This is a genomic window from Novosphingobium gossypii (assembly GCF_050433305.1).
Classification (GTDB): Bacteria; Pseudomonadota; Alphaproteobacteria; order Sphingomonadales; family Sphingomonadaceae; genus Novosphingobium; species Novosphingobium gossypii.
Genome location: NZ_JBNPXM010000001.1, coordinates 1,004,734 through 1,059,669 on the forward strand (window position 1 = coordinate 1,004,734; position 54,936 = coordinate 1,059,669).

Sequence of the window (54,936 nt, forward strand, 5' to 3'; positions counted from 1 at the left end):
GGGCGCGCTTGATCATTCAGTCTGCCTTCTTCACGTAAGTCTTTTCGTAGACGTCCACGATGATGCGCGTGCCGCTTTCGATGTGCGGCGGCACCATCACGCGCACACCGTTGTCGAGCACGGCGGGCTTGTAGCTGGACGAGGCGGTCTGCCCCTTCACCACGGCGTCGGCTTCGACGATGGTGGCTTCGACCTGCTCGGGGAGCTGGACCGAGATGGGGCGTTCTTCCCACATTTCGAGAAGAACCTGCATGCCATCCTGAAGGAACGCCGCAGCGTCGCCCAGCAGGTCGGCGGGGAGGTTGATCTGTTCGTACGTCTCGATGTCCATGAACACCAGGTCTTCACCCTCGGCATAAAGGAACTGGAAGTCCTTGGTGTCGAGGCGAACCTTCTCAACGGTGTCGGCGCTGCGGAAACGCACGTTGGTCTTGCGGCCATCGATCAGGTTCTTCATCTCGACCTGCATGAAGGCGCCGCCCTTGCCCGGCTGGGTATGCTGGGTCTTGGCGACCTTCCAGATGCCCTTTTCGTATTCGAGAATGTTGCCCGGACGGATATCGACGCCGCTGATCTTCATGGGTTTTGGCCTTCAGAATGGGAAAGAGCTGATCGCGGGGCGGCGGCGCTCACAGTGGAACGGCGCACCCCTCGAAAGGATGCGCCCTTAGACGAGGCGGCGAGGCATGGCAATTGCTTCGCGCCGATGCTAGCTGAATGCCATGAAGCGTGCTTCCCTTCCCGTCGTGCTGCTGGCGATCCTGTCCGGCTGCGCCTCCGCAGACACCGCTCCCCCGCCGGTGGCCGGGGGGCCGATCTCCACCATGCCGCTGGGCACCTACACCTGCGAGATGGCAGGCGATGCGGGCGGACTGGTCGGCAGGCCGCTGCCGGAATACGAATTCCGCATCGTCAACGCATCGTCCTACAAGGCCGGCGGCATCAGGGGCAGCTACCTGCTGACCGGGCGCTACCTGACGATGACGGGCGGCAAGCTGAGGGGCCTGAAACTGCACCGGCTGGAAGACACCTTCCTGCGCAAGGTGGAGGCGGACGGCAGCGACGGGGAAATGCGCTGCGTGCGCAGTTCGCGCCGCTAGGCATTCTTCCGCCCTCACCCACTCTTCCCCGGCATTCTTCCTGAAGCGATGCAGCCTTTTTCCGGCTGGCTCATTGCTAGGCGCGATGGGGCGCATCGCCCACCGGAGGACACCAATGCCAGCAAGTGCGCCAGCCATGGTCAAAGTGGGCATACTCAACGATATGGCGGACCTGGGGGCGGATCTGGGAGCAGATCCGGTGACCGATGCCCCCGGCCCGGACCTTTGCGCACCGATGCCCGGAGATCTTTCCGGCTGGATCGAGCGCGAAGTCGCGACGGTACGCGCTGCCGGGCGGCTGAATGCCGAAGTCGAATTCATCCATGCCTATGCGCTGGGCCTGCCATCTGGCACGGCCGAAGCGGTGGAGCAGGCCTATCGCCAGCTTGCGGATGCCGGCGCAGCGCTGATCGTGGGGCCTGCCATCGGCGACAATGCGCTGGTGGTCACGCCGCTGGCGGAACAATGGCGCATACCCACGATCAACTGGGCCGCTGCCGAACGCGCGCGCGGGCGCTGGATGTTCCAGCATCAGGGCGGCAGCCACGAGGACGAATCGCTCGTTATCGCGCGGCACATGGCGCGGCTGGGCCTGCGCCGGCTGGCCGTGGCTTACGACCTGTCGCCGGTGGGTACGCGCCAGTTGAAGTACCTGGAATGCGAAGCGCGGGTTCTTGGTGTAGAGATTTCCGCGCGCGAGGGGCTTTCCCCGCTGGCGGAGACCGTCGATTCGACGATTGGCGCACTATTGGCGGGCGAACCGGACGGCTTCGTCTATCTCGGCAGCGGACAATCCGCCCCACCGATCGCCCGCGCGCTGGACTGCGCAGGATGGCAAGGCCCGCGCATCATGAACATGGCGGGCCTGCGCGGCTACGAGGGAGACTTCGCCCGCGCCTGCGACGGCTGGTTCTACGTGGACATGCATTCGGACGGCAACACCACGCTGAAGGCGGTCATGGCCTCGTTCCAGGCACCGTTGCGACAGGCGCTGGCGGTTGCCAAGGGCCACGACATCGGTCGTCTGGTGGCAGAAGGACTGGCCCGCGCCGCAGACTTCACCCGCGAAGGCGTGCGCGTCGGGCTGGAGCAGGTGAAATGGCTGCCCGCCGCAGAGGGGCACGAAGGCACCCTCCTCGGCTTCGGCGTGCATGACCGGGGCGCCCTGCACGGGCGCTATCTGGTGATGCGCCAGTGGCTGGGCGGCGAAACGCGCGAAGTGGCCTAAACTTACGCGCCGACCAGCCCGCGAATCGCGCTTTCGAACAAGCCGCGGCCGTCCGTGCCGCCGTGGGTGGCTTCGACTGCGCGTTCCGGGTGCGGCATCATGCCCAGCACATTGCACGCATCGTTCAGCACGCCGGCAATGGCGCGGGCCGAACCGTTGACGTCCTCGGCGTAGCGGAAAGCCACGCGGCCTTCGCCTTCAAGCCGGTTCAGCGTGTCTTCGTCGGCAAAGTAGTTGCCGTCGTGGTGCGCCACGGGGATGCGGATCACCTGCCCGGCTTCATAGCCCGACGTGAACAGCGACTGCGCATTCGCCACTTCCAGCCCGACTTCGCGGCATACGAAGTTCAGCCCGGCATTGCGCAGCAGCGCGCCCGGCAGCAGGCCGCTTTCGGTCAGCACCTGAAAACCGTTGCACACGCCCAGAACCGGCACGCCGCGTTCGGCAGCGGCAATCACCGCCTGCATGATCGGCGAACGCGAGGCGATGGCCCCGCAGCGCAGGTAGTCGCCGTAGGAAAACCCGCCCGGTACCGCGATGAAGTCCAGACCCTGCGGCAGGTCGCTGTCGCCATGCCAAACGCGATGCGGCGCGGTGCCCGAAACCTTCTCCAGCGCCACCGCCATGTCGCGGTCGCAGTTCGATCCGGGGAAGGTGATGACGGCGGAGTTGAAGGGCATCAGGCGGCCACCTTCTCGATGCGATAGTTCTCGATCACCATGTTCGCCAGCAGCTTGCGGCACATGTCGTCCAGCGCCTCGTCGGAAACGCTCTCCGCCACGTCCAGCTCGAACAGGCGACCGGCACGCACGTCGTTGACGCCGGAAAAGCCGAGCCCTTCTAGCGAGTGATGGATTGCACGGCCCTGCGGATCGAGGACACCGGGCTTGAGGCTGACGTGGACGCGGACTTTCATCGGACGGGCCTTTCGCTTCGATCGCGGGCGGATTCGCCAGGGAGCTTCGTTGGCAGCGCCTATGACGTTTCCATGGCTCCGGGGCAAGGTTGAACGCATGGCATCCTCGACGCAGTGGCACGGACCGCCTGTTTTCGTGCGCCGATCTGGCGGCAATCGCCATTGACGCATCCGGCAGCGGCGGGCAGCCTTGGCGGGCGAGCATGTCAAGGGGACCGCATTGTATTCCGAAGACGACCTGCAATCCGCCGTCGGCGCCGGTGCCATCAGCGCCGAGGCGGCGGATGCCCTGCGCGCGCACGTCGCATCGTCGCGCCCCGCACCTATGGCGGACGAAGAGAACATCCGCCTCGTCACCAGCTTCAACGACATCTTCGTTGGCATCGCCTGCCTGCTGGTGATCTTCTCCGGCCTCTATGCCGGGGGAGCCAGCGACCAGCGGTGGTGGGCGGGCGGCCTGCTCATCGCCATAGCCAGCTGGCTGATGGCAGAGATGTTCACCCGCAAGCGGCGCATGGCACTGCCATCCATCATCGTGCTGGTATCGTTCGTGGTGGGCCTGGGGCTGTTCTCGGGCGCACTTGCGGCGAACGCCCTGCCACCCCACGCCGAAACTCAGTATTACTACGTGCAGGAACAGCGCCATACCTGGCAGCTGATGCAGCGCTATCCCTGGGAAGACGCGGTCATCGCGTTGAGCGCCGCGATTGCTGCGGGGATCGGGGCTGTGTTGCACTGGCTGCGGTTCCGCGTGGCGATCACCATCGCCGCCGGCACGGGCGCACTGGTATTGCTGCTGCTGTCAGCCCTGGCATGGGCCACGGGAGAACCGCTGAAGGCCAACCCCGTCCTGGCGCCCGCCGCCTTCGCCTGCGGGCTGGCGGTGTTTGCCTTTGCCATGCGCTGGGACTTGTCTGATCGGGAACGCCGCACCCAGCGCGCCGACATCGCGTTCTGGCTGCACCTGCTGGCCGCGCCCCTGATCGCGCACTCGCTGTTCTACTGGCTGGGCGTACTGGACGGCAACGACGTCACCCCCGCCCACGCCGCAGGCGTGCTGGCGACCTATGCGGTGTTCGCGCTGGTCGCCCTGCTGGTGGACCGCCGCGCCCTCCTCGTCTCCGCCCTCATCTACGTGCTGGCGTCTCTGAACGGCCTGCTTCGTAATGCAGGCGCGATCGAGATGAACCTTGCCATCTCCACCCTGTTCGTGGGCGTGGCGCTTCTCGCGTTGTCAGTATTCTGGGCCCCGCTACGACGCACGTTCCTGAAGCTGACCCCCGCGTCATGGCAGGCCCGCCTGCCCGCTGCGGCGTGAAACCCGAGCCTAGTCCTCCACCACCTTCAGCAGCTTGCGCTCCAGCGGGCTGAGGACGTTGGAGAGGTCTTGGCCGCGCTTAAGCACCTGGCCGACTTCGCCGAAAAGCGTCCACATGCCCTGCTTTGCGCGCAGGGCGGGACGCTTTTCGATGCGGGCCTGCGGGCGCTCGGCAGCGCGGCGGAAGGCGCTGAAGCTGGCGGCTTCGCGCGCAAAGTCCATCGCATAATCGCGCCATAGCCCCGCCGCGACCATGCGGCCGTAGAGATCGAGGATGCGTTGCAATTCCAGCCGGTCGAAACCGACCTGCGACGGTGTCTGCGCGCCGAAAGCACCGGGAAAGGGGACTACGCTGCCCGAAACTGGGCTGCCCGAAACTGGCCCGCCTGCCGCCATTCAGCCGGTCACCACCGCTCGTTCTCACGGGCGGCGTGCTGGCGATCTGCCATCAGTTCCTCCACCTGCGCACGCAGGAGGGCGACCTGCTGTTCCAGATCTTCCACGCGCTGGCCGCCGCCGGTGGGCTCGCAAGGTTCCTTGCAGGGAGTGCCGTAGGGCATGAATTCCTTGGCCCAGGTCTCTGCCTTGACCAGCGTAGAGCGGGCCTTGAGGCCGATCATCGTCGCGCCTTCGGGCACGTCTTCGGTCACCACGGCACTGGCGCCGATTCGTGCCCGGCGGCCGATGGTGACCGGCCCAATGATCTGTGCGCCCGAACCAACGATGACGTTGTCTTCCAAGGTGGGGTGCCGCTTGCCGCCGACCCCATTCGTGGGGTTGGACCCGCCAAGCGTCACGCACTGGTAGATCGTCACGTTGTTACCAATGACGGCAGTTTCGCCAATGACGGTGAAGCCGTGGTCGATGAAGAAGTTCTTCCCGATTTTTGCGCCCGGATGAATGTCGATCGCGGTCAGGAAGCGGGAGAAGTGATTCACTACGCGGGCCAGCAGGAACAGGTCCGCTTCGAACAGCGCGTGCGCGATGCGGTGCCAGAACACGGCCCACAAACCGGGGTAGAGCAGCACTTCCCAGCGCGAACGCGGGGCAGGATCGCGCGCGACGACAGAATCCAGGTAGCGGATGATATTACCCAGCATTTCCGGAAACTCCCATCATTCACTCCGCTTTGCAACTTTATTGCCGCAAAGGCACCCTCACGTTTTTACCGGACTCAAGCCGAAGTCAGCCAAGCCTCAGCCAGCGCCGCCCCTAGTCTCTTCCAGCGCATCGCGCCAGATGGCCATCGTGGGGGCCGATTTGCGCTCCAGACTGAGCCGGTCGACCGCGGCGATCACCCGTTCGACGCCCACATGGCTACGGGTACAACGTCCCGCAAGGTATTGCGTTGCAGAATGGTCAAGCGCGAGCCCGCGCATTTCGGCATGCACTTCCATCAGGGCAAGCAGCATCGCATCGTCCGGCGCGCCGATGGCGATGTTGAGCGCCGCCCCCAGCCGCGAGGCCAGATCGGGAAGCTTTACCCGCCAGACGGTGCTTTCGTCTGCGCCCGCATCGGCGGGAACGGAGCCCGGCGCAAAGGGCCGGTCCGCCACGATCAGCAGCGGCCTTGCTCGCTCCTGCGCGCGGTTCCAGCGATGGAACAGTTCGTCCTCCGCCACCGTATGCGCATCGTCCACCGCATCGCCCGCACCCGATTCGACGAACCAGCGCGCCAGCAGCGACTTGCCGGAGCGCCGGGGGCCGGACAGAATGGCGGTGCGGAAAGGCCACTTGCCCGGCTCCATCAGCGCGTCGATGGCAGCCGCGTTCGCGTCTCCGACGACAATGCGTGGCGGACTGTCGCTCGCGGCGGACAGCGGAAGGGCGATCTGTCGCATGGCAAGGAACCTAGCGGCTGATCCTGAGCGAGGCGCCCCCGCCGGAAACCTTCCAGCCCTGCCCGCGCAGCGCAGCGCCCAGACGGTCGCCCCCGCCCGCCACGTTGACGCGCATCATCGACGTGCCGCCGATCGCCAGACTGACGGTGGCTGCCCCCTGTACGCCGGGAACCCCGCGCACCGCCGCCAGCGCGGCATCCACCGCAGCGGCATCGGGCGTGGCGAACTGCACGGTGACGACTTCGACCGGCGCTCCGGATACGTCCTCTGTGCGAATCACCGGCGGCGCCGCCGGCGCCACGATCACCGGCGCTTCACCTTTGGGCATCAGCTTCTCGCGCAGTTCGGCAAAGGCGCGGTCCAGCGCTTCGCCGCCGGCGTTGATAGAGGGGTCTGGGCGCAGCTCACCGGTGGCCAGTGCATCACGATAGAGGCCGTCGATTCGGGTCACCGCCTGCTCGAGTATACGCGGCAGATCCTGCTCGCTGGCGGCGTCCATGGTGAAGGTGCCCAGAACCTTGCTGTCCGGGCCATAACGCGCCGTAAACGTGCCCTTGATGGGGCCGCCCGGCCACTGCCGTTCCAGCCGCGCTACCGGCACTACCACGTCGGAGGCATCGAACTGCCCCAGCACCGTGCGCCACCACAGGCGGCTGCGGCGCGAGGTCTGCCCCGCCGTCAGGATGAGCGATTCGCCGCCTGAACCGGTCGGACGCACGTAATCGACCGGGCTGGCCGCCGCCTGGAATTCCGCCCAGGCACGCTGCCATGGACCGCGCACTTCAAAGACCTGCCGCACGCCGCCCGAATCGAGCACGGGAATCAGCAGCAGCGGCGCCGAGCGCGGACCCGTGCCCGCTCCTGCGCCGACATATTGCCCGGCCTTCGCCTTGTCGAAGATGATGCCCAGCGTTGCGATGTAGCGTTTCGGGCCGATCTGTTCGTGCCCGATCACCACCGAGGTGACCATGGCGTCGATCGATTCGACGGGCATGTCAGGGCCGCCAAGCTTCTTCCAGGCTTCCTTTTCCGCCTGCTTCCAGCCCGCGATGCGCGCTTCGGCGCCGGTCTTTGCGGTGACGTCAACGCTGATGCCGTTGACCTGAATGTCCTGCGAATTGGCCAGCGGAGCGATGCCGCGATCGCCCTCGATCTGGGCCAGAAGCTGCACGCCGGTGATGCCGGCAACGGCCAGCGCGGCCGCGCCGCCCCACCAGAGGACGGCCTTCGAAGCAGCGCCCTTGCGCGCCACTTTCGGACGGGAGGCCAGCAGGCTCTTGGGGAAAATCGTGATCGCCATGTCGAAACCGGGGGCCTTGTGCCCAATCGAAGATGGAAATCCAAGTCACAAAGCGCTAGGCGCGCCCACATGTCCGACGATAACTCCCAGAAGAGCTACAGCTACGAGCAGGCCGGCGTCTCGATCGCGGCCGGTAACGCACTGGTCAAGGCCATTGCCCCGCTCGCGAAATCCACCGCGCGTCCGGGCGCCGATGCGGAACTGGGGGGCTTCGGTGGCTTCTTCGATCCGCGCGCGGCGGGTTACAAGGATCCGCTGCTGGTCGCCGCGAACGACGGGGTCGGCACCAAGGTGAAGCTGGCCATCGACCACGATCGGCACGACCATATCGGCATCGACCTTGTCGCCATGTGCGTGAACGACCTGATCGTGCAGGGCGCCGAACCGCTGTTCTTCCTGGACTATTTCGCCACCGGCAAGCTTGAGAACGGCGTTGCGGAACGCGTGGTGGCGGGCATCGCGGAAGGTTGCAAGATTTCCGGCTGCGCCCTCATTGGCGGCGAGACTGCGGAAATGCCGGGCATGTATGCCGCGGGCGACTACGATCTCGCCGGCTTCTGCGTCGGCGCGGTGGAACGCGGTGAGCAACTGACAGGCGATAAGGTTGCGGCAGGCGACGTGCTGCTGGGCCTTGCATCGTCAGGCGTACATTCCAACGGCTATTCGCTGGTGCGCCGCCTGGCCGAGGACAAGGGCTGGAAGCTGAACCGCCCCGCCCTGTTCGATGCCGACACGCTGCTGATCGACGCTCTGATCGCGCCGACCCGCATCTACGTGAAGAGCCTGCTGCCGTTCATCCGTGCCGGGCGTATCCATGCCCTTGCGCACATCACCGGGGGCGGTCTGCTGGAAAACATTCCCCGCGTGCTGCCCAAGGGCCTGCATGCCCGCATCGATGCCGATGCATGGCCGCAGCCGCGTCTGATGGCGTTCCTGCAGGCGCAAGGCAACATCGAGCCGGGTGAAATGGCGCGCACCTTCAACTGCGGCATCGGCATGGTGCTGGCCGTCGCGGCGGACGAAGCCGAATCGCTCAAGGTCGAACTCGAAGCTGCTGGCGAAACCGTCTTCACCATCGGCATGATCGAGGCGGGCGAAAAGGGCTGCACCGTGGCCGGCTCGGCAGAGGTATGGTCCGCCCGCGCGCCGTGGGAAGCCGTCCACCTTGGCTGAGAGGGCCAAAGTCGCCGTCCTGATTTCGGGCAGCGGCACCAACATGGCCGCGCTGCTCTATGCCAGCCGCGCGGCAGACTGCCCTTACGAGATCGTGCTGGTCGCCGCCAACGATCCCGAAGCCAAGGGGCTGCGCCTTGCCGAGGCCGAAGGCGTGAAAACCTTTGCGCTCAGCCACAAGGGCATGAAGCGCGCCGAGCACGACGCCGCGATGGACGCGGCGATTCGTGCAAGCGGCGCGCAGTGGGTGGCGCTGGCCGGCTACATGCGGATCCTGACCACAGGGTTCGTCGCCGGGTGGGAGGGCCGAATGGTCAACATTCACCCGTCCCTGCTGCCCAAATACACAGGCCTGCACACGCATGAGCGCGCGATCGAGGCGGGCGACAGCCATGGCGGCGTCTCCGTCCACCTCGTCACCGCGGAACTGGACGACGGCCCGATACTGGGCCAGACGCCGGTGGCGATCCTGCCGGGCGACAGCGCCGATGACCTTGCAGCCCGCGTCCTGATCGCCGAACACCAACTCTATTCCCGCTGCCTTGCCGCGCTGGTCACGCGCGAAACCAGTGCCGAGTGGCTGCTGGAGCAGGTCCGCGAACGCGCCCTGGCTCTGCCCGAAAGCGACGAGACGGTCAGCCACGGCATGGCCTGCTTCGGCATCGTGAAGGGCAAGAAATTCGCCTACTTCAACGGTAATCATCACGGGGACGGGCGCAAGGCCCTGCTGGTCAAGATCAGCGGGCTGGACGAACAGGCCATGCGGATCGAACAGGAGGCGGACCGCTACTTCCGCCCCGCCTACTTCGGCGACGGCTGGCTGGGCGTCCGTCTCGACCTTGGCGATACCGACTGGGACGCGGTGGCCGAATGGCTTTCACGGTCGTGGCGCGCGGTGGCGCCGAAGAAGCTGGCTGCGCTGATGAATGCCGCCGACGCGTTCTAGACGCGGGTATTCGGGCGCAGGGCCGTTCGTCGTTCCGGCACCGGCCAAGCCCGCTCAGTCAAGCAAACCACGCAGCAGTTCCATCGCGCTGTGACGGGTGAGGCGCTGAGGCACCTGAACGATCGGCACCGCGCTGCCCTGCGCCAGTTCAGCCACGTCGATGGCTTCGCGCAGCATGATCCCGCAGCGGTCAGGGGCGCGCCATCGCACCTGACCGCGAAGAATATGGTCGCCGATTTCCAGATCCACTACGGTGCCGCGTACAGGAGGCTGCGGCACCATCGCCAGCACACCCCGCGACGAGGCATTGGCGATGGTGGCCTCAAGTACGCGGCTACCTGCGCGCATGGTTGCCTTTACCGCCACCCTCGTGCGCGGCTCCATCCGCTGCCGGTGAATGAACATGCCCGCCGTCCCCTGCAAGACTCTGCCGGCATGATCCCGCGTGAATGCCTAAGATGAGGTTAAACCGCAGGCTACCGCCCCTCAGGCCGTCTTCTTCTTCTTCAGGCGCCAGGCATGCAGCAGCGGTTCGGTATAGCCGTTGGGCTGCTCCGCGCCCCTGAACACCAGATCGCAGGCCGCCTGAAAGGCCATGCTGGTGTCCCAGTTGCCGGCCATCGGCTCATAAAGCGGGTCGTCCGCGTTCTGCGCATCGACCTTGGCCGCCATGCGCCGCAGCGAATCCATGACCTGCTCTGCCGAACAGACGCCATGCAGCAGCCAGTTCGCCATGTGCTGGCTGGAGATACGCAGGGTTGCGCGGTCTTCCATCAGGCCGACATCGTCGATATCGGGCACCTTGGAACAGCCCACGCCCTGGTCGATCCACCGCACGACATAGCCGAGCAGCCCTTGGGCATTGTTGTCGAGTTCGTCGCGCACTTCATCCTCTGACCAGTTGGTGCCTTCGGCCAGCGGGACCAAGAGCAGCTGATCGAGGCCGGGTATCTCCTCCTTGCCAATTGCGCCCCTCAGGCCGAAGACGTCGATCTGGTGGTAATGCGTGGCATGAAGTGTGGCGGCAGTGGGCGACGGCACCCAGGCGGTGTTGGCGCCCGTGCGGGGATGGCCGATCTTCTGGTCCATCATGTCGCGCATCCGATCGGGCGCCGCCCACATGCCCTTGCCGATCTGCGCGATGCCGGACAGGCCATGGCGCAGGCCGATGGCGACATTGCGCTTTTCGTAGGCGGCGATCCATGCGGCCCCCTTGATCGCGGCCTTGCGGATGATCGGCCCCGCGCGCATCGAGGTGTGGATTTCGTCTCCGGTGCGGTCGAGGAAGCCGGTGTTGATGAAGACGATCCGGTCCTTCACCGCGTGGATGCAGGCCCCCAGATTGGCCGACGTGCGCCGCTCCTCGTCCATGACGCCGACCTTGATCGTATGGCGCGGCAGCCCCAGCAGATCCTCCACCGCGTTGAACAAGGCATCGGTGAAGGCGCATTCCTCAGGCCCGTGCATCTTGGGCTTGACGATGTAGATGCTGCGGCCTGCCGACCGGCTGTTGCCATAGCGGGTCAGCCCCTTGACGTCCTGCGCGGAAATGGCGCTGGTGATGACGGCGTCGAGGATCCCTTCCGGGATTTCCGACCCGTCCGGCAGCAGGATCGCCGGGTTGGTCATCAGATGGCCCACGTTGCGCACGAAAAGCAGCGAGCGGCCCGGCAGCGCGATCTCGCTGCCATCGGGCAAGGCAACGCGCTTGTCGTCCGCCAGTTCGCGCGTCAGCGTGCGACCGCCCTTGGTGAAGGTTTCCTGCAAATCGCCGTGAATGACGCCCAGCCAGTTGGTGTAGGCGGCAATCTTGTCCATCGCATCGACGGCGGCGACCGAATCTTCCAGATCGACGATGGTGGTCAGCGCTGCTTCAAGGACGATGTCGGCAATGCTCGCCTTGTCGGTGCTGCCCACCTCGCTTGCCGGATCGACGACGATCTCGATGTGAAGGCCGTTGTTGCGGAACAACAGCCCGGCATCGGTCGTGCCGACGAACTGCGACGGATCAGCGAGTTCGGCAGCGGCCACCTGGTCCACATCGCGCCACGATCCGGCCTTCAGCGGCAGCGCCCGGTCCAGGAACGCGCGACCTGCTGCCACGACCGCCGCGCCGCGCGCAGGATCGTAGCCGCCACCCTGCGCCGGGGCGGCATCTAGCGCGTCGGTGCCGTACCACGCATCGTAGAGGCTGCCCCAGCGGGCATTGGCCGCATTGAGAAGGAAACGCGCGTTCAGCACCGGAACGACAAGCTGCGGCCCCGCCATCGTCGCGATTTCCGCATCGACGCCGGTAGTACCGATGATGAACGCTCCGGGTTCGGGGACCAGATAGCCGATCTCGCGCAGGAACGCATGGTATTCGGTCTGGTCCAGCGGCTTGCCTGCCCGTTCACCATGCCATGCGTCGATCTGCGACTGGAGCGAATCGCGCTTTTCCAGAAGCACCCGGTTGCGCGGAGCGAACGTCGCCACCAGCGCTGCAAAGCCCTGCCAGAAGCCCCCGGCGTCCTGTCCGATGGCGGGCAGAACCTGCCCCTCCACGAACGACGCCAGCCGGGCATCGACCTGCAGCCCCGAACGATCAATCCTGTCAGTCATTGCCTTCCTCGCGGTGGTTCGAACGCGCCCATCATGCATGGCGCATCCGCATCTGAAACCAGTTTGTCCCGGGGAAGGATGTGAAAGGTATGACGCAAGCCTGTACGATTGGCAACCGCAGCCAGACCGTCACGCCAAATCGACCGGTCACGAAATGGCACAAGGGTTTTGGCGGACTTTCTTAACCGTCGAAAACCCTTACATTGAAGGCAATGTTAAGCATCAGGATAGGCGGAAATCAGGGACTGGCACGAACGTTGCTGAACCTGTGACCGCTGGTAAAGGGATGACAATGCTCCGCAAAATCGGTCGCTTGTTCGTAATCAAGAGCAACTGGGAAGCGTACATGGTCATCTACGCTCTGGCACTTGGCGCGATCGAGCGCGGCAGCGTCTACCTTACGCGATTTCCGGGATTCGGAGGCAAGCTGCTGTTTCTGGCCTGCACCGGTGCCGTGTTCATGGGCGGCGCCAAAATCCTTGACTGCATCAAGTACGAGAAAGCTGCCCTGCTGGCAAAGGTCGAGCAGGCGCCCGATCAGGATATGGAACCTGAACGCAAGGCCGCGTGACACGAAAAAGGAAGGTGGGACGATTCTGTTGACAGGCTCGTCCCCAGCCCCTGGAATCCGCTTCTGTTACCCGGTGGGTCCAACCGTGTTCTAACTTTGTAACTTCAGGGCGTTAGCCCCTAGAATTACGCCGCGAGAGCAAGTGCTTCGTTGTCGTTGGCACTTATGAGTTTTGAGCCTTGAACGGGTTACTCAGCCCGGAAGAAAACACCGCTTTTCAACACACGTCGATCCTAGTTCGGCCCCGTCATCACCCCTGCGACAACAGGGTTGTTTCCGCGAGGAAACGGGTGATGGTGGAGCCGCCGGGTACCGCCCCCGGGTCCGCTGCGTCTATTGCACGGGGCAATTTATCCTCATAGCCGACCGAGGCCGGCAGGAGCCCATATAGGCGCTCCTGCCTGAATGTGAAGTGAAAGCATGTCTTTGGGCGATCAGGCCTTCGGCTTGCGCAGTTCCTCAAGGATTTCCTTGAGCGCGACCAGTTGCGGATCCACCGTCGCTTCGGGGGCCGGAGCGGCTGCCGCAGCCTCCGCTTCCTGCTTGCGCACCGAATCGATCATCTTGTTGACCGAACGGACCAGCAGGAACAGCACGAAGGCGATGATGAGGAAGTTGACCACCTGCGTCACGAATTCGCCGTAGCCGATCATCGGCACGCCCGCCGCTTTCAGCGCGGCATAGTCCGTCAGGCTGCCCTTATAATCCGCCGGCGCCTCGCCCAGCTGGAAGAAATATTTCGAGAAATCGATGCTGCCGAACAGCCAGCCGATCACCGGCATGATCATGTTCTCGTTCAGCGAGGACACGATCTTGCCGAATGCGGCGCCGATCATCACACCCACCGCCAGGTCGAGCACGTTGCCGCGTGCAATGAACTTCTTGAATTCGTCTACGATTGCCATGCGCCTGGTTCCCCTTCTGCCGGCTGTGGAAAGCTGCCCGAGTGCCGATTGGCACATGTGCTGTTTGACACACTCGGCGCGGGCTCTCAAACGATTGTTAACCCTGCGTGTTTCCACCCATGCCCTTGCAGCATCCTTGATCCGACATGATGGCGCGCTATCTATCGCGTGGAAGCCATCGGTTCAGCCCGGTGCGCAGTGGAGGAAAGACGCCGATGTCGCTCATCAATGCTCGCAGGTTGAAGACCGGTCTGGTGCTGGGTGCAGCCCTGTCGCTCAGCGCGTGCGGTTTCAACTCGGTGCCGACCAAGCAGGAAGCCGCCAAGGCCAAGTGGGCCGACGTCGAGGCTGCCTTTCAGGAGCGTTCGAACCTCGTCCCCAACCTTGCCGCCGTCGCCAAGGGCGCAGCCGAGCAGGAGAAGTCGATCCTTGTCGGCGTGACCGAGGCGCGCGCCAAGGCGACTTCAGTGCAGATCAGCGCGAACGATCTGGGCGACCCCAAGAAGATGGAGCAGTTCCAGCAGGCGCAGGCCAACCTTGGCGCCGGCATAGGCCGCCTCCTTGCCAGCGTCGAGGCATATCCGGAGGTCAAGTCAAACGCCAACTACCAGATGCTGCAGAGCCAGCTTGAGGGGCAGGAAAACCGCATCCGCGTGGCGATCCGCGACTACAACGGCGCGGTGCAGAGCTATAACACCGAAGTGCGCACCTTCCCCTCGATGATCGGCGCACGCCTGCGCGGCGCGCAGCCGCTGGTGCCTTACAAGGCCGTGACGCCGGGCGCCGAAGCCGCCCCGAGCCTCGAAGGAAAGCTCTGATCCCGATGGCCCGCGTCCGGGCCGCATCGCTGGCCGCGCTTCTGGTCCTCGTCGCCCTTGTGTCAGGGACGCCGGGGGCCTGGGCGCAGACGTTCCCCAAGCTGACGGGGCGCGTCGTCGATGATGCGAACATCATCCCCGATGCCGAAGAAGCGCGTCTCACGCAGAAGCTGGCCGCGCTTGAGACGCAGTCGAGACGACAGCTGGTGGTGGCGACGGTCCCGGACCTGCAGGGGTACGAGATTTCAGACTACGGCTATCGTCTGGGCCGGGCCTGGGGCATCGGCCAGAAGGGCACGAACAACGGCGCGATCCTGATCGTCGCGCCCAAGGAGCGCAAGGTCCGTATCGAAGTCGGCTATGGCCTGGAAGGCACCCTGACCGACGGCCTCAGCTTCCTCATCATAAACAACGATATCCGACCTCGCTTCAAAGCCGGCGACTATGCCGGCGGCATCGAAGCCGGCACCGACGCGATCATCAGGCAGTTGACCCTGCCCCCGGACGAAGCGCGCAAGATCGCTGCCGAAGCCGACAAGGCCCGCAAGGATAGTGGCGATGATGTGCCGCTTGGCACCGTGATCTTCATCCTCTTCGTCATCTTCTTCTTCGTGCTGCCGATCATCCGCTCAGCCACTAAGGGTGGACGACGCGGGCGTTATGGCGGCATCGACACGCCGATAATCTGGTTCCCGCCCAGCTCGGGCGGCAGCAACTGGGGAGGCGGTAGCAGTTGGGGCGGCGGTGGCGGATCCGATGGCGGCGGCTTCTTTGGCGGCGGCGGCGATTTCGGCGGCGGCGGTGCAAGCGGGGACTGGTAGGCCATGGCAAGACCGACATATCTGACCCCGCAGGATCACGACCGCATTCGCGGCGCCGTGGCCGATGCCGAACTGCTGAGTTCCGGCGAGATCGTGACGATGCTGACCGATCGCTCGGACGGCTATACTGACGTCGCGCTAGCCTGGGCCGCGCTGGTGGCGTTCCTGGCGCTGTCGGTGCTGGCGATCGCGCCTGATTTCTATATGGGCCTTTACGATCGCCTGATCGCCGACTGGGGCCACGAGTGGTCGTCGCGCATGATCCTGTCGCTGGCGTTGGGGGTGGCGACGATCAAGTTCGCGGCGATGGTGCTGCTGCAACTGTGGCAGCCGCTCAAGTTCTTCCTGATTCCCGCCCCGATCCGCACCGCCCGCGTCCACGGGCAGGCCACCCGCGGCTTCCGAATGAGCGCGGAGCGGCGCACTACCGGGCGCACCGGCATCCTCATCTACCTTTCCATGCGCGAACACCGCGTGGAGATCCTTGCCGACGAAGCCATCGCCGCCAAGGTGGAACCCGGAGTCTGGGCCGATGCCATCGCCGCGATGCTGGCCGAACTGCGCGAAGGCCATACCGCCGACGCCATGATCGCCGGCGTGGGCAAGGTCGGCGCTATCCTGGCCCTGCACGTTCCGCGCCTGTCCGATGACGTCAACGAATTGCCCGATGGACTGATCGAACTATGACCTCCTCGCCTGCCGATGCCCCTCTGGCCGACCATTTCGATGCCGACCAGCCTGTGGAGACGATGTGGGAAGGCCGCTTCATCACCGCCAAAAAACAGGGCCGGTGGGAATACGTCAGCCGTTCACGCGGAATCCGTGCAGCCGTGATCCTGGCGGTCGATGCGCAGGATCACGTCATCCTCGTCGACCAGTACCGCGTGCCGCTGGGGCGGCGCTGCATCGAGCTGCCTGCCGGGCTTGTCGGCGATCATGCCGACAACATCGGCGAAGACGCGGCCGTTGCTGCAGCGCGCGAACTGGAAGAGGAAACCGGATACCGCGCCGGGCGCATGGAAAAGGTCGGCGAGTTCTTCTCCTCGCCCGGCATGGTGAGCGAAAGTTTCACCCTGTTCCGCGCCTATGATCTCACGCGCGTCGCTGACGGCGGCGGCGTGGACGGAGAGGACATCGTCGTGCTTCGCGTGCCCGTTGCCGGCATCGGAGCTGCCATCGCGGAGTGGCGTGCGCAGGGCTATGCGATGGACGTGAAGCTGCTGTCGCTGCTGGGGCCCGCCCTGCTTGATGCGGAATCCGACACCTGATCCGGACGCGCCCCGGCGTATGTGCGCGCAAGACGCGCTATGCCAGCGAGACGGCGGCGCTTGAGGTTGCTGCCCGCGCACCTTTCTCGCTGCGGCCCTACCGGTGCAGTCTGTGCCGCCAATATCACCTTACCAGCAGGACAAAGGGTATGAAATTGCCCGCGTTCGAGCAGGAAAGACGCCGTGATGCGGGAAAGGCGACTGACGCCTGATCAGGAAGCATTTAGCCTGGCTTCGATCGCTTCGATGCGGGCCTTCAGCGTTTCCACTTCACCGCGCGCGGTTGCGGCCAGTTCCTTCACCGCGTCGAATTCCTCGCGGCTGACGAAATCCATGTCGCCCATGAATTCCTTGGCCCGCTCCCGCGCGGCGTCGCGCGCTTCGCGGCCCATGCCGGCCAGGGTGCCGGCGGCGCTGTTCAACATCTTGGCGAAGTCGGCGACGAAGGGGTTTTCGCTTTGCATTCTGCCTAAATGGAGTGCCCCCGGCTGCCGCGCAAGGGGCTTTTCCGTTTCCGCGCGTCAGTCAGATATCGAAGCGCTGGACCGCGCCCGAATGCTGCACCCCGTCGAGCGTGGGATTGGCCTGAAGAAAGGCGAAGTTTAGGTACGTCGCAAAGACCAGCCACAGCACGTAAGGCACAAGCAGCGCCCCTGCCAACGGCCTGATGCGGGTGAACAGCACCGTCGTCAACAGCGCGGCAACCACCAGCACCGCGATCAGCACCAGCGCCGCGCTCATCCGGTGCAGGCCGAAGAACAGCGGCGACCACGCAAGGTTGAGCGCGAGCTGCACCAGGAACGCGGCCACGGCAGTCCCACGCCCCCGTGCGCCGCGCGCCGCCAGCACCATGGCCAGCGCCACGCCCATCATCACGTAAAGGATGGTCCAGACGATCCCGAACGTCACCGGCGGCGGAAAGACGGACGGCTTCACCAATGCATCGAACCAGGGATTGCCCGGCCCGCTGCCCGCCACCCTGCCCGAAAGAAAGCCCAGCGCCACGATCAGCGGCACGCAGACCAGCGCCCAGCGCATCAGGCTGGCCCTCAACTGAGCAGGCGAAGCTAGCAGTTTCATGCGCGCAAAAAGTCCCGAATCAGGAATTTACCCAAGGTGGCCGGGGTTGTGGTACGCGGCGGCGCCATGTGCAATCGCCAGCGCAGGGTCACGCGCCCCGGTGTGCCGAAACGAGAAACTCCACATTGCCTTCGGGCCCCTTGATCGGGCTTTCGACGATCCCCTGGATCGCCCAGCCGTTACCCTCCAGCCATTCGCGCACTTCATCGCAGACACGCGCGTGAAGCGTGGGATCGCGCACGACGCCGCCCTTGCCCACTTCGCTTCGCCCGACCTCGAACTGCGGCTTTATCAGCGCCACCAGCCGACATTCCGGCGCGGCAAGGCGCAAGGGGACTTCCAGAACTTTGGCAAGTCCGATGAAGCTGGCATCGCACACCACCCAGTTGCATGGCGCGTCTATCTGCGCAGGGGTAAGGATACGCGCGCTGGTCTGTTCCAGCACGGTCACGCGCGGATCGGTCCGCAGCTTCCAGGCAAGCTGGTTGGTGCCCGAATCGACTGCGAAGACGCGGGTCGCACCATGAGTGAGCAGGACGTCGGTGAAGCCGCCGGTGGAACTGCCGATGTCCATCGCCACCGCGCCGTTCGGGTCGAGGCCGAAATGCTCGATCGCATGCGCCAGCTTGATACCGCCGCGTGACACCCAGGGATGGTCGCGCCCGCGAACGTCAATCGCGGCGTCGGCTTTCACCGACTGGCCGGGCTTGGCGATCTTCGTTTCGCCTGAAAACACCAGTCCCGCCAGCACCAGCGCCTGGGCGCGCGTGCGGCTTTCCGCCAGCCCGCGATCGACCAGCAGCTGGTCGACCCGCACTTTGGCAGGTTTCTTTTCGATGGAACGGGGCGGAAGCGGGTCGGTCATGGGCAGGTACGCACTTGAGATGGGCCGCGCCTCATTCCATACCACGGGCATGAAGGCAAATCCGCGCAGCCGCACTGCTCCCGTTTCCGCTCTTTTCACCCTCGGTCTGGCCGCAACGGCAGTCCTGTCAGGCTGCGTACCCCCGCCGCCCGGCACGCCTTCGCCGACTCAGCAGCGCCCGGCGCCGAGTCCTATGCCGCGCCCTGCAACGCCGCCGCCCCGGCCCGCGCGCCCCGCAGCCGACTGGCGCGATGCTGCAGCCACTCCGGGAGACTGGTCCTATTCGGCAGGAGAGCGCGGGTCCGTCGCCAGCTTCGGCAGCGGGCTGTTCTCGGTACAGTGCAACCCCGGCAAGACCGGCGTGTCGCTGATCCGATCGGGGGTTGGCGTCTCTGGGCCAGTCGGCATGTCCATCACCACGTCGGCAGGCACGCGTGCGCTCAACGCTTCTGCCACGCCACGCGGCGCGGTAGTGACGCTGCAGCCCCGCGACGCCGTGCTGGATGCGATGGCGTTCAGCCGGGGGCGCTTCGCCGTCGCGATGACTGGCCAGCCAACGCTTTACGTGCCCAGCTGGACCGAAATCTCCCGCGTGATCGAAGACTGCCGCTGAAGGCGGTTCGAAGCGATTCTGCTGCTATGCATCGGCCCTCTGGCAGGCCGATCGGGCCGCACGTCACACCCCCGGAAACCGCCGTTTGCAAATCATCGCGCGGCTGGGGATAACTGGCCGGAAGCCTCGATCATGACGGCAAAAAATTTGTTTTCAAGACTTGTTGTGCACCGCGGAATATCCCACATTTTGGTTAGGACAGCGGGGCCTGGGATACGCGCCCGGGGGTTACCGAAGTCCAGCCGCTTCAGGGCGGCGCACTATGGCTCAACAGCGCGAAAGGAGGTGATCCGATGTCTCATGGTTCAGCAGAGAGGTCGGCAATTTCCGTCGTGAGGCATTATCGCTGACACACAGGCGATAAAGGCTTCGCTGGCGGCACTTCCCGGCCGCTGACCATGTGAAGGGCCGTACCGGGCGACCGGTGCGGCCCTTCTCACTTGCCAGCCACTCGCCGACCTGATTTGCCTCTCCAACCCTTTGTGCTAATAGTCTAAGGGCGAGTAGCAATATTGCTTTTCGATTGCGTCAGGCGAAATTTTCGGTCAACGGCGCAGTCCCGTTGCAGACTTGAGGAAGACGTTCGATGGCGACTCTCGCCGATGCCGGCCTGACTTTCACCACCCAAGCCCATCCTGCCCCCGTCAGCGCCGAGACGCGCGCCGCTGTATTGGCGAATCCGGGCTTCGGCACCAACTTCACCGACCACATGGTGACGATCGAGTGGACCGAGGGACAGGGCTGGCACGACGCGATCATCGGCCCTCGACAGCCGATTCCCCTCGATCCGGCGGCATCGGTCCTGCACTATGCACAGGAAATCTTCGAAGGTCTCAAGGCGTACAAGCAGGCGGACGGTTCCATCGCCCTGTTCCGTCCCGAGGCGAACGCCGCGCGGTTCAACCAGTCGGCGCAGCGACTGGCCATGCCGGAACTGCCCGAGGATGTCTTCGTCGAGGCTATCGAGAAGCTGGTGGCGCTGGATCGGGCGTGGATCCCCGAAGGCGAAGGCGCGTCGCTGTACCTGCGCCCCTTCATGATCGCGACCGAGGCTTTCCTGGGCGTCCGTCCGGCCAAGCAGTACAAGTTCATCGTCATCGCCAGCCCGGCGGGCAACTACTTCAAGTCGGGCGCACCGGCGGTCTCGATCTGGGTCTCGGATTACACCCGCGCCGCCCCCGGCGGCACCGGCGCGGCAAAGTGCGGCGGCAACTATGCCGCCAGCCTCGTACCACAGGCCGAAGCCATCGCGCGCGGTCATGATCAGGTCGTCTTCCTCGATGCCGCCGAGCACAAGTGGATCGAGGAATTGGGCGGCATGAACCTCTACTTCGCGTTCGAGGACGGTACCCTGCTGACCCCCGAACTGACCGGGACGATCCTACCCGGCATCACCCGCGACAGCCTGCTGCAGCTTGCCCGCGAAGAAGGCCTGACGGTAAAGGAAGGCCGCTATAGCCTGGACCAGTGGCGCGAGGATGCGACCTCCGGCAAGCTGGTGGAAACTTTCGCCTGCGGTACTGCTGCAGTCGTCACTCCGGTAGGCAAGGTTTCGGGCCGCGATGGCGAATTCATCATCGGTTCGGGCGGCCCCGGCCAACTCACCGGCAAGCTGAAGAACCGCCTCGTCTCGATCCAGCGCGGCGAAGCGCCGGACACTCACGGGTGGATCCGCAAGATCGGCTGATCGTTCCGCCAACCAAGGGGTGAGCGGGCGTTGCCTGCCACCCCCGCTCGGGCCGAGCCGGTCGAAGCCCGGATTTAAACTGCGACCCTTGTCGCGAACCATTCTCGAACTTACCTGTGAGCGGCTTTTCCCCCTCACAGGAGGTTCCTGAAGATGGCCGATCTCACATACACGCCGCCCAAGGTCTGGACTTACGACGAGCCTAACGGCGGCGCCTTTGCGGCCATCAACCGCCCGACCGCAGGTGCCCGGTTCGAGCGCGACCTGCCGCGTGGCGACCACCTGCTCCAGCTCTATTCGCTTGGCACCCCCAACGGCCAGAAGGTCACGATCCTGCTTGAAGAGCTGCTGGCGGCCGGGCACGATGCCGAATACGACGCCTGGCTGATCAACATCGGCGAGAGCGACCAGTTCTCGTCCGGCTTCGTGTCGATCAATCCCAACTCCAAGATTCCCGCCCTGCTCGACCTTTCGGGCACCGAACCGGTGCGCGTCTTCGAATCGGGTTCGATCCTGTTCCATCTGGCCGAAAAGTTCGGCGCTTTCCTGCCTGCCTCCGGCCCTGCCCGGACGGAGTGCATGAACTGGCTGATGTGGCAGATGGGCACGGCACCGCTGCTGGGGGGTGGATTCGGGCATTTCTATGCCTACGCCCCGGAAAAGTTCCAGTACCCGATCGACCGCTTCGCCATGGAAGCCAAGCGCATCTTCGACGTCGCCGACAAGCGGCTGGCCGAAACGCAGTATCTTGCCGGAAACGACTACACGATCGCCGATATTGCCGCCTACGGCTGGTTCGGCGGCTTCGTGCGCGGGGATGCCTATGGCGATGCCAAGACCTTCCTAGACGTAGAGAGCTACACCAATCTGATGCGTTGGGGCCAAGAACTGGGCGAGCGTGACGGTGTGCGCCGTGGCCGGATCGTCAATCGCAAGGGCGACGGGCTGGTAGCAGAGCGTCACAACGCCGCAGACATCGATACGGTTCTGGATCGTTGATAACACCGTCCCGGCGCTGTCGAATCCTCTTCCCAGCGCCGGGACAAACCGCTAAGCGGCCTCTCCCGAGGCACTGCGCATGGCGCGGTTCTCTGCTGGGGCGTCGCCAAGTGGTAAGGCACCGGTTTTTGGTACCGGCATTCGCAGGTTCGAATCCTGCCGCCCCAGCCAGTTTTCTCCCAAACTACCGCAAAACCTTGATTTTCGGATGGCGCCGGAACCGTGGTGGGGCATTTGCTACAAACCCCCGCTACAAAGTTGGGGCATTGTGCGGATGGGAGGCATCCCGAATACGATCAAGCGCGGTGGCATCTATCACTTTCGGCGGGTAGTCCCGCAGCCTTTACGCGACCGGCTAGCTCGCCGCGAATTGACATGCAGCCTCCATACGCATCAAGCAGGGGAAGCGCGATTTCTGTCGCGCTGCCTGTATTTGCGTTCGGAGGAATTGTTCTTGGCTGTCGAAAGCGCATCGACGTTGAGCGACGAGGACATCGCCGCGCTGGTGAAAGATTTTTACACCACCGTTCTGGCACGGGACGATCAATTTCGCTTGGACGCTGACATGCCCGATCAGTTCAGAGAGGCGCGGGCGGAAAATTATCGGGTTTTGGCTAGGAATGCGAAGCAGCATTTGGCCGAAAACGCTTATGCGACTGTTAGACAGATCACTTCCGTTATGCTCGCACGCCGGTATGGGCTGGATGCGAAATTTGATAAGAGCAGCGTTCGCAAAACCGGACAAGCTATGCTCCGAGCCGGGGTGGAAATTGCTGAAACGCTGCGCGCCCGCGCCGAAGGCGATTTCAGCTACGAGCCAACCGATAAATTGCTCATACAAGCTTTACGTGAGAAGCCGGTTCCGCAAGTATCTCCCTCGCCAGATGGGCAAGCTAGAACGTCACCCATGGCCAGCGGTCCCCTATTCTCGGAAGCGGCGGAAATTTTCCGTGAGGCGCAATTGCGTAGAGCTGTTTGGGAGCGCCAAACATTTCTGCAAGCGCGCGCAACCTACTCTATCTTTTCCGAGTTTGCAGGCGATCGGCCCCTAAATCAGTATGTGCGAGCAGATGCCGGCCGCTTTAAGGCACTGCTGGAAGACCTTCCGGCCAATTATAGTAAGGCTGTCGAATTTCGTGGCCTTTCGGCAACGGCAATAGTTGAACTGGCTTTGGATATGGACGTCCCGCGCTTGTCATCGCGCACCGTCCAACGCCACTTTGCGGCTCTATCCACTCTTTGGGATAGTGCTATCGAGCAAGATACAGTCACGACAAATATCTTCAACGACTGGAAGTTCCACGCTGCCAAACAAGCGCGCGATCAGCGTCAAATGTGGCATAGTGAGGAGCTTGACGTGCTGTTTCATTCACCGGTCTGGACGGGGTGCCAATCAGAGCATCGGCGATCGAAGCCAGGAACGCAGGTCTTTCGAGATGAAAAATTCTGGCTGCCTCTGATCGCGGTTTTTTCCGGTATGCGTCAGGAAGAAATCTGCCAGTTGCGCTTGGATGACGTTCGGCAGGTTGACGGGATCTGGATATTCGATTTGAAAAAGGGAGAAGGTCGGCAACTCAAAAATGTGAGAGCAATCCGTAAGGTTCCGATCCACGATAGTTTGATAGATTTGGGATTTCTGCGTTACATTGATGAAGTGCGGAGGACGTCGGCAAAGCTAGTATTTCCCAACCTCAAAACTGGAGGTGCGGATGATCGCTTCGGGCACAATTATTCGAAATGGTTCACGCGGTACCGGCAAGACACGGGGCTTTATGTCCCGAAGCGCGACTTCCACTCCTTACGACATAGCGCCACAACATTTATGAAGAGGGCCGGAGTAACGGCTTCTGTCGTTGATGAAGTTACTGGCCATGTTACGGCAGGTGAAACTGCGCGTTACAACAAAGGGTTGACCGTCGCCAATCTCAAACAAGCTGTCGACACAATCGACATCGGAGTCGATCTTTCGCACTTGCATGAAAAATAGCCGGAAACGGTAGGGCAGTTGCAGATTGAAACGATGGACACCGCCCGCACTCAGGCGCAATATTTTCTGGCGCTCCAGCGCCATATCCCCCCTTACTATGCCTTCCCTGACTATCCTGCCTTTAATCATACCCTCTCCCCCCTTTCCCTCCCCTTCGGAGAGAATTGAAAGGAAGAAGATATGAAATTCGATAATATGCCTACAGCACAGGCCGAACCTTCCGATGCTTTGGCCATGGTTGCCGCCATCGACAGGCTGATACGTGAAGGGATCGACGTCCGGCGTCCGATAGGCTCAGCCTTCCAGCTCAAACTCCCGGACGGCCTCAGCTATTATCCCACGACCGGAAAAATCTATCGAGACAGCGCACCATCTGCATACCGGCAGACCGGTCTAGCGGCATTATTGGCCGTCCTGCGAAGCCCGACCCTATGACAAATTCTGCACAGATAGCAGGGCGATCAACGAATCCTCTCTGCCGGACGATCTCCGGCGAACGATGGAGGATTCATGACACCAGAACCCGGCCACGCGATCGGCCAACTTCCTCTCGTACCCGACGAACTGCTCAAAGCGCATTTCGTCCACGAGAAATTCGATACGCGCTTCCGCGCCTGCGCCCGTCTGCTCCAAGCCTTCTGGCGCGAGCGTCAGGGCCTTCCTGTCGGCAGCTATCAGGGACGGGATGGCCGCAAACGCAAGGTCGGCTCGTTACTCAACACGACCGCAGCCGCCTCCGGACGCAACTTCCTTGACCCGGCTGTCGCCCATCTAGCCCGCCGCGAGGTCATTTATCAGGAAGCGGGAGCGCTGATCGACCGGCAGCGGCTCTACAGCAATCTGCTCAGTTCGATGCCGCTGGCATTCAATCTCTTTGCGCCGCTTCGTTTCGATCTGGCGCTCGCTGGCAAGGTGATGCGGGCGATTGCCCCTAGCATCGACATCGCTGCGGTTCGTCATGTGTGGTTCGAGCATTCGCCTGGACGGCGGGCGGCGGACTTTACCGGCGACCGGACCGCTTTCGACGTCGCGATTATCTATCAGCGCAGCGATGGTGCTAACGGTATGATCGGCATTGAGGTGAAATATTCCGAGAGCCTTACCGAACCCGCGCCTACGGAGTTGAACGCCCGATACAATGACCTCGCGCCGTCGTCGGGTTTGTTCAAAGAACCGATGCACTCCGCCCTGCGGGTTAATCCACTCCAGCAACTCTTCAGGGAGCATCTGCTTGCTCAAGCGGCAATGATGCGGGGCGATTGGGCCGAAACCCACTTCATGCTGCTCGCTCCGCGCCATAACGTCAATGTCCAGCAGGGGGCGGCATTCTACAGCCGATTTCTTGCTTCGCCCGGTGTGGGACAAACCTCTTTCTTGAATGTCGAATTAGAGCAGTTCGTTGAAGCGCTGGGCTGGGCAGGTGCGAAGGACGACGCCTATGCCCTGTTCGATCGCTATCTGAATTGGGGCATTGTCATCGAGGCGGTCGAGGCCTGCCTTCGCGACAAGATAGAGGATTGGAACATCGCTCCACCGCCTCCGGCTCCGCTCAGCCTCATCGGGAAAGCCGCTTGAGCATGCAGCTGCCCTTCATCGACCGGATCGCTTTCGATCTGATGCTGGAACATGGTCGAGCCAGTGCGACGGGTCGCCATCATGATCCAGCGCCGGTAGTGAAACTCTTCACCCCGGACGCTGGGGCCACGTGGCTGCTGACGGAAATTGATCCCACGGATCATGACCGCGCATTCGGACTTTGCGATCTCGGGCTTGGTGAGCCTGAACTGGGCTATGTGAGCCTACACGAACTGGCCGACATCCGTGGCGCGCTGGGCCTGCCAGTCGAAAGGGATGCCACATTTACCGGCGATAAACCCCTGTCAGCATATGCTGTTGATGCCAGACAAATGCGCAGGATCATCTCGTGACCAGATGCCAAGCTCTTGCATTTCTTAATCTTCATATCCTAGGGTCGCCCCGCTCTCGCAATAATCGAGAGCGGGGCGTGGAAACCTCTTTGTTGCAGCACCTCGGTCGAGTTTCGGCCGGGTGGCATGCGCGCATGTCCAACCGGCTTGCCGGTAAAGGCGCATGCGCGCTGCGCTGTGCCAGTGTTTCCAACATCCGGCTTCGGCCGTTGCCCCTGATGGACATAGGGGGCAACGCATGACGGATAAGCTAGAAGCACTTGAACGCTTAGCAAAACTGAAGTCCGATGGCATCCTGTCGGAAGAAGAATTTGTCGATCAGAAGGCAGCGTTGCTTGCTTCCAGTCCTGCTAAGGCTGACACAAACTTCGCCGGATCGATGGAAAGAAGGCCGGGAAAAGTCGCGGGGCGTCCGCCGTGTACTACGTTGGTTCTGGCTCACTCAACTCGCCGCCATCGTGCTAATAGGCATATATTTTCTCACGCGGGGGCAAGCCCTTGAAGATGCGCGTGAGGCTAACGCATCAGTAGAAACCCCGTCTGTCGCAGCAACCGGTGACGAAAATACATTTCAACCTGTCATCGGATCGCCACCGGATTTGATCGTGACGGACGAAACTTTGTCGCACAGACCGAAATGGGAGGCGCTGGAGGTCGAACCAAACCCGCTGACGTTCTGTGAGAACACGAAAATGCGTGTCGCTAACAGTAGTAATCGGCCGCTCAACCTTGAGGGTTCCGTGATGAATAGCGACATCAGTTGGACAATCGGCGTGGTGAAACCGGGCGAGCAAATTGATTTCAATGTCGGTGAAGAGGGAATGTTAGCGCTGGCTGACCTTACAGATGGCGAACCCATTACCCGCTTCGATGTTGCCAAGTGCGATGCTGCCGGAAAATTCATGCAATGATCGTCCGGAACGATCAAATTTCACGCCTTCGAGCCCTACGCGACAGCGGCGCACTGAACGACGCCGAATACGAACGCGAAGTCGCTGATCTGTCCAATCGGGAGGCCCAGAGGAAAGGATTAACGCCAGCAAAGCTAAAGATTGCGATCGCAGCCGCCATTTTCGTTGCGCTGGCCGGTGTAACATACCTGGCTGCACGCGCGGATGGTTTTGGTGACGCCAGCGCCGAAGTCGCACGCAATGAACCACGTGCGAATGCCTTCAGCGAAAATCAATCTGACGAAATCCGAGATGCGACCGCGTCAAAAGCCGCAATTTCTCCGCCAGACGACTATCGAAATCTGATGCTTGTTCTCGGGTTCAATGCCCTAGGCGCGCGATTGGCAACCATGGAAAACCTTTGGCTAGAGCGTGGCCGTCACGTAACTTGGGAGCCGAGCGGGCCGGACTGGATTATGCGAACGGCTTGGCACGACCAGCTGACCGATACCGATCATGAAGAAGCATTCGAGTTTTACCAATGCGGGGGCGCGGCAGCGGCTCCTAGCACGCTCATCTTTTGCCCGACCGGGTCAGTGGCAGTGGCTCGGTTCGCTAGAGATGGTGACACAAGCGCTGCCATCGACCCCGCCATAGGGGCAATCGTCAATCATGATCGCAAGGCTATGGCCGACGCATCGCAATCCAGTTCCGAAACTCCTGGCAATCAGCCAATGGCTGGACAGTCCGAAACGGCAACAGCGCTGAAGTCTGGCCGCTGCAAGCTCATCGCCAAGGGCACGACCTACATAGACGGAAGCTGCTTCTACTCCCTGGACGAGAACGGCAGCTTTTCCATTTACGAAACATCTAGCCGTCGAGGAGGCTATTTCGCAATTCTTCAGCGCGACGGTGCTGATGGCATCGGCTTCTGGAGCGGCAGTCGAGCTTCCACTCATGCGCAAGATGAGTTGGGAACCCTCTCTCGCAAAGGAGCTTGCTGGGAAAACGCGCAAAGCAAAATCTGCCTTTGGGGCTGAAAATGCTACGATCAGGACATCATGCCCGTTCGTAACAAATAGCAAGGATGGCGTTTGATGCTCCCCACCAGCGAACCAGATTCCCCATACGAAATCGGCGAACGGGTGTTTTTTTGGACCGGTCGCGGCTCTGAAGGTTTCGGTACGATCCGAGAACTCAAAAATGGCCGAGCATTCATCGACCCCGAGCCTGAAGCGCGGAGAGGCAGCGACTACCGCGAGTTGAAGGCTGACGGCCAAAGCCGTAATCGCTGGGCACCACGAGATTACGGCGTTCGGCTTACCCAATTAAATAGCTCGCCAAGGGCCTGATTTCAAGATTGCTAGGGTCTGAGCACGACGCGGAGAATGCGGGCCTATATGGACGCCTACTTCGAATTTAAACGGAATTAAATCAATACATACAGCATCTTATGGCTTGCATTTTGCAGGAAGCCTGCCATCATTTCTCGATGGCAGGCTCGTTCAGCAGAATCTCTAGATTAGCCCGATGCTTCCTGCCCCGTCGCGAACCGATAGAGTTCATGACAATAAAGCCCACGCACATCCCGGATGCCGTCATCCCAAGAAGCTACGAACGGCTTGGCTTTGGGTAATGTCCACGAGATCCGACCTTTTTCAAGGTCGGTCATGGGACCATGCCCTTCGACTTTGAACACACTCCAATTCGGTCGAGTTGGGAGCAAATGCTCCATACCAGTTGGCGCTCCGATTGCTCTACGGGCTGGGCCGAGGGCATGACAAACTCGAAGCCGGTTCTTCAATGCAACTGCCCCAGGATTACAATACCGCCACGGGATGAAATCGCCGAGGTATGTAGTCCGACCATCGACGGTTGCTCGTGCGGTTTGCACGATTGCCGACAAATCATAGCCTTTGAGAAGATAGCTGACCGCATTCCAATGTCGAAATGAGCACTCTCGCGCCCGAAGATTGGCGCGAATTGCTCTTGGGATGTGATGGTCGAATCTGCGCAGAGTGTACTCCGAAATCCATTTCCTGAAGTGTTCGCGATGATTTATCGGAGGCAATTCGCCGCTAAACGGCGCGGCCGGTATGCCGGGAATATGCAGCGCGACGTGGGAATGATAGCCCAAGCCTTGGTCCGTATTCGCCCTCTCGATGCCGTAAATCCAAGCTGGGTGCGCATTTTTATCGATCGCCCAGGCATTGTAGCACTTCAAGAATGCGCCCGTAGCAGCCTGAGCCTCTGGCCCACTATGAATACCCATTCTCTGCCAATCGAGCGTGATAAGCGTATCTAACGGAAGCCCTGCCCACAAAGCGAACTCCGCCGCTGCATGGGTTGAGGCGAAAGTACCAATCCCGATGTTTGCCGCATCCGGTGTTGGTTTAGCATCGGTGGCTCCACCCCGGCGCCTTAGCTTGCGGATGAAAATATGCGAACGCTCCGCCTGCTCGCGAATGGTTTCACGCGCGAAAAGTTCGCCCTCGGTCAGATAGAATGTCATGGGGAAATCCGGAAATTTGCCCGGCCTCACAATCGCACCGGCCGGGCAAGGGGAATTTATTAGCCGTAGTAGCTGATGAGGCGCTCGGTCATGACACGCAACGCTTGCAGAGGGTTACGCCGAATGTCCCGCGCAGGCGGTCCCGAAAGGAAATCACTCAAACGATTATGCAGCCGCTGCAGGGACGGCACATCAGGTTGATCGTCATATGGTGACGGAGCAAATACAGCATTGGAGAAATGCCGCAGCGTTTCGACGAGCACCGTACCGGGGTCATTCGGATGCGCGGGCTCGTGCGGGATTGCCTTTGTTGGCGCAGCTTTGGATCTATGGTAAAGGTCATCGCTCAGCTTGCGGGCGATGATCAGCGCTCGTGTCTCGCGCGGAATCTCCGTGGAATCAGCCGCATCGCGAATTTTCCGATGGAGGCGTAGCATTTGCTTATACTCCGCCGTTCCAAAACTCGGCGCATGACGAATGGGCCGGGATAACGCGGGATGCAGTTGGCCCAAAGTGCCCCTTTCGATCCATGGTTCAAGGGTCTGGGATTTGGGAGTGTCGGCGGGTAAGACTGAGAAATGTTCAGGCATAAGCATCGTTCCTTTCTGGATCGATGCGACAGCGAGGGTGCTATCGCCTGACAATATAATGAGTAAGAGGATTTTTATGCAGCTCGGCTGCCTCCTTCATGCCGATTCATGCTCTTTCTCGGCGGAATAATCCAAAATAGTTGCATTAAAGCAACAAAATCGGCGCCTTTCCACATCAAACTATCGCCCTGCCCCTTGGCCGGGAAGGTCACTCCTCAACGAAAAAATCTTCATCCAGTCTTTTGAACTCGATCCTGCGGCTGACGCGAACCCCGACGCCATATTCGATCATCAAGTCGGTCAGACGATCCCCGTCGATTAGGATGACACGCTGGGCGAGGTGTTTGACATAGTCCCGTGCCTGGCTGCTAAAGGTGGAGGTCGTGACGAACACGCCCTTGGTTGCGCCATGACCGACCAGACTGCCGACGAAGGCCTGCACATCGGGGCGACCGACCGTTGTTTCGGCATAGCGCTTGGCCTGCACATAGACCCGGTCGAGACCCAACCTGTCCTCGTTGATGACCCCGTCGACACCGCCGTCGCCCGAACGGCCGAGCTGGGTGGCCGCGTTCTTGTGCGATCCGCCATAGCCCATGGCGATCAGCAGATCGACGATCAGTTGCTCGAAAAAGGCCGGGCTGTTCTGGACAATGCGTTCCAGCAGTTCCGCGCGAAGAGCGGATTGCACGGCCTGATAGGCCGCCTCAATCTGCTCTTCCGGCGTGCCGGTTTCAACTGATGGGGCGATGACAGCGGGCGCAGCATCGTCATCGGTGGACTTCTGCCCGCTATAGAACTCTCGGAAGCCCTCATAGTCCTTCAGCTCGTTCACGCCGATGCGCGCGGGGTTGGATGCCAGCAGCGCCAGCCCCGCTTCGGTCGCGATGAAACGCCCCCGCTTGGGCGAGGTGACGAGGCCTGCCTTGGACATGTAGAATTTTGCCCAATGGATGCGGTTATGGAGCAGGCGTTGCCGTCCGCTAGGGAGCATTTCTTCGCGTTCGTCGGGACTGAGACCGAGTTCGTCGGCGATGTGTTCGGCGGCATCGGCCACGCGCTGTTCGCCGTTGGCGGCGAGGCGCAGGACCGGCAGCATCAATGTCTGGTAATCGGGAATGGCCATGGAATCAGGCTGCCTTCTTGCGGCCGCGCTTGGCCTTTGGCGCGGCAGCGCGTTCCGCCCGGATGCGATCGAGCAAGACGCTGGCGGGTTCGTCAGCGGGATCTTGCGGCACGAGTTCGCCCTTGAAGGCCTTGGCCAACACGGACTGGTCGAGGTGGTCGATCAGCTTGCGGGCGCTAGTGGCGTCGCCGGTAAGCCGTTCAATCCACAAGAAAGCGAATTGGATGCGACCGATGATCTCAGACTGCTCTTGCAGAGAAAATGCCGGGATTTTCAATGCGATGAATTTGCTCTGCGTGAGGTTCAGGCCGCTGTCGCTGATGCCTGTTTTCATTGCCTCCAATTCTGAAAGGCACTGAGGGGTGTTCAGCATATAAGTGACAAACGCCGGATCAGCCATTTCCTGATTGATGCGAAGTCGATAGGCTTTGTCACACAGCATCAACTTAGGATGATTTTCGGTCACAAGACACGAAATGCCTACCCGGCTGCGCGGGCCTGCGCGGGTTATGAGCACGTCACCAGCGTTGATGACGATCCCCGGTCGAGGTGCGAGATCAGCAGGGAGGCGCTTGTTCTCCAGCGGCAAAAATTGAACGGACTGGATCGCTGTCGTTTTTATGACACCCCAGTCATTTGGGCTTGCTGGCTCGCTGGCGCACTTGGGGCTCCAGCCCTGATCCAATGAATCAATAAATTCCGATAACGGCTGCAGCTTCGGGGACCGACGCTCATTACACAGGTCACCCCGGAAGGCGGCGGCGAGGATGGCCTGTTTGTATTTCTCGACGAGGCGGGGGATGTGGTCGAGATGGTCGCGGGCGCGTCTGGATTTGCCGGTGAGGCTGTCGATCTTCGCCACGATCCGCTGCTGTTCGGGAAGAGGAGCGATCGGTAAGGATAAGCCTGAAAGAATGGATGCGTTTGCGCCAGGCTGCGCGGTTCCTTTCGCAACGGTTTGTATCTGGGACCAATAATCACGGGACTGCATGAACGACCATGCGTAAGCCGGATCAACCGCCGCACTTAGTCGAACACGGATAAGGTACGAAGCAAACACGGCTTTTTCTGGAACCATGTTTATTAAATAGCTTTTCCCTGTGGTCGCTCCGGTGCGCGCAATTACAATGTCGCTTGCGCCAAGCGTTGTCCGCTCATCTGGCTGGTCAGTACAACGCGGAACGGTTTCCCAGTTGACGGAGCCATTTTGAATATCCGTGATACGGAGCAGCTTGGGGAGATCTCCACCGGCGGTGGATGCCGTTGTGAAACCATAGCTTATGTCAGTCGCCGCATCTCCAAGACGGGAACGGCTCCACCCAACCGGCAAATCGCTCATTCCGCTGCCTCCGCCACGGCAACACCGGCTTCTTCAACGCTATCCGGCTCCAACTCTTCCGACAGCGTTTCAATCTCCTCAAGCGCCGCCTTCAAATGGCCGATGATGGCGGCAGCGATGTCCTCTGGCTCGGTCAGCGCCTCTTCAGCCTCCGCTTCGGTGTCGCGAAGCCAGCTTATGTCGAGATTGTCATTGCGGTCGGTGATGGCGGCGCGATCAAACTTGCGCCAGCGGCTGTCCTCACCCTGATCCTGTCGTGCGGCTCCGCCATTGGCGTCCGCGCCATAGGCTGCCTCAAACTCCGTGAAATCGGCAACGGTCAGCGGACGGGTCTTGCCATAGGCGGGCGCATTAGCCCGCATGTCATAGACCCAGACCGCCTTGGTATTACCCTTGTCGCTCTTGCCGCGCCGGAAGAACAGCACATTGGTCTTGACGCCCTGCGCATAGAAAATGCCGGTCGGCAGGCGCAGGATGGTGTGCAAATCGCACAGGTCCATCAGCCAGGTGCGCAGGCGGCGGCCAGTATTATCTTCGAACAGCACGTTATCGGGGATGACTACGGCGGCGCGGCCACCCGGGGCCAGAGCGCGCACGATATGCTCGACGAAGGCAAGCTGCTTGTTCGACGTGTCCGCCGTGATCGAGAAATCGGAACGGGTCGGACGTCCCCCGCCCTTCTTGGTGCCAAAGGGCGGATTGGTCAGGATCAGATTGGCTTTGGGTAGCGCCTCGCCATCGGGGGAGAGTGTGTCGATATTCTCCATACCGCCTTCGATGCCGTGCAGCAGCAGGTTCATCATGCTGAGGCGATGGGTATCGGGCACCAGCTCCGCGCCGGAAAAGGCGTTGTGCCGCTGGAAAAAGGCCTGCTGCTCCGTCAGCCTATAGAGATCGTCGGTATGGTCCTTGATGTAGCGGTCGGCGCCGACGAGGAAGCCCGCCGTTCCCCCTGCCGGGTCCTGGATCACTTCCCCCGGCTGCGGCTGCATCAGGCGCACGATGCAGTCGATCAGCGGCCGGGGTGTGAAATACTGCCCGGCGCCAGATTTCTTGTCAGCGGCGTTCTTTTCCAACAGGCCTTCATAGAGGTTGCCCAGCCCCTCTTCGCGAGCGGAGAACCAGTCGAGCTGATCGATGTTCGAGGTCAGCGCCTTGAGGTTTGTGGGCTTGCGCAGGCGAGTCTGTGCGTCGATGAAAATCGCGCTGACCAGCGCATCCTTAGCCTTGCCGAGTTCGAGCAGCATCGCCTTGTAATAATCAAGCTGTTCCATGCCCTCGCGCTTGGTGAGAAGGCCCCAGCGCCACCCTTCCGGCAATCGCTCTTCCTTGCCGGTTTCCTCCAGCATCTTGAGGAACAGCAGGTAGGTCAGCTCCGTCACATATTCGTTATAGGTGACGCCATCGTCGCGCAGGACGTTGCACAAGCCCCAGAGCTTGGCGACGATATCGGTGGTGGTGCTCATTTACGCGGTCTTCTTCCACAATTCTTCGTTGATTCCGGCGAGGATGCTTTCCAGCTCCCCGCCGAACACCTTGTTCAGGCGATTGAAGCCGCCATCGGCGATGAATGGCTCTTTGTCGATGGCGGCGCGGTCCACCACAATTTCTTTTTCAATCTGGTCGCCGATCCGCTTGAGCCAGCGTTTCTGCGGGTCGGTCCATGCCCGGCTCGACATGATGGCGCGCATCGCATCCCGCACTCGGTCTTCATAGGGGATCAACGCGTCGCCCAGTGCGGCCTGACGGACGAAGCCGATGACCGAGGCGGCGATTTCCTCATTGCGGGCATCGGCCCAGGCGCGGCGAAGATTGGCGTCTGAAAAGCCTTTGGAATCCAGAGCCAGGCGCAGTTCCTTCAGATCGGCACGGGTCAGGTCACGGGGACGCTGCACGACGAGCTTCAGCGCCGCGATGGTGTTGATATTGTCGCGCACGAAGGCGGCGAAGCTGTCCAGAAAGTCTTCCGGTTTTGCAGCACTGCCATAACCACGCGACACATCGACGACATGATCCGCGTGCTTGGAAATCGGGACATAGCCGGGCTTATCGCCATCAGCCTGCCAATCGAGGATGGGGCCGATCGCGGCGCGGTCCTTTAGCCAAGCGGCAAGCCCCGGTGCATCGCCGGACATCACCCGTTGCAGCATCGCCTCCGGCGTTTCGCCCGCCACAGCTTCGAACTGCTGCTTTGCCTCATCGGTCAGCTTCTTGATCCGGCGGCGCAGCTTCACGGCAAGCTGTTCGCGAATGGCCTCCCGCTGCTCATCGTTCTGCGCTTCCGTCATCTCGCGGACGAGCTGGGCGAAGCTGATCGACGGGTTGACGACGACAGGCTTCATGTCAGTCATATTCTGGAGGTAGGGATAGAGATCGACGGCGTCGAAAATTCGGAAAACCTCTTTGCCTATTTCCGAGCACTGGCGTGTCGCGCGGCCAATCATCTGTTCATACAAAATGCGGCTGTTCACCCGGCGCAAGAACACGAGGTTGGTGATCTTCGGCACGTCGATACCAGTGGTCAGCAGATCCACCGTGACGACGATCTGCGGATTGGCGTCGTTGCGAAACGCGCGAATCCAGTTCTTTACCTTGTCCACGCTGCCCGTGATTTTCTTCACGGCGGCATCGTCAATCTCGCCATATTGCTCGGCGAAAGCGGCCTTGATGGCGCTGACCACCATGTCCGCGTGGGCATCGGTCGCGGCGAAGATCAACGTCTTGCCCGGTAGCGCCGGGTCAATGTGCCGCGCCAGTTCCTCCGCCACGACGCGGTTGAACTCCGGGGTAATGACCTGTCGATTGAATGCCTCGATCTCGAACCGGATCTCGTCTGGTGCGTGGGCCAAATCGACTTCGCCGGTCCGGGTGTTGAGCAGTTCAAGCTCTTCATCCTTCTCGAACTTTATGCCCGCTCGCGCCAGCGCAGTTTCGATGCGAATTGGCGGCTCATGGTCGATCAGGAAGCCATCGACCACTGCCTCGCGGTAGGAATAGGTGAAGACCGGATCGCCGAAAATGTCGGTAGTGTGGAGCGCGGGCGTAGCCGTCAGGCCGATCTTCACCGCGTCGAAATAGTCCAGCACGCGGCGATATTTCGAGATATAATCATCCTGCCCCCGGAAGCTCAGCTCGGCGTCGGACATCTCCCGATCAAGCAGATAGCCGCGGTGACATTCGTCGATGACCATCAGGTCGTATTGGTCAACGGGCGGCACGGATGCGCCATCGGCAGCGAACAGGACACGCTTCACCAAACCCTGAATCGTACAGATGTGGACTTTAGTTTCCACGTCCGGGGTCACGTCGCCCAAACCTTTGAGGCCAAAGATTTCGGCGAATGTCTTTCCGGACACGACCTTGGTGGTCGAAAATTCGCCCTCTGTCTGGTCGCCAAGGGCGCTGCGATCAACCACGAAGCAGATGCGCCGAAACCGTTTGGCCGACAGCAAACGGTACAGCATGGCGATTGCGAGCTTAGTTTTTCCTGTGCCGGTCGCCATCGCGACCAAGACGGCGCGTTGCTCAGCCGACAAGGCAGCCTCTACCGAGCGGATCGCGGTTTCCTGATAATGGCGAAGTGGGAAACCGAACTCGAATGGCTGCGCCTTAAGCGCCGCATCAGCCGCGTCCTGATCGACCTCAAGCTGCCCGGTGAGGCCTTCCGGCGTCGGCCAGTCCACCAACGCGCGACGATGGTTTGCGGCGCGGCGGGTATCGCGAAACCAGATGCCGCTCTCTGTCTCAATCTGCTTGAGATAGGATCGGCCATTCGCGCTGAACACAAATGGCACCTTGTATTCGCCCCAAGGCCCACCGGCATAGGTAAAATCGGCACTGTTTTTTATGCCGGTCGAATAGCGTTCAGCCTGATCGATCGCGGCTGATACATTCTTTCGCCGTCGCTTCGCCTCCACAACGCCGATCAGAGTCGTGCCAACGAACAGGGCGTAGTCGGCGGGGCCGTTTGCGGTCGGCCATTCAGCGATGGCGAGATTGCGCCCCTTGGCAGGGCGAACACCGTTGCTGTATCGGAGGTCGCGAGTATCAACCTCCCATCCACGATCGCGCAATTGCTGATCGATGAGCGCACGGGTTTCCGCTTCGTCAAGGTCGATCTTTACCGCAGCCTTTTCACCGCGCTTGACCAACTGAGCAGCCTCAGCGCGAGGTACAGTTTCGGCTTCGGCCTGAAGAGCAGCGAGCTTGCTCGTGACTTCGGCCTTCTCGGCGTCAATGTCCTGGGCGATCTTCTCCCAAGCGGCTCGCTCCTCCGCCTCGCGTGCCAGTCGCTCTTCTATCGCCTCGCGCGCGTGGGTTTGTTCGTCTGCTTCAAGGCGAGCGCGGACCGCATCACCTTCGGTTTCCGCCACCTTCTGCCTGAGCTTTTCAATCTCTTCGCGCAGGGCAACGGTCGCATCAACGGGTTGGCGCGGCGGCACGAATGCACCGGACTGAAAATTGGCAGCGCGGCCATAGGTTCGATGAAACCAGATGCCGAGCGACCAAGCGAATTTTAGCGCCGTCAGTGCGCTGGAATGATTGCCCTTTGCTTCATGCACCGCGCTATTGCCCGCTTTCCGCAGGGCATGAAAAATATCCGCTGCCTCTTTGGGGATAAGGCGATCATACGACAGACGGCGGAGCGTTTCTTCGAATGTCTCGCGCTCATCACGATAAACAGCGTGATGCGCCGCGACCATCTTCGCCATCAATTCAGCGAACTGGCGAAGCTTGACGATAGCGGTTGAAGGATCGCTTGAAAAATAGCGTTCCGCCAGCCCTCCCAACGTCACCAACTGTTTATCATGGGCTTCAAGGAAACCAAAATTGAGAGAGTCCACCCTGCCCCCGTATCTGTCGACGCGCTTGCGGCTTCAAGCGATAAGCCTCTGCCTTGGTTCGCAGAACCCTTTAGTCAGATCAAACGGTAACTGAGTTACAAGCACTCGGTTGACGAGCCGCTACATTCCTCTGCTACAATGTCAGCATCGAGCGGCGCCATCCGATTGATATGAACTGCGGTTTTGCTGGGGCACAAAAACTTGGATGCGGCTCCTGCCGCCCCAGCCAGCATCCAAGCCATTCTCCAACGATGACGCGCGGGTCGCATGAAGTGGTTCCGCCGGGCCGTTCGCCACGTAGCGCCATCACCCACCTGTTTCGTCCGCCGAAACAGGTGCTTCGGGTTGAAGGCAGCGCCCTGCCCGCGCTAGAGGAGGTTTACAGCCGCAGTCGAATGGCGAGAGTTTCCTAGATGGCTGATGACGCGATTATTGCGCAGCTTGAACAACGGCTTGCCTTTGCCGAGGCGGCCATGCGCGATGGCGCTGCACAACTGGAGATCGCGCGCGCGAGCGAGCGTCGGCATCAGGCGCTGGTCAATGCGATAGACGATGCCGTGTGCGTCATCGAAGTCATTGATGCGGACGATACAGCCAGGCGGGACTATCGCTTCCTGCAGGCCAATATCGCGTTCGAACGGCAGACCGGCATCGTCGATCCGGTGGGCCGCACCGCTCGCGCGCTGGTGCCCAAACACGAGCAATACTGGTTCGACACCTTCTGCCGCATCGCCCGGACCGGCAATGCCGAGCGCTTCGAAGACCGGGCCGAGGCGTTGGGACGGTGGTACGAAGTCTATGCCGCGCCTTTTGGCAGTCCTGACGAACGGCAACTGATCGTCGTCTTCCGCGATGTGGCGCAGCGCAAGATGGCAGAGGCCGCCCTGCGCACGAGTGAGCAGCATCTGCAGGGCCTGCTGGCAGAACTGCAGCACCGGGTGCGCAATATCCTGACGGTCATTCGCTCGGTCTTTGCGCGCACGGTCGATGCAGGCGGCGCGATCGAAGAGATTGCGGATCATTTCAAGGGACGCCTCGACAGCCTGGCGCGTACGCAGCTGCTGGTCGCGCAAAGCGGACGGCGCGCCATCGACCTTGAAAACCTGATTCGCGATGAACTTCTGAGCGCGGGCGCCAGCGATGGTCCCGATCTGGTGATACAGGGGGACGAGGTGGCTCTCGACCCGGATGTGGCAGAGGCGCTCGGCCTGGCCATTCACGAACTGACCACGAACGCATTGAAGTACGGCGCGCTGAGGTTCCCTGCGTCAAGGCTCGACATACGGTGGAGCATCCATGGCGCCGCAGGTGCCGCGCCCATGCTGGATCTGGAGTGGCGTGAGGTTGGGGTTCCGGCCATTGCGGCGCGCCCGGCCCGCCGGGGCTTCGGTTGCGAACTGATCGAGAATGCCTTGCCGTATAGGCTGAATGCCGAGACCCGGCTGGAGTTCAGGGGCGGTGGTATTCACTGCTCGCTGCGTATTCCCCTGGCGCAAGGCCGCGAGATGCTCCCTTATATCGAAACATAGAGGACGTCGCTTCAGCCCGCTGAGTTCAGATCGTCCAGCCATTGTCGTGGGCTCAGCCGGTCTGTCGGTTCGATGGTGGCCTTCATACTGTGAGCCATGATCTCCAGAGCCCAGCGCTTGCGCTCGGGCGTTGCACCGGCAACGGCATCTTCCGGCACCCACAAGGCATAGTCGCGCATGTGGGCATCGGCGGCCGTGAACAGCACGCAGATGTCCGCTGCTATCCCTGAAAGGATCAGACGCGTCACCCCCAGTCGGGGTAGCAGAACCGGCAGATTGGTAGCATAGAAGCCGGAAAACTGCGGCTTTATTATGAAATAGTCGTCCGCCGCAGGCCGCAGCATCGCAGCCACCGCGTGTCCGCTTTCAAGCGCTCTTTCCACCAGTCGTGAGCGTTCGGAATGCCACTCGTCGAAGTTGTCGTTGACGTAGATGACGGGCAGACCCTCGGCCTCCATCTGTTCGCGAAGGCGACGGGTGGCATGGGCCGCTTTGATCGCGTCTGGCAGCAGATCCTGCGCACCCTCGAAATCGAAGCGGTTCATCATGTCGATGATCAGCAGCGCGGCGCGCCCGCCGTCGCGGTCAGGCAGCCCCGCGTCGCTCATGTTCAGTCGTCCTCTTCCAGATCGCCGTTCTCGTCGACGAGATCCTCTATCGAGGCATCGTCGTCTTCGGCATCGATGTATTCCAGCGGGTTCAGGCCCAGTTCGGCGGCCACTTCAAGTTCCGTGGCGACGACCGTGGTTTCGTCTCCGCTTTCAAGTTCAATGACCGTCGTGCCGTCTTCGCGCCCTGCGGAAAGATGGACCACGTCATCGGGATCGATCTGGATTTCTTCGCCGTCGGGTGTTTCGAAAGTGGCAGTGGGCATGTCTCGCTCCATTGGGCTGGCTGTTAATGACGCTCGAACACCGATCGGCGGTGGGTGTTCCGGCGCAGTATCGATCGACGATGCCCATCTTGATCCATTTGAACGGATCAGGGGCGATAGTGCTTTCCCGCCGTTTCATACCCCGGATGACGACCATCCATCACCAGAGGAAAGGTACGACAATGCCCGGAGGTGGCGAATACGAACCGCAGGACTCCCGCAAGGTTACCGGAACGAGCGGCGATCCATCGAAATCCTGGCGGCAGCAGGAAGACCCGCGCGAAGGACGCGGTGAATACGAACCGCGCGATCAACGCAACGTAACCGGCCAGCCAACGCAGGAGCGCGACCGCTGGCACAACGATCAGGCCGAGCCACCCAAGGCGGAAGGGCAGCCCGCCAAGGGTGTGCGTGAAGCGGAGCCGCCGCCGGCAACCGACGAATAGACCGGCCGCGGGGGCGGCGTCAGGATGTGCCGCCCGTCGCCATCTGTCCGGGCGCTTCCTCCTGCTCCTTCACATCCTGATGCCAGATGTTGCGTCCGACGAAGATCGCCACGATCAGCGCCAGAACGATGGCAACGACCGTGATCGCCGCTCTGCCCTTGCGGCGGGAACCGGGATCGCTGGGGTCGCGGCGTCCGTTGTTTTGCATGTCTCTTCCTCTTTTTCCGGATGGGAACTGAAGACAAGACGGCAGCCCCGGTTGCCTATGAACAACCTGGGATAAGGCAGCACACAGGCGATCGGTCAGGCTGCGGCAACGGTTCTGCGAGGAGCGTCGTCCGGCGCACCATATGTGTCATGGGCAAGCCGGTCGAGCGCTGCGGGTTGCAGGATGTGCAGCGTCTTGCCGCTGAAGCGAAGCAGCCCGCGATTGCGCAAGTCGCCCAGCACCCGGTTGACGTGGACCGGGGTCAGGCCAACGACATCGGCGATGTCCTGCTGCGTCAGGGGGATCGTGCAGCGCCCATCCACCACCCGGTCCAGCGCCGCCATCCGTCGGTGCAGCGCCATGAGCAGGTCGCCTACACGTTCCAGCGCGGTCTTGCGGCCAAGGCCGATGATCCACGACACCTGCCGCCGATGCGTTTCAAGCACCGCGCCCAGCAGCTTCATCACACCGTCACCCGGCTTGGAGTGGACGCCCGCGATGGGGATGGCCTTTGCCGTCACCGGAGTGAGCGCCACGATCGGAAGATCCGCTTTGCCGGACAGAAGCCAGTGGGGCTCGCAGTAGTCACCGGGCAGGAACAGCCCGGTGATCTGTCGCCGACCGTCCGGCAGGAGGCAGTAGCTGCAGGCCCACCCTTCCTCGATCTGGAGGATGGCCGTCTGCGCGTCATCCTTGTGCGCTACATGTTCATGGCGACGAAACTGACGGAACCGTGCCGTCTCCGAATCTCGATACATCGATCGTCTCCCAACATGTTGCCGAAGTGTTTGAGATACGCGTCATCCCCGGCAGCAGGGCTGACCTATGTTATCGGCCAGAATTGTTCAGGACGACTTGATGATCTGGCGCGATGATCTGATCGGGATTGCAGTTGTGGTTCAGAATTCGTGCAGCAATCCAGCAGGCCGCGGGCTGATCCAGATCAATGTCGAAGCCCGTTTGGGGAACGACCGACATTCGCATGCGGTTTCCACTAGGCAAAGATAAAGGACTTTGACCTATGACCAAGGACGTTAATCCTTCCACCACTCCGCGTGGCACGTTCGGCGATGCGCGTCCGGACGATGAAAACGACTCGCGCACAAAGGGCGCGCAGAAGCCGGAAAAGGTAGAGGATCGCCCGCTTGTCAACGAAGTCGATCCGGAGGATTACCCGCAGCAGGAACGCAAGGACGGCGACCTGACCCGCTGACCTTGGCGGGCAGGTCTGCCGGCCTACTCCATCAGGCTCAGCAGGCCGTCGATGGAGCAGGTGGCGAAGCCCACGGTGCTGTCTGAAATACCGTAGGGGATCAGCAATCCGTCCCCTACCTTAAGGGCGCCGCAAGTGTAGATCACGTTCGGCACGTAGCCCGACCTGTCGGCATTCTCCGCCGTCAGGACGGGCTCGGAGGTTCGCGCCAGAACCCTGGACGGATCGTCCTTATCCAGCAGCGCGCATCCCAGCGAATACTTGCGCATGGCTCCTACGCCGTGCGTGAACAGCAGCCATCCTTCGTCGATCAGGATGGGGCTGCCGCAGTTGCCGATCTGGATGAATTCCCAAGGGTATTTCGGCTCCATCAGGAGCACGCCCTCGTCGTCCCATTCGTTCACGCGGTCGGATCGTAGCAGGAACAGGTTCTTGCCATCCTGCCTTCCCACCATCGCGAACCGGCCATCGACCTTTTCGGGGAACAGGGCCATGCCCTTGTTGCGACCGGCGGCGCCACGGATCGGCTCCAGCTCGAAATCGCGGAAATCGCGCGTGCGCAGCAATTCGGAACGGATCGAACTGCCGGAATAGGCGGTATATGTCCCGATCCACTCATAGTCGCCGCCGCCATGATCGAACCGCACCAGTCGCAGATCCTCCAGCCCGCCGCGCTGTTGCTCGGTGATGGGGAATATGACGGTGTTGGACAGGCTGGAATCGACATGCCGGTGCACCGAGACGCAGCAGTCCGCGTCCACCTGCTCCTCTTCGTTCAGTTCGACCGACGTGGCGAAGGCCGCCTGCGGCCAGAGGCGAAAATCGCCGTCGCTCTCGGCGATGCCTTCGCGAAATGCGATGGAGCTGATGTGCCCCTCACCCACGGCGCGGAGGCTCATGATAAAACGCACGCAACCGTCCTGAAGGCCGGACTGGTCCGGCGAAGGGACGATGGAGGGGTTCATCAGCGCCGCTGCGGCGAACGTATATTCGTGGCAGAAATAGGATCCGATCAGGCGCTGGCGCGTAACCGAAAACCGTTCCGCATCAAGGCCCAGATTGGCGGCGACTTCGGCGAACCTGTCGGCAAAGATGCATTCTGTCTGCCAGTGGCGCTCCTTGAAGTCCGCCAGCACGCGGGCATATTCCAGCGCCGCGCGTTCCTCTGTCAGGCCGGCGACGTCATCCACCAGCTTCATGGCACGGCCGCCTGGCGCGTTCTTCGCCTGCCATCCCAGATGGAACGGGCGAATGACCACTCTGGACGGATCGGCATGCAGCCGGGTCTCGAAGATGCGCAACGGCTCTGACCAGACGTTTTCAGGCCGGTTCAATCAGTCCTCCTTCGACGGGCAGAAGAGAGTCGGCGTTGCCCATTTTCATAAGCGCATAATACGACAACTGGAAGGCCAGGATTGATTCCGCTCCGCAATTGGCATTGGCCCCGCGCGGAGTGACCCCGTCGCGGCATCGGCCCGTAGCCATGTCGGCCAGAACCACGCCGCGATCGTTGTCACCGAAGAACCAGCGCCAGGCGGCATCGGCATGGGCTGGCCAGAACCTGTCCCGGCTCACCTGCGAAGCGGAATATGCCGCCTCTATCGCCGCCTGCGCCTCAAGCGGCTGCTGGTCGAACGGGAGGTAGGCATAGGCCTTGTGGAAGCTCTCCGAACCGATCGGACGGAAACGTTCTTCGGCGGAAACCTGCTGGTCGCAGATCCAGCGCAGCGTCTCCAGCCCGGCGTCCACCCATTCCTTCTGGCCGGACACGGTTCCCGCTTCGATCAGTGCCTGTGACAGCCGCGGGTTGTCGTAGCCCAGAACGGCCTCGAACCATGCCCAGTCGGGCCGGCGACCTTCGCCCAGCAGGCGCATCAGGATGTCGCCGCCACGCTGCGCCACCTCCTGCGAGGGGGCGTGCGCGGGATCGCTGCGCAGCACGGCGCAGGCGCCCAGCATCGCAAAGGCGATGGCACGGGGCGATCCCAGCGATTCTGCGATGCCGACAACTTCGTCGTAGAGGTGCCGCGCCCATTCGGCCACGGCAGGATCGGGCGATCGCTCGATCGTCTGCCCCAGCGCCCAGAGCGCGCGCCCGTTGGCATCCTCTGATCCTTCGTCCTCGCACCAGCTACGGTCGAAGCGCATGAAGTTGCGGAAGCGGCGCAGGTCCGGGTTCCAGGCGGACTGGATGAAGGCGGCATAGACCAGCGTCCGGTCGGTACGCTGTTCGGGCTGCATTCCTTCGGCAAGGTTCATCAGCATCAGCGCGCGGGCGTTGTCGTCCAGGCAGTATCCATGCCGTCGGTCGGGCACGATGCCGATCGAATGCTGGAGCATGCCGGTGCCGTCGCTCATGGCGAGGACTGCGGAAATGCCGGGCATCGTGTGCTTGGCACGGTTATCGGCCGGACGTGGCACTGCATTGTCCACCAGCCGCGCCGACGCCTCCGCGAAACGCGGCCAGATCGTTTCGCGTCCCCGCGTGAAGGCGCGCAGTTGCATGGCGGTCATGTCCTCGGGCGCATTGAGCAACGCAGTCACCGCTTCGGCGATGGCGGCTTCGGAATGCGGCTCGATCAGGCGACCGACGCCGTCGGCAAGCAGTTCCTGCGCGTGAACGTAAGGGGTTGAGATTACCGCCTTGCCCAGCGCCACCGCATAGCTCAGCGTGCCTGAAGTCGCCTGTTGCAGCCCCGGATAAGGCGTAAGGTAGATATCGCACGCTTCGAGATGGTCGAGCAGTTCGGGCGTATCGAGGAACCTGTTGTCCCATTCGACATGCTTGCCTACGCCCAGGTGTTCGGCCAGCGCGACCAGATCTTCGCGATACCGCTCGCCCTCCTGCGCAACCAGATTGGGATGCGTGGCTCCCACGATGCGGTAAAGGACATCGGGATGACGCCGCACGATTTCAGGCAGGGCACGGATGGCATGCTCCAGTCCTTTGCCCGGACCGATCAGCCCGAAGGTCATCAGCACCTTGCGCCCCTGCAGGCCCAGCCGCGCCTTGAACTCCTCCTGCCGGCCGAACGGGCGGTCGGGGGCGCCATGCTCGATCACTTCCACGATCTCACCCGGCGCGCCATACTGCGATTGCAGCAGATCGCGGGCACGGTGGGACATGACCATGATACGCGACGCCCGTGTCACCAGATGCGCCAGGATCGCGCGCTGCCGCTCGGATGGTTCACTCAGCACGGTATGCAGTGTCAACACCAGCGGCGCGGCAATGCGATCGACAAGATCGATCACCATCTGGCCGTCGGGACCGCCGAAGATGCCGTATTCGTGCTGCAGCCATACAGCATCGACACCCGCGGAGTTTATCTGCCCCGCGACCTGAGCGTAGGCATCCGCATCGTCGCGCGCGATGGTCCCTGCAACGCCGGAGTAGGCCAGCGGCGCAGCCGGATCGTCCAGCGCGTGCACGTCGATGGCGATCTCAGGGTAATACTCGCGCAGCTTTTCGCAGATGTCCGTGGTGAAGGTCGCTATGCCGCACTTGCGCGGGGCATAGTTGCCGATCAGGGCAATGCGGAGAGGACGGACAGCGGCGGCAGCTGCTGGTGTTCCGAACAGCGGAAGCACCCGGGCGACCTCGTGACCGAACTCCATATCCTGGGAAAGTGGCAGGTGAGCCATTCAGCAACCGTCAATGAGAGGAAAGTGTTGCCCGTTTAATTCCAGGAGGCCGGATCAGTTGCAGGGCCGACCTAAAAACGTCACACCCTGCCGCTGAGCGCTCGCGAACATACAACATAGGTTGAGTTCCGCGATCATCGTAGAGCGCTTATGGGCGAGCGCCACGCCGCTTATCCTTCGACTGAAACCTTGAGCGCGACCAGCCGCTCTCCGAGGTCGTCGGTCACTTCCATGCGCCATACGGAATGATCTTCGACGAGCGTGTTCTGCTCCAGCATGACTTCGGCCATGTACCTGACGGCCAGGGCACGGGCAGCGCGCAGGTCGGCGAGTTCCACTCCGCGCTCGTCCCTGCTGGGATGCCCGTTCCAGACATTGAAGTGATAGACAGGCAAGGTCGGTGCTCCTTGGCGTGCCGGTTCCGACGGCGGTAATTTCAATTAGCCAATGCACTTGGCTCCAACCGGGTTCCCCTGCGCAGGGCAGCAATGCGCATGCGCGGAAACATCTGCGCCCTCCGGACATTCCAGCAATACCCGCCATCGTTGCACGGCTGCCCGTGTTGCGGCGGCGCAACGCTCAGCATGATCGGAACCGCGCGCCTTGTCCCAGTCCAAGACCTCTGCAACAGGTCAGTTCGTCCGGCGATTGCTGCTGCGTTCTGCCTTGACGGCAGAGGAGCAGGACGCGCTTCTGGACCTGCCTGGCCGCGTCCTCCAGGTCGGACGCGGTCACCAGCTCGTGGTGCCGGGAAATCCGGTGGATCATGCCACGCTGCTGATAGACGGGCTGCTGGGCCGTTATGACCAGATGGTCGATGGCAGCCGACAGATCACCACCCTGCACATTCCCGGTGACATGTCGGATCTGCACTCGGTCCCGTTGCCCGTCCCGGCATGGGGTATCGAGGCCTTGGCGCCGTCCACCGTGATGCAGGTGCCGCACCAGGCCGTACGTGCCCTTGCGGCGGCTTTCCCGCCGATCCTTATGGCGTTCTGGCGCGATACGGTTACCGACGCTTCGATTCTTGCCAAATGGACCGCAAACCTTGGCCGTGCGGATGCCGCAGCCCGGCTGGCGCACCTGATCTGCGAGATCGGTGTCAGGCTGGAAGTGGCGGGCCTCGGCCGCCGCGAGCGGTTCGCCCTGCCGCTGACACAAGGCCACATGGCCGACATTCTCGGCATCACGTCGGTGCACGTCAATCGTACCCTCATGGGCCTTCGGCAGTCCAATGGGCTGCTGGTGTCGGGCGGGTTCGTGGAAACCGAAGACTGGCGCGGGCTCGCCAAGCTGGCTGGGTTCGATCCGGAATATCTGCTGTTGGAAAACGTCTACGCGGATTGATCCGCAACGCCCCGCGCGAAAGACCGCGCAGCATCACTTTCGCACCATTGTTTTTCATCAATTCGAACCGGTCGGAGCGAATTTCATGACCGGTTTAACCTAGATTGTAGAGGGCCATAGCGCCTTCCCCCTACATGAGCGCAGCACTGTTTCCGCGACCGGCGGAGACAGCGTTGCCCGATAACACCGCTTTCCGATGGAAGCGCAGTATCCATGGAGGAGACGAGAATGGCTGGCCCGCTCGCCGGCAAGCGTATTCTGATCGTCGAGGATGAATATTTCATCGCCTCCGACCTGACGAATGCGATGACGGATGAAGATGCCTCGATCATCGGGCCGACCGGCGACATCGCCGAGGCCACGCGGCTCATCGCCGAGGAGGCGCCCGATGCGGTCATTCTCGATGTCAACCTGAACCAGAACAGCGCCTACCCCCTTGCCACCGACCTGCAGAAGCGTGACATACCGTACATATTCCTGACGGGGTATGATGCTTCGTACCTGCCTGCAGAGTTCAGCTCTGTCCCGGTGGTGGCCAAGCCGTTCGCGATGCAGGCAGTGATCGATGCGGTAGGACGGATCATCGGGCCGCCGCCATTATGATCAGCCGCACAGAGGCTGACTCACTGCCGCCTGCCGTTCGCCTCCTTGCCCGGTTGTCGCCGCTTGGCAAAGACGACCTCGCGATGCTGTGCGAAGCAGCCGGCGACCAGCGTCAGGTCATCAGCCGCAAGGAAATCGAGCGGGAAGGCACTCCGGTGAAGTATCCCCGGCTGCTGCTGCGCGGCTGGGCTGCGCGGGTACGGCAACTGGCCGACGGTCGGCGCCAGCTGCTGAGCTTCGTGCTGCCCGGCGACCTCATCGGTCTGTGCGCCCAGCCGCGCCCGCTGGCCGTGACGACGGTGATCGCGCTCAGCGACGTGGCGTGGTGCATCGCTCCATCTCCCGGTATTTCAGCGCAACTGGCCGATGCCTATGCCACGGGTCTTGCGCTGGAAGAGGCCTATCGTCTGGCGCAGATTTGCAGGCTGGGAAGGCTCAACGCACAGGAGCGGATGGGCGACCTGTTGCTGGAACTGCTCGAACGGCTGAGCCTTGCCGGGCTGGCGGACGAAAACGGTTTCGACCTGCCCCTGACGCAGGAAATGCTGGCTGATGCGTTGGGCCTGACCCCGGTGCATATCAACCGCACCCTGCAGCAGATGCGCCGCGCGGGCGATATCGACTGGAAGGGCGGTCGGCTGACCATCCATGATCCCGCCACGCTGGCTGCCAAGGTCGGGCGCGAACCGGTCAGGGTTTCAGGCTGACTGGCCCTTCGCGAAACTTGATCCATGTTGGCGTGACGTCAGGCGGGCGAAGGCTTCTTCCCTGATCACGGCAACCTAACCCGGACCTCCTTCGTAGACATGGCATCCACCTGGCGCGCACCAGCCGCCCGCCATTTCTACAGGAGACCCCATGGCCGATCGCCTTGCGCTGCAGGACCCCCGCCACCAGTATCCCCGCCCGCCCTTCCCCGAACAACCGCAAACAGCGCCCGGTGTCGCCGCGCAGATGAACCCCCGGCCCGACCACGGCGAGGAAAGCTATGTCGGGGCGGGCAAGCTGGTGGGGCGCAAGGCCCTTGTCACAGGCGGCGATTCCGGCATCGGGCGGGCGGCCGCCATCGCCTTTGCCCGCGAAGGAGCCGACGTCGCCATATCCTATCTGCCGGACGAGGAAACCGACGCGCGGGAAGTCATCGCCCTGATCGAAGCGGAAGGCCGAAAGGCCGTGGCGCTGCCCGGCGACATCACTGACGAAGCCTGGAGCAGGCAGCTGGTGGAGGACGCCGTCAGCGGCCTCGGCGGTCTGGACATTCTGGTCGTCAACGCCGGGCGCCAGCAGTTCCGCGAAGACGTAAGCCAGGTGAGTTCGGAAGATTTCGACCGGACGCTGAAGACCAATCTCTATGCCCTGCACTGGATCGCGCAGGCCGCAGTGCCGCACCTTCCCGCCGGTGCATCGGTCATCACCACCGCATCGGTGCAGGCCTACGAGCCGTCCGACATCCTGCTGGACTATGCCACCACCAAGGCGGGCATCGTGGCGTACACCAAGGCACTCGCAAAGCAGCTGATGGAAAAAGGCATCCGCGCCAATGTCGTCGCGCCCGGACCGTTCTGGACGGTGCTGCAGCCAAGTGGTGGGCAGCCCCAGGAAAAGGTCGCGAAGTTTGGTGAACAAAGTCGCTTCGGCAGGCCCGGCCAGCCGGTGGAGATTGCGCCGGTCTACGTGCTGCTCGCCTCGCAGGAAGGCAGCTACATCACCGGCGAGGTCTATGGCGTGACGGGCGGCGCGGGCATCGCCTGACCCGGTGCGGCGGCCAGGCGCCGCCGCATACCCTCTGCACAGACGCACCTTCCACACGCCAAGGATCCATCCATGACGCTGCAACCGCCTCTTCCCTATTCCGCATCGACCGAAGAATATCGCGACGATGAGCCCGAAACTCTCGACAGCCTGAACCGGTCCTTCGACGAGATCCTGCACACCACTTCGGAGCATTACGGCCATGCCGTGCGTGCGGTTCATGCCAAGGCGCACGGCATCCTCGAAGGGACGTTCACCGTCGATCCCGGTCTGCCGCCTGAACTGGCGCAGGGGCTGTTCGCGTCTACCGGCACCCACAAGGCTTACCTGCGGATATCCACCAATCCCGGCGACATCCTCGACGACGCGATCGCACTGCCGCGCGGGATTGCCCTGAAGGTGCTCGACGTGGAAGGAGAACGGCTGCCCGATGCGGAAGGCGCCACGCAGGATTTCATCATGGTCAACGGCCCGGTCTTCACGGCGCCGGACGCCACCAAGTTCGCCGGCAACCTGAAGCTGCTGGCCAAGACGACGGATCGCGCCGAAGGTGCCAAGGTCGCCGCGTCCAAGGTCCTGCAGGTCGTCAATGCCGCGCTGGGGGCAGCCGGTATGGAAAGCATCAAGCTGGCGGGCCTGGGCGGCGCGCCGCAGGTCGATCCTCTGGGCGAGACGTATTTCAGCGTTACCCCGTTTCTGTACGGTGCCTACGTCGCCAAGTTCCGCCTGCGCCCCGTAGCCCCCGCGCTGAAGGAGCTGACCGGCACCAAAGTCGACACCAGCGGTCGGCCCGACGCACTGCGCGAAACCATCCGCGAGGGCATGGCCACCATCGATGCGGAATGGGCCTTCGAAGTACAGCTGCAGCGCGATGCCGAACGGCAGCCTGTGGAGGACGCATCGGTGGAGTGGAAGGAAGAGGACACCCCGTTCCTGCGCGTGGCGACCTTGCGGATGCCCCGGCAGGACAGCTGGGATGCCGGGCGCGTGCGCGAAGTGGATGAGAACATGCGCTTCTCCGTCTGGACGGGGCTTGCCGCCCATCGCCCATTGGGCAACATCAACCGCGCACGGCGCGGGGCCTACCGGCATTCGGCAGACTTTCGGGCTGCCACCAACGGATGTCCTCTCCATGAACCCGCGGCATGAACCATCCACCTGATGCACGACGGCTGGCGTAACCCGTTGCAATCAGGCATCGAACCGCAGTGACCATCGAAGCCATCATCCTGCGCTACGGCGTCGCCGCGATATTCGTCGGAGCCGCCGTGGAAGGTGAAACGGTGGTCGTTCTGGGTGGAATACTCGCGCATCGCGGGCTGATCGATCCCATCGCCGCTGCAGCGGCTGCCGTGGCGGGCTCTTTCCTCGCGGACCAGACCCTGTTCCTGGCCGGGCGGCGGTTTCGCGGCACCGAACGGATGCAGCGCATCATCGGCCGGCCGACGTTCGCCCGCGCCATGGCGCGCCTGGAACGCCATCCCGTCATCTTCATCCTCAGCTTCCGCTTTCTCTACGGTCTGCGAACCGTCAGTCCCGTCGCGGTGGGGGTTTCGCAGGTTCCGGCATCCCGGTTCCTGCTGCTGAACGGCATCGCCGCCTGTATATGGGGGCCGTTGTTCACCAGCCTTGGCTATGCCTTCGGCGATGGCGTCGAGGCCGTCTTCGGTCGTGTTCGATCCATGGCGCACCTTCTGCTGGCCGGGCTGGCCGCAGCGGCGGTCATGTATCTGGTGATCCTGATCGTTCGATGGTGGCGAAGCAGACCGGATGCCGGTTCCGGTCGCTGAATAGTGCCGGGGTCGCAATGCGCAGACACGTACCATCTGCGCAATCGTCCAAACCAGGATCGGTTCATGCAACCGGCGTCCCTTCAAAGCATTTACCCCTAGGTAAGCAATCAAGGGGAATGCACATGGCAAGCGAATGCACAGCCTACCGCGACGCCAAGGGAGGACTGCACAGCAGCGCCGAACGCGCCACGCTGGAAGACCTCGCGGCGGTCCTCGGGCGGGTCGGAGACGAAGGCGGGATGACATCGGGCGTGGCCCGGATGATCCTGGAAAAGCGCTCCGAGATAGAGCGCATCCTTGCCGAACACGATGCGATGATCGCTGCCGGGCCGCATATGCTGCCGGGCGAAGCGACGCATATCCGAGCCGTCAACTGAAACTGCACAGATAACCTGCGCCGTCCCGCCCGCATCGGGACGGCGGTACTTCCCCGAACGGTTGCGAACGTCTATCAGGCTGGCCGACACCAGCAACTGATCCCTTCTTGACCGCAGATCCTCCTCCTTCCGCCGGACTTGAAGCGGCTTTTCTCGAGAACCGGGACAAGCTGCTGCGTTTTCTGCGCGCGCGCGGAGCGGGAGAGGCTGCCGAAGATCTGGTGCAGGAAGTCTGGCTGAAGATTTCTGCAAGCCGCCCTGGTCCGGTGGCGTCGCCGCTGTCCTACCTTTTCCGCACCGCCGACCTGCTGATGATCGATCGTTTCCGCTCGACCCGGCAGGCCGACGTGCGCGACCGCGACTGGACGGAAATAAACGCCGGCGATCCGCCCGGCGTCTCTGCCGAGCCTTCCGCCGAACGGCGCCTTGCCGCCGCGCAGGAAGCGGCGCGCGTGATGGCGCTGCTGGATGGACTGGGCCAGCGCGTGGCCGCGATCTTCCGCCGCCACCGTATCGACGGCACTGCGCAGAAAGTCATCGCCGCAGAGATGGGCATCAGCCTCAGCACCGTGGAGGCGGACCTGCGGATCGCCTACCGCGCGCTGGCCGAATGGAAGGATCGGTCGCAATGATGCTCCGCACGATTGCCGCTCCAAGGTTCCCGCGCATCGCCTCCGTCTTCGCCGGTGAAGGAGCGCCGCATGGCGAATGACGAACTGATACGAACCGAGGCGCTCGACTGGGCGGTGCGCGTGGGCGACCCTGCGTTTGCCGACTGGGAGGCGTTTACCCTCTGGCTCGAAGCCGACCCGGCGCACGGACGGGCTTACGACGCCGCGACGGCTGCGGTGGCGGATGCGGCCATGCTGCTGGCGGATGCCGGTCCCGCGAACGACGATCATGCAGCGGAAGCAGCCGGGCCGCCTCGCCGCCGTCGTCCGTGGCTGGCCACTGCCATTGCCGCGAGCATTGCGGTGGTCGGAGCCGTCTGGGCCTTCCAGGGCGAACGGCGCGAGCTTTATACCGTGCAGACCGCGCCGGGAGAAACCACGCACGTCATGCTCGACGCCGGAACCCAGATCGACCTTGCCGGCGGCACCGCCGTCGAGTTCGACCGGAAGGACAAGCGCTATGCCCGGCTTGCCCATGGGCAGGCGCTGTTCACCGTGCGCCACGACGCCGCGCATCCGTTCGAGGTCACCGTTGGCGAGGCGCGGCTGGTGGACATCGGCACTGTCTTCGACGTGCGCAGCGATGCGCAGGGGTTGCGCGTGGCGGTGTCCGAAGGCGCGGTGCAGTTCGATCCCGACGGCGCCGACGCCCGCATATCGCCGGGCGAAGTGCTGCATCTGCCAGCCGGGGCCAGCGCCTATACCCTCACCCGCACGCCTGCCGAACAGGTCGGCGAATGGAAGGAGGGGCGCCTGACGTTCGAGGGAACATCGCTGGCCGACGTCGCCTTGCAGCTGAAACGCGCCACCGGCATCGACTACGTCGCGGCAGACGGCGGGGCTCCGGTGTCCGGTTCGATCCTGGTCGCGCCGCTGCGCAAAGATCCCGCTTCGATCGGGCCGCTGCTTGGGCTTTCGGTGCGCTCCGACAAGGGACGCTGGGTGATCGGCGCGCGCTGAGGCGATGCGGACGGGCCTCTGGATCGCGGCGGCCATGGTGGCCATGCCCGCTACCGCCATCGCCAAAGATGCGATGGTGGAGACGCGGCGTGGCTCTGCCGGACAGGTCGCGATCGAACTGGCACGGCAGACCGGGTCCAGCATCGTCGTGGCCGATCCCGCCGTCGCCCGCCGCGCGGTGCCCGCGATACGCGGCCACATGAGCGTGGCAGAGGCCGTGCGCAGGCTGGCCGACAAGGCAGGCGGCCGCGCGATCGCCGTCGCGCCGGGCGCCTGGCGGATCGAGGCGGGCCGGGTGCCGCGTCCCGTCCCCGTCCGGCCCGTGCTGGTGCGCCCCCTGCCCATCCCGACCGACGCGGCTGCGACAAGCCCGATCGTCGTCGTCGCCTCCAAGCGCGACCTGACGCTGGGCGAGATTCCGGGACAAGTCTCCATCCTCGACGGCGAAAGCCTTGAGGCAGGCGGCGTCGGCGGAACGGAAAAGATCACCCAGCGCGTCGCCACGGTCACCTCCACCCACCTGGGCAGCGGACGCAACAAGCTGTTCATCCGGGGCATCGCCGATTCCAGCTTCACCGGGCCGACGCAGGCCACCGTGGGCCAGTATCTGGGCGACCTGCGCCTCAGCTACAACGCCCCCGATCCCGACCTGCGGCTGTCCGACATGGCGCGCGTGGAAGTGCTGGAGGGGCCGCAGGGCACGCTTTACGGTGCCGGGTCGCTGGGGGGCATCATCCGGCTTGTTCCCAATCCGCCGGTCATGAGCGAAACCAGCGGCTCGATCGCGCTGGGCGGTTCGCTGACGCAGGGCGGAGCGCCCGGCGGGGACGGCGCGGCGATGGTCAATCTGCCCGTCAGCGAAACGATTGCCCTGCGCGCCAACATCGATGCGGCGACGCTGGGCGGATACATCGACAAGCCGGTGCTGGGCCGCAACAACGTCAACCGCACACGCATCCTAGGCGGACGCGCGGCGCTTCGGGCGAACGTGGCGCCGGACTGGACGGTCGACGTAATCGGCCTTGGCCAGTCCACCGACGCGCGCGACAGCCAGTACGCCGGGCGCGACGTCCAGCCGCCGCTCACCAGCAACGCACGGGTGCGCGAAGGTTCGGATGCCGATTACGCGATGGGGCAGCTGGTGATTTCCGGGCGCATCGGATCGGTGCGCGTGCGCTCCACCACGGGCGCGGTGCGCCAGCATCTGGAAGAGCGCTACGACGCGACCGTCGATCCGGAGCAGCCGCGCCTGTTCTCGCAAGGGAACCGCACGCGGATGATCGCGCACGAAACGCGCCTGTGGCAGCCGGAAACGAACGGCTTCGGCTGGCTCGTCGGGGCCAGCTATACCCACAACCGCACAGTCCTGACCCGCAGCTTCGAGGAACTGGGCACCACCACCGCAAGCACCGGCGTGCGCAACACCATCGACGAAGTAACGCTCTACGCCGAAGGCAGCCTGCGCATCCGCCGGGGCCTGACCGCAACGGCGGGCGGAAGGCTCACTCATTCGCGGCTGGGCGGCGAAGGCGAGGACGTGATGCCCGCCCTCTCCTTTGCCAGCGCGAGGGCACGCGCAGCGGTTACGGCGGATCGCTCGACCACCACCGTGCTCCCATCACTGGCGCTGAATGCCCAGGTGCTGGACGAAACGGCGCTCTACATGCGCTATCAGGAAGGCTTCCGCCCCGGCGGCTTCGCGATCGAAAGCGACTATGTGCGCCGCTTCCAGAGCGACCGGACGCGGACATGGGAATTCGGCCTCAAGCATGGCAGACCCGGCATCAGCCCCTTCGATCTGGCCGCCAGCGTATCATACACACGCTGGCAGGACATCCAGGCGGACTTCATCGACAATTCCGGCCTGCCCAGCACCGCCAACATCGGCGATGGCCGCGTGTGGTCTGCCAGCGTCACGGGCGGCGTCGAACTGGCGCAGGGGCTGAGGCTGGAGGCCGGGGCCACCTGGAACCGCAGCAAGGTGGACCAGCCTCCCGTCGAACTGCTCGGCCTCGTGGCCCGCACGATGGGTTCTGCCGAGGCTTTCGGCGGCTCGCTGCTGGACGCGACGCTGGCGCGCTCCATGCAGGTGCCCAATATCGCGCAGTTTTCCGGCCGCCTGAGCCTGAACTGGACGCGAGAGATCGGGGACAACCTGCGCCTGAACGCCAACGGCTGGGCCAGCTATGTCGGCAAGTCGCGCCTTGGCATCGGTCCGGAACTGGGCGACCCGCAGGGAGACTATCTCGACA

General features: G+C 62.7%; 59 protein-coding genes, 1 tRNA gene, 1 other RNA gene and 1 pseudogene (2 of these 62 cut by a window edge). 34 read left to right on the top strand and 28 right to left on the bottom strand.

Translation table 11 applies throughout. The features are described 5' to 3' along the window. Together GGR40_RS05090 and efp are read right to left on the bottom strand one after the other, a co-directional pair. On the bottom strand, positions 1-16 hold the 5' portion of the coding sequence (locus GGR40_RS05090; RefSeq protein ID WP_429275081.1) for a hypothetical protein. Its footprint begins 416 nt before the window's first position; 16 of the gene's 432 nt are visible here — the first part of the coding sequence; the start codon lies at positions 14-16; its stop codon lies beyond the left edge, outside the window. Further along, positions 17-580 carry an elongation factor P gene (efp, locus tag GGR40_RS05095; RefSeq protein ID WP_429275082.1) on the bottom strand — a complete coding sequence of 188 codons (564 nt, stop codon included), beginning with the start codon at positions 578-580 and terminating at the stop codon, positions 17-19. Positions 581-722: 142 nt separating this feature from the next. Here efp and GGR40_RS05100 point away from each other — a divergent pair, with 142 nt between their 5' ends. Continuing rightward, positions 723-1,100 (top strand): hypothetical protein, encoded by a 378-nt coding sequence (locus GGR40_RS05100; protein WP_429275083.1) that lies wholly within the window; start codon positions 723-725, stop codon positions 1,098-1,100. Positions 1,101-1,236: 136 nt separating this feature from the next. Continuing rightward, entirely contained in the window at positions 1,237-2,328 is a 1,092-nt protein-coding gene (locus tag GGR40_RS05105; protein ID WP_429275084.1) for an ABC transporter substrate-binding protein, read from the top strand. Positions 2,329-2,330: 2 nt separating this feature from the next. Here GGR40_RS05105 and purQ read toward each other — a convergent pair whose 3' ends face one another. Together purQ and purS are read right to left on the bottom strand one after the other, a co-directional pair. Continuing rightward, a complete protein-coding gene (purQ, locus tag GGR40_RS05110; RefSeq protein WP_429275085.1) occupies positions 2,331-3,008 on the bottom strand; it encodes a phosphoribosylformylglycinamidine synthase subunit PurQ in 678 nt (225 codons plus the stop codon). Next, a complete protein-coding gene (gene purS / locus GGR40_RS05115; RefSeq protein WP_429275086.1) occupies positions 3,008-3,244 on the bottom strand; it encodes a phosphoribosylformylglycinamidine synthase subunit PurS in 237 nt (78 codons plus the stop codon). Before purS ends, purQ begins: the two co-directional genes overlap by 1 nt. Positions 3,245-3,464: 220 nt before the next feature. On the opposite strand from purS, the gene GGR40_RS05120 reads away from it, so the two are divergent. After that, positions 3,465-4,562: a hypothetical protein gene (locus tag GGR40_RS05120; protein ID WP_429275087.1), complete on the top strand. Its 1,098-nt coding sequence runs from the start codon at positions 3,465-3,467 to the stop codon at positions 4,560-4,562. Positions 4,563-4,571: 9 nt separating this feature from the next. Here GGR40_RS05120 and GGR40_RS05125 read toward each other — a convergent pair whose 3' ends face one another. The 4 genes from GGR40_RS05125 to GGR40_RS05140 form a co-directional block, all read right to left on the bottom strand. Continuing rightward, a complete protein-coding gene (locus GGR40_RS05125; protein WP_429275088.1) occupies positions 4,572-4,958 on the bottom strand; it encodes a DUF2794 domain-containing protein in 387 nt (128 codons plus the stop codon). An 8-nt stretch (positions 4,959-4,966) separates the two neighbouring features. Next, positions 4,967-5,662 (bottom strand): serine O-acetyltransferase EpsC, encoded by a 696-nt coding sequence (gene epsC / locus GGR40_RS05130; protein WP_429275089.1) that lies wholly within the window; start codon positions 5,660-5,662, stop codon positions 4,967-4,969. 96 nt (positions 5,663-5,758) lie between these two features. Continuing rightward, entirely contained in the window at positions 5,759-6,403 is a 645-nt protein-coding gene (locus tag GGR40_RS05135) for a P-loop NTPase family protein (protein ID WP_429275090.1), read from the bottom strand. 10 nt (positions 6,404-6,413) lie between these two features. Then, a complete protein-coding gene (locus GGR40_RS05140; protein ID WP_429275091.1) occupies positions 6,414-7,703 on the bottom strand; it encodes a heavy-metal-associated domain-containing protein in 1,290 nt (429 codons plus the stop codon). 69 nt (positions 7,704-7,772) lie between these two features. Between GGR40_RS05140 and purM the strand changes: the two genes are divergently transcribed. After that, positions 7,773-8,876: a phosphoribosylformylglycinamidine cyclo-ligase gene (gene purM / locus GGR40_RS05145; RefSeq protein WP_429275092.1), complete on the top strand. Its 1,104-nt coding sequence runs from the start codon at positions 7,773-7,775 to the stop codon at positions 8,874-8,876. Then, on the top strand, positions 8,869-9,822 hold the full coding sequence (gene purN / locus GGR40_RS05150; RefSeq protein WP_429275093.1) for a phosphoribosylglycinamide formyltransferase: 954 nt from the start codon (positions 8,869-8,871) through the stop codon (positions 9,820-9,822). Before purM ends, purN begins: the two co-directional genes overlap by 8 nt. A 54-nt stretch (positions 9,823-9,876) precedes the next feature. Here purN and GGR40_RS05155 read toward each other — a convergent pair whose 3' ends face one another. Beyond that, complete coding sequence (locus GGR40_RS05155; RefSeq protein ID WP_429275094.1) at positions 9,877-10,227, bottom strand: PilZ domain-containing protein; 351 nt, start codon at positions 10,225-10,227, stop codon at positions 9,877-9,879. Positions 10,228-10,308: 81 nt separating this feature from the next. Continuing rightward, positions 10,309-12,423, bottom strand: coding sequence for a malate synthase G (locus tag GGR40_RS05160; protein WP_429275095.1), 2,115 nt, complete (start codon positions 12,421-12,423; stop codon positions 10,309-10,311). A 292-nt stretch (positions 12,424-12,715) separates the two neighbouring features. On the opposite strand from GGR40_RS05160, the gene GGR40_RS05165 reads away from it, so the two are divergent. Beyond that, positions 12,716-12,994 (top strand): hypothetical protein, encoded by a 279-nt coding sequence (locus GGR40_RS05165; RefSeq protein ID WP_429275227.1) that lies wholly within the window; start codon positions 12,716-12,718, stop codon positions 12,992-12,994. A gap of 52 nt (positions 12,995-13,046) precedes the next feature. On the opposite strand, the gene ssrA is transcribed toward GGR40_RS05165, so the two are convergent. Both ssrA and mscL read right to left on the bottom strand, forming a co-directional pair. After that, positions 13,047-13,410, bottom strand: a transfer-messenger RNA (tmRNA) gene (gene ssrA / locus GGR40_RS05170). Between the two features lie 18 nt (positions 13,411-13,428). Continuing rightward, entirely contained in the window at positions 13,429-13,899 is a 471-nt protein-coding gene (gene mscL / locus GGR40_RS05175; protein WP_429275096.1) for a large conductance mechanosensitive channel protein MscL, read from the bottom strand. A 215-nt stretch (positions 13,900-14,114) separates the two neighbouring features. Here mscL and GGR40_RS05180 point away from each other — a divergent pair, with 215 nt between their 5' ends. From GGR40_RS05180 to GGR40_RS05195, 4 genes are read left to right on the top strand one after another with little or no spacing between them, the layout of a single operon-like run. Beyond that, complete coding sequence (locus tag GGR40_RS05180) at positions 14,115-14,717, top strand: LemA family protein (RefSeq protein ID WP_429275097.1); 603 nt, start codon at positions 14,115-14,117, stop codon at positions 14,715-14,717. Positions 14,718-14,722: 5 nt separating this feature from the next. Further along, positions 14,723-15,538, top strand: coding sequence for a TPM domain-containing protein (locus tag GGR40_RS05185; protein WP_429275098.1), 816 nt, complete (start codon positions 14,723-14,725; stop codon positions 15,536-15,538). Positions 15,539-15,541: 3 nt separating this feature from the next. Continuing rightward, positions 15,542-16,225, top strand: coding sequence for a TPM domain-containing protein (locus GGR40_RS05190; RefSeq protein ID WP_429275099.1), 684 nt, complete (start codon positions 15,542-15,544; stop codon positions 16,223-16,225). After that, positions 16,222-16,806 (top strand): NUDIX hydrolase, encoded by a 585-nt coding sequence (locus GGR40_RS05195; RefSeq protein ID WP_429275100.1) that lies wholly within the window; start codon positions 16,222-16,224, stop codon positions 16,804-16,806. The genes GGR40_RS05190 and GGR40_RS05195 overlap by 4 nt, the downstream gene beginning before the upstream one ends. 212 nt (positions 16,807-17,018) lie before the next feature. Here the strand turns inward: GGR40_RS05195 and GGR40_RS05200 are convergent, their stop codons facing one another. From GGR40_RS05200 to GGR40_RS05210, 3 genes are all read right to left on the bottom strand, one after another. Further along, positions 17,019-17,270 carry an accessory factor UbiK family protein gene (locus GGR40_RS05200; RefSeq protein WP_429275101.1) on the bottom strand — a complete coding sequence of 84 codons (252 nt, stop codon included), beginning with the start codon at positions 17,268-17,270 and terminating at the stop codon, positions 17,019-17,021. 61 nt (positions 17,271-17,331) lie between these two features. Then, positions 17,332-17,886: a TspO/MBR family protein gene (locus GGR40_RS05205; protein WP_429275102.1), complete on the bottom strand. Its 555-nt coding sequence runs from the start codon at positions 17,884-17,886 to the stop codon at positions 17,332-17,334. Positions 17,887-17,974: 88 nt separating this feature from the next. After that, positions 17,975-18,751 carry a TlyA family RNA methyltransferase gene (locus tag GGR40_RS05210; RefSeq protein WP_429275103.1) on the bottom strand — a complete coding sequence of 259 codons (777 nt, stop codon included), beginning with the start codon at positions 18,749-18,751 and terminating at the stop codon, positions 17,975-17,977. Between the two features lie 49 nt (positions 18,752-18,800). On the opposite strand from GGR40_RS05210, the gene GGR40_RS05215 reads away from it, so the two are divergent. The 11 genes and pseudogenes from GGR40_RS05215 (at position 18,801) to GGR40_RS05265 (ending at position 27,895) form a co-directional block, all read left to right on the top strand. After that, positions 18,801-19,364 (top strand): hypothetical protein, encoded by a 564-nt coding sequence (locus tag GGR40_RS05215; RefSeq protein WP_429275104.1) that lies wholly within the window; start codon positions 18,801-18,803, stop codon positions 19,362-19,364. A 586-nt stretch (positions 19,365-19,950) separates the two neighbouring features. Beyond that, a complete protein-coding gene (locus tag GGR40_RS05220; protein WP_429275105.1) occupies positions 19,951-21,051 on the top strand; it encodes a branched-chain amino acid aminotransferase in 1,101 nt (366 codons plus the stop codon). 153 nt (positions 21,052-21,204) lie between these two features. Then, positions 21,205-22,050 carry a glutathione-dependent disulfide-bond oxidoreductase gene (gene yghU / locus GGR40_RS05225; RefSeq protein WP_429275106.1) on the top strand — a complete coding sequence of 282 codons (846 nt, stop codon included), beginning with the start codon at positions 21,205-21,207 and terminating at the stop codon, positions 22,048-22,050. Between the two features lie 96 nt (positions 22,051-22,146). Continuing rightward, positions 22,147-22,221: transfer RNA gene (locus GGR40_RS05230), tRNA-Gln, on the top strand. 103 nt (positions 22,222-22,324) lie between these two features. Beyond that, positions 22,325-22,501: pseudogene (locus GGR40_RS05235) on the top strand (DUF6538 domain-containing protein); the annotation flags it as partial. A gap of 3 nt (positions 22,502-22,504) precedes the next feature. Further along, on the top strand, positions 22,505-24,037 hold the full coding sequence (locus GGR40_RS05240; protein ID WP_429275228.1) for a site-specific integrase: 1,533 nt from the start codon (positions 22,505-22,507) through the stop codon (positions 24,035-24,037). A gap of 180 nt (positions 24,038-24,217) precedes the next feature. Further along, positions 24,218-24,472 carry a hypothetical protein gene (locus GGR40_RS05245; protein ID WP_429275107.1) on the top strand — a complete coding sequence of 85 codons (255 nt, stop codon included), beginning with the start codon at positions 24,218-24,220 and terminating at the stop codon, positions 24,470-24,472. Positions 24,473-24,547: 75 nt separating this feature from the next. Further along, complete coding sequence (locus tag GGR40_RS05250; RefSeq protein ID WP_429275108.1) at positions 24,548-25,612, top strand: PGN_0703 family putative restriction endonuclease; 1,065 nt, start codon at positions 24,548-24,550, stop codon at positions 25,610-25,612. A 2-nt stretch (positions 25,613-25,614) separates the two neighbouring features. Next, positions 25,615-25,965, top strand: a complete 351-nt coding sequence (locus GGR40_RS05255; RefSeq protein ID WP_429275229.1) for a DUF2958 domain-containing protein — start codon at positions 25,615-25,617, stop codon at positions 25,963-25,965. A 335-nt stretch (positions 25,966-26,300) separates the two neighbouring features. Then, positions 26,301-26,876 (top strand): hypothetical protein, encoded by a 576-nt coding sequence (locus GGR40_RS05260; RefSeq protein ID WP_429275109.1) that lies wholly within the window; start codon positions 26,301-26,303, stop codon positions 26,874-26,876. After that, positions 26,873-27,895 (top strand): SHOCT domain-containing protein, encoded by a 1,023-nt coding sequence (locus GGR40_RS05265; protein ID WP_429275110.1) that lies wholly within the window; start codon positions 26,873-26,875, stop codon positions 27,893-27,895. The genes GGR40_RS05260 and GGR40_RS05265 overlap by 4 nt, the downstream gene beginning before the upstream one ends. A gap of 482 nt (positions 27,896-28,377) precedes the next feature. Here GGR40_RS05265 and GGR40_RS05270 read toward each other — a convergent pair whose 3' ends face one another. The 6 genes from GGR40_RS05270 to hsdR all read right to left on the bottom strand — a co-directional run bounded on the left by GGR40_RS05270 (position 28,378) and on the right by hsdR (position 37,266). Then, positions 28,378-29,367, bottom strand: coding sequence for a hypothetical protein (locus tag GGR40_RS05270; RefSeq protein WP_429275111.1), 990 nt, complete (start codon positions 29,365-29,367; stop codon positions 28,378-28,380). 59 nt (positions 29,368-29,426) lie between these two features. Next, the gene (locus GGR40_RS05275) at positions 29,427-29,957 is read right to left on the bottom strand and encodes a hypothetical protein (RefSeq protein WP_429275112.1); all 531 of its coding nucleotides are present in this window, start codon (positions 29,955-29,957) and stop codon (positions 29,427-29,429) included. A 208-nt stretch (positions 29,958-30,165) separates the two neighbouring features. Then, positions 30,166-31,083, bottom strand: a complete 918-nt coding sequence (locus tag GGR40_RS05280; RefSeq protein WP_429275113.1) for a restriction endonuclease — start codon at positions 31,081-31,083, stop codon at positions 30,166-30,168. Between the two features lie 4 nt (positions 31,084-31,087). Further along, a complete protein-coding gene (locus GGR40_RS05285; RefSeq protein WP_429275114.1) occupies positions 31,088-32,422 on the bottom strand; it encodes a restriction endonuclease subunit S in 1,335 nt (444 codons plus the stop codon). Continuing rightward, the gene (locus GGR40_RS05290; protein ID WP_429275115.1) at positions 32,419-33,888 is read right to left on the bottom strand and encodes a class I SAM-dependent DNA methyltransferase; all 1,470 of its coding nucleotides are present in this window, start codon (positions 33,886-33,888) and stop codon (positions 32,419-32,421) included. The genes GGR40_RS05285 and GGR40_RS05290 overlap by 4 nt, the downstream gene beginning before the upstream one ends. Beyond that, positions 33,889-37,266: a type I restriction-modification system endonuclease gene (gene hsdR / locus GGR40_RS05295; protein ID WP_429275116.1), complete on the bottom strand. Its 3,378-nt coding sequence runs from the start codon at positions 37,264-37,266 to the stop codon at positions 33,889-33,891. A 413-nt stretch (positions 37,267-37,679) separates the two neighbouring features. Between hsdR and GGR40_RS05300 the strand changes: the two genes are divergently transcribed. After that, positions 37,680-38,795, top strand: a complete 1,116-nt coding sequence (locus GGR40_RS05300) for a sensor histidine kinase (protein ID WP_429275117.1) — start codon at positions 37,680-37,682, stop codon at positions 38,793-38,795. Positions 38,796-38,806: 11 nt separating this feature from the next. Here the strand turns inward: GGR40_RS05300 and GGR40_RS05305 are convergent, their stop codons facing one another. Beyond that, positions 38,807-39,403 carry a cysteine hydrolase family protein gene (locus GGR40_RS05305; RefSeq protein WP_429275118.1) on the bottom strand — a complete coding sequence of 199 codons (597 nt, stop codon included), beginning with the start codon at positions 39,401-39,403 and terminating at the stop codon, positions 38,807-38,809. 2 nt (positions 39,404-39,405) lie between these two features. Further along, positions 39,406-39,669 (bottom strand): hypothetical protein, encoded by a 264-nt coding sequence (locus GGR40_RS05310; protein WP_429275119.1) that lies wholly within the window; start codon positions 39,667-39,669, stop codon positions 39,406-39,408. A gap of 182 nt (positions 39,670-39,851) precedes the next feature. Between GGR40_RS05310 and GGR40_RS05315 the strand changes: the two genes are divergently transcribed. Further along, complete coding sequence (locus GGR40_RS05315) at positions 39,852-40,115, top strand: hypothetical protein (RefSeq protein ID WP_429275120.1); 264 nt, start codon at positions 39,852-39,854, stop codon at positions 40,113-40,115. Between the two features lie 19 nt (positions 40,116-40,134). Here the strand turns inward: GGR40_RS05315 and GGR40_RS05320 are convergent, their stop codons facing one another. Together GGR40_RS05320 and GGR40_RS05325 are read right to left on the bottom strand one after the other, a co-directional pair. Then, positions 40,135-40,323: a hypothetical protein gene (locus tag GGR40_RS05320; protein ID WP_429275121.1), complete on the bottom strand. Its 189-nt coding sequence runs from the start codon at positions 40,321-40,323 to the stop codon at positions 40,135-40,137. 95 nt (positions 40,324-40,418) lie between these two features. Next, entirely contained in the window at positions 40,419-41,081 is a 663-nt protein-coding gene (locus tag GGR40_RS05325; protein ID WP_429275122.1) for a Crp/Fnr family transcriptional regulator, read from the bottom strand. A gap of 263 nt (positions 41,082-41,344) precedes the next feature. On the opposite strand from GGR40_RS05325, the gene GGR40_RS05330 reads away from it, so the two are divergent. Beyond that, the gene (locus GGR40_RS05330) at positions 41,345-41,536 is read left to right on the top strand and encodes a hypothetical protein (RefSeq protein ID WP_429275123.1); all 192 of its coding nucleotides are present in this window, start codon (positions 41,345-41,347) and stop codon (positions 41,534-41,536) included. Positions 41,537-41,559: 23 nt separating this feature from the next. Here GGR40_RS05330 and GGR40_RS05335 read toward each other — a convergent pair whose 3' ends face one another. The 3 genes from GGR40_RS05335 to GGR40_RS05345 form a co-directional block, all read right to left on the bottom strand. Beyond that, on the bottom strand, positions 41,560-42,870 hold the full coding sequence (locus GGR40_RS05335) for a glycoside hydrolase family 130 protein (protein ID WP_429275124.1): 1,311 nt from the start codon (positions 42,868-42,870) through the stop codon (positions 41,560-41,562). Then, on the bottom strand, positions 42,857-45,154 hold the full coding sequence (locus GGR40_RS05340; protein WP_429275125.1) for a glycosyltransferase: 2,298 nt from the start codon (positions 45,152-45,154) through the stop codon (positions 42,857-42,859). The genes GGR40_RS05335 and GGR40_RS05340 overlap by 14 nt, the downstream gene beginning before the upstream one ends. A 197-nt stretch (positions 45,155-45,351) precedes the next feature. Continuing rightward, entirely contained in the window at positions 45,352-45,576 is a 225-nt protein-coding gene (locus GGR40_RS05345; protein WP_429275126.1) for a DUF6894 family protein, read from the bottom strand. 208 nt (positions 45,577-45,784) lie between these two features. Here GGR40_RS05345 and GGR40_RS05350 point away from each other — a divergent pair, with 208 nt between their 5' ends. The 10 genes from GGR40_RS05350 to GGR40_RS05395 form a co-directional block, all read left to right on the top strand. Next, positions 45,785-46,528, top strand: a complete 744-nt coding sequence (locus GGR40_RS05350) for a Crp/Fnr family transcriptional regulator (RefSeq protein WP_429275127.1) — start codon at positions 45,785-45,787, stop codon at positions 46,526-46,528. A gap of 228 nt (positions 46,529-46,756) precedes the next feature. Continuing rightward, positions 46,757-47,131, top strand: coding sequence for a response regulator (locus tag GGR40_RS05355; RefSeq protein ID WP_429275128.1), 375 nt, complete (start codon positions 46,757-46,759; stop codon positions 47,129-47,131). Positions 47,132-47,214: 83 nt separating this feature from the next. After that, positions 47,215-47,838 (top strand): Crp/Fnr family transcriptional regulator, encoded by a 624-nt coding sequence (locus GGR40_RS05360; RefSeq protein WP_429275129.1) that lies wholly within the window; start codon positions 47,215-47,217, stop codon positions 47,836-47,838. A gap of 151 nt (positions 47,839-47,989) precedes the next feature. Continuing rightward, entirely contained in the window at positions 47,990-48,883 is an 894-nt protein-coding gene (locus GGR40_RS05365; protein WP_429275130.1) for an SDR family oxidoreductase, read from the top strand. A gap of 72 nt (positions 48,884-48,955) precedes the next feature. Continuing rightward, positions 48,956-50,032, top strand: a complete 1,077-nt coding sequence (locus tag GGR40_RS05370) for a catalase family protein (protein WP_429275131.1) — start codon at positions 48,956-48,958, stop codon at positions 50,030-50,032. Positions 50,033-50,091: 59 nt separating this feature from the next. Continuing rightward, positions 50,092-50,673 carry a DedA family protein gene (locus tag GGR40_RS05375; RefSeq protein ID WP_429275132.1) on the top strand — a complete coding sequence of 194 codons (582 nt, stop codon included), beginning with the start codon at positions 50,092-50,094 and terminating at the stop codon, positions 50,671-50,673. 125 nt (positions 50,674-50,798) lie between these two features. Continuing rightward, on the top strand, positions 50,799-51,053 hold the full coding sequence (locus GGR40_RS05380; protein ID WP_429275133.1) for a hypothetical protein: 255 nt from the start codon (positions 50,799-50,801) through the stop codon (positions 51,051-51,053). A 107-nt stretch (positions 51,054-51,160) separates the two neighbouring features. Then, the gene (locus tag GGR40_RS05385; RefSeq protein ID WP_429275134.1) at positions 51,161-51,685 is read left to right on the top strand and encodes an RNA polymerase sigma factor; all 525 of its coding nucleotides are present in this window, start codon (positions 51,161-51,163) and stop codon (positions 51,683-51,685) included. Between the two features lie 69 nt (positions 51,686-51,754). Further along, the gene (locus GGR40_RS05390) at positions 51,755-52,684 is read left to right on the top strand and encodes a FecR family protein (RefSeq protein WP_429275135.1); all 930 of its coding nucleotides are present in this window, start codon (positions 51,755-51,757) and stop codon (positions 52,682-52,684) included. Between the two features lie 4 nt (positions 52,685-52,688). After that, on the top strand, positions 52,689-54,936 hold the 5' portion of the coding sequence (locus tag GGR40_RS05395) for a TonB-dependent receptor (RefSeq protein ID WP_429275136.1). The gene runs 176 nt beyond the window's last position; only the first 2,248 of its 2,424 coding nucleotides appear in the window; its start codon is at positions 52,689-52,691; its stop codon lies off the right edge, out of view.

What these genes read in the sequence shown, in the direction of transcription:
- efp (WP_429275082.1), bottom strand. Translation starts at nt 580, where the DNA reads ATGAAGATCAGCGGCGTCGATATCCGTCCGGGCAACATTCTCGAATAC.
- GGR40_RS05100 (WP_429275083.1), top strand. Translation starts at nt 723, where the DNA reads ATGAAGCGTGCTTCCCTTCCCGTCGTGCTGCTGGCGATCCTGTCCGGC.
- GGR40_RS05105 (WP_429275084.1), top strand. Translation starts at nt 1,237, where the DNA reads ATGGTCAAAGTGGGCATACTCAACGATATGGCGGACCTGGGGGCGGAT.
- purQ (WP_429275085.1), bottom strand. Translation starts at nt 3,008, where the DNA reads ATGCCCTTCAACTCCGCCGTCATCACCTTCCCCGGATCGAACTGCGAC.
- purS (WP_429275086.1), bottom strand. Translation starts at nt 3,244, where the DNA reads ATGAAAGTCCGCGTCCACGTCAGCCTCAAGCCCGGTGTCCTCGATCCG.
- GGR40_RS05125 (WP_429275088.1), bottom strand. Translation starts at nt 4,958, where the DNA reads ATGGCGGCAGGCGGGCCAGTTTCGGGCAGCCCAGTTTCGGGCAGCGTA.
- epsC (WP_429275089.1), bottom strand. Translation starts at nt 5,662, where the DNA reads ATGCTGGGTAATATCATCCGCTACCTGGATTCTGTCGTCGCGCGCGAT.
- GGR40_RS05135 (WP_429275090.1), bottom strand. Translation starts at nt 6,403, where the DNA reads ATGCGACAGATCGCCCTTCCGCTGTCCGCCGCGAGCGACAGTCCGCCA.
- GGR40_RS05140 (WP_429275091.1), bottom strand. Translation starts at nt 7,703, where the DNA reads ATGGCGATCACGATTTTCCCCAAGAGCCTGCTGGCCTCCCGTCCGAAA.
- purM (WP_429275092.1), top strand. Translation starts at nt 7,773, where the DNA reads ATGTCCGACGATAACTCCCAGAAGAGCTACAGCTACGAGCAGGCCGGC.
- GGR40_RS05155 (WP_429275094.1), bottom strand. Translation starts at nt 10,227, where the DNA reads ATGTTCATTCACCGGCAGCGGATGGAGCCGCGCACGAGGGTGGCGGTA.
- GGR40_RS05160 (WP_429275095.1), bottom strand. Translation starts at nt 12,423, where the DNA reads ATGACTGACAGGATTGATCGTTCGGGGCTGCAGGTCGATGCCCGGCTG.
- GGR40_RS05165 (WP_429275227.1), top strand. Translation starts at nt 12,716, where the DNA reads ATGCTCCGCAAAATCGGTCGCTTGTTCGTAATCAAGAGCAACTGGGAA.
- mscL (WP_429275096.1), bottom strand. Translation starts at nt 13,899, where the DNA reads ATGGCAATCGTAGACGAATTCAAGAAGTTCATTGCACGCGGCAACGTG.
- GGR40_RS05180 (WP_429275097.1), top strand. Translation starts at nt 14,115, where the DNA reads ATGTCGCTCATCAATGCTCGCAGGTTGAAGACCGGTCTGGTGCTGGGT.
- GGR40_RS05185 (WP_429275098.1), top strand. Translation starts at nt 14,723, where the DNA reads ATGGCCCGCGTCCGGGCCGCATCGCTGGCCGCGCTTCTGGTCCTCGTC.
- GGR40_RS05190 (WP_429275099.1), top strand. Translation starts at nt 15,542, where the DNA reads ATGGCAAGACCGACATATCTGACCCCGCAGGATCACGACCGCATTCGC.
- GGR40_RS05195 (WP_429275100.1), top strand. Translation starts at nt 16,222, where the DNA reads ATGACCTCCTCGCCTGCCGATGCCCCTCTGGCCGACCATTTCGATGCC.
- GGR40_RS05200 (WP_429275101.1), bottom strand. Translation starts at nt 17,270, where the DNA reads ATGCAAAGCGAAAACCCCTTCGTCGCCGACTTCGCCAAGATGTTGAAC.
- GGR40_RS05205 (WP_429275102.1), bottom strand. Translation starts at nt 17,886, where the DNA reads ATGAAACTGCTAGCTTCGCCTGCTCAGTTGAGGGCCAGCCTGATGCGC.
- GGR40_RS05210 (WP_429275103.1), bottom strand. Translation starts at nt 18,751, where the DNA reads ATGACCGACCCGCTTCCGCCCCGTTCCATCGAAAAGAAACCTGCCAAA.
- GGR40_RS05215 (WP_429275104.1), top strand. Translation starts at nt 18,801, where the DNA reads ATGAAGGCAAATCCGCGCAGCCGCACTGCTCCCGTTTCCGCTCTTTTC.
- GGR40_RS05220 (WP_429275105.1), top strand. Translation starts at nt 19,951, where the DNA reads ATGGCGACTCTCGCCGATGCCGGCCTGACTTTCACCACCCAAGCCCAT.
- yghU (WP_429275106.1), top strand. Translation starts at nt 21,205, where the DNA reads ATGGCCGATCTCACATACACGCCGCCCAAGGTCTGGACTTACGACGAG.
- GGR40_RS05245 (WP_429275107.1), top strand. Translation starts at nt 24,218, where the DNA reads ATGAAATTCGATAATATGCCTACAGCACAGGCCGAACCTTCCGATGCT.
- GGR40_RS05250 (WP_429275108.1), top strand. Translation starts at nt 24,548, where the DNA reads ATGACACCAGAACCCGGCCACGCGATCGGCCAACTTCCTCTCGTACCC.
- GGR40_RS05255 (WP_429275229.1), top strand. Translation starts at nt 25,615, where the DNA reads ATGCAGCTGCCCTTCATCGACCGGATCGCTTTCGATCTGATGCTGGAA.
- GGR40_RS05265 (WP_429275110.1), top strand. Translation starts at nt 26,873, where the DNA reads ATGATCGTCCGGAACGATCAAATTTCACGCCTTCGAGCCCTACGCGAC.
- GGR40_RS05270 (WP_429275111.1), bottom strand. Translation starts at nt 29,367, where the DNA reads ATGACATTCTATCTGACCGAGGGCGAACTTTTCGCGCGTGAAACCATT.
- GGR40_RS05275 (WP_429275112.1), bottom strand. Translation starts at nt 29,957, where the DNA reads ATGCCTGAACATTTCTCAGTCTTACCCGCCGACACTCCCAAATCCCAG.
- GGR40_RS05280 (WP_429275113.1), bottom strand. Translation starts at nt 31,083, where the DNA reads ATGGCCATTCCCGATTACCAGACATTGATGCTGCCGGTCCTGCGCCTC.
- GGR40_RS05285 (WP_429275114.1), bottom strand. Translation starts at nt 32,422, where the DNA reads ATGAGCGATTTGCCGGTTGGGTGGAGCCGTTCCCGTCTTGGAGATGCG.
- GGR40_RS05290 (WP_429275115.1), bottom strand. Translation starts at nt 33,888, where the DNA reads ATGAGCACCACCACCGATATCGTCGCCAAGCTCTGGGGCTTGTGCAAC.
- GGR40_RS05300 (WP_429275117.1), top strand. Translation starts at nt 37,680, where the DNA reads ATGGCTGATGACGCGATTATTGCGCAGCTTGAACAACGGCTTGCCTTT.
- GGR40_RS05305 (WP_429275118.1), bottom strand. Translation starts at nt 39,403, where the DNA reads ATGAGCGACGCGGGGCTGCCTGACCGCGACGGCGGGCGCGCCGCGCTG.
- GGR40_RS05310 (WP_429275119.1), bottom strand. Translation starts at nt 39,669, where the DNA reads ATGCCCACTGCCACTTTCGAAACACCCGACGGCGAAGAAATCCAGATC.
- GGR40_RS05315 (WP_429275120.1), top strand. Translation starts at nt 39,852, where the DNA reads ATGCCCGGAGGTGGCGAATACGAACCGCAGGACTCCCGCAAGGTTACC.
- GGR40_RS05320 (WP_429275121.1), bottom strand. Translation starts at nt 40,323, where the DNA reads ATGCAAAACAACGGACGCCGCGACCCCAGCGATCCCGGTTCCCGCCGC.
- GGR40_RS05325 (WP_429275122.1), bottom strand. Translation starts at nt 41,081, where the DNA reads ATGTATCGAGATTCGGAGACGGCACGGTTCCGTCAGTTTCGTCGCCAT.
- GGR40_RS05330 (WP_429275123.1), top strand. Translation starts at nt 41,345, where the DNA reads ATGACCAAGGACGTTAATCCTTCCACCACTCCGCGTGGCACGTTCGGC.
- GGR40_RS05340 (WP_429275125.1), bottom strand. Translation starts at nt 45,154, where the DNA reads ATGGAGTTCGGTCACGAGGTCGCCCGGGTGCTTCCGCTGTTCGGAACA.
- GGR40_RS05355 (WP_429275128.1), top strand. Translation starts at nt 46,757, where the DNA reads ATGGCTGGCCCGCTCGCCGGCAAGCGTATTCTGATCGTCGAGGATGAA.
- GGR40_RS05360 (WP_429275129.1), top strand. Translation starts at nt 47,215, where the DNA reads ATGCTGTGCGAAGCAGCCGGCGACCAGCGTCAGGTCATCAGCCGCAAG.
- GGR40_RS05365 (WP_429275130.1), top strand. Translation starts at nt 47,990, where the DNA reads ATGGCCGATCGCCTTGCGCTGCAGGACCCCCGCCACCAGTATCCCCGC.
- GGR40_RS05370 (WP_429275131.1), top strand. Translation starts at nt 48,956, where the DNA reads ATGACGCTGCAACCGCCTCTTCCCTATTCCGCATCGACCGAAGAATAT.
- GGR40_RS05380 (WP_429275133.1), top strand. Translation starts at nt 50,799, where the DNA reads ATGGCAAGCGAATGCACAGCCTACCGCGACGCCAAGGGAGGACTGCAC.
- GGR40_RS05390 (WP_429275135.1), top strand. Translation starts at nt 51,755, where the DNA reads ATGGCGAATGACGAACTGATACGAACCGAGGCGCTCGACTGGGCGGTG.